The organism is Flavihumibacter fluminis (genome assembly GCF_021491375.1).
Lineage (GTDB): Bacteria > Bacteroidota > Bacteroidia > Chitinophagales > Chitinophagaceae > Flavihumibacter > Flavihumibacter fluminis.
Genome location: NZ_JAKEVY010000005.1, coordinates 115,344 through 173,014, shown reverse-complemented (window position 1 = coordinate 173,014; position 57,671 = coordinate 115,344). Strand labels below are relative to the sequence as shown.

The window sequence follows — 57,671 nt, the reverse complement described above, 5'->3', positions numbered from 1 at the left end:
AAAGCTAACTTCAAATCGATTTGTGCCGGTTGATTGAACATTCAGTTGACTGTATTCAAAACCCGTGTAGCTTCTCCCAAAACCGAAAGGATATAAAGGCGCTGCACTCATCTCTACATAATCATGTCCCCTTGGGTTTTTCTTATTGTAGTAAACAGGTAATTGACCCACTGATTTTGGAACCGATATTGGTAACTTACCGGAAGGATTAACATCTCCTTTAAGAATTTCCGCGATGGCTGTACCTCCCTCCTGTCCGGGATACCAGGCACATAAAAAAGCATCCGCATGGGCTGCTGCCCAGTTCATTTCAAGCGGACGACCCTGAATATAAATCACGATTACAGGTGTGCCGGTAGCTTTCACCGCTTCCAACAATTCCTGTTGTTTTCCCAGCAGGTTTAAGGATGCTCTGTCAAAACCTTCTCCACTTTCAATATCCTGAACAGATTTTGCATCTGCGATGGCAGCACCGGTTTCCTGGTAGTTGGTTTGAAAATCTCTTGCACTGGAACCTCCAACAACTACAATAGCAACTTCCGCATTTTTAGCAGCCTGCACAGCAGCAGGAATATCAGTGTTGAGGGTATCCCGAATGGCAACTCCTTTCACATACTTTACTGTTGCAGTTGGAAATTTTGCTTTAATACCCTCATACACCGTGACAATATTTCCAGGTTCCTGCGGCGCCGTGTAATCGCCTAACTGGTTGTATTGATTATCGGCATTGGGACCAATAACTGCGATGCGCGAAATTGTCTTTTTCAACGGCAGTATATTGTTTTTATTCTCAAGCAGGATGATGGATTGACGGGCAGTTTCTCTTGCAATGGCAATAGATTCACTGGTTCTAACCCGGGCTTTTGCCTGTTGCGGATTCACATAGGGATTTTCAAATAATCCCATTTCAAATTTCAGTTTTAGAACCCTGCTAACGGCCTCGTCTAGTTGCTTTATAGAAATCTTTCCTTCTGCTACAGATTGTTTCATCTTAGCGAATGCATTCGCGCCCAAATCCATGTCCACACCGGCTTTCAGTGCCAGCTCACCGGCTTCCCTGATATCTTTTGCAATGCGATGACTGCCCGCCAATCCGTCTATGCTGAACAAATCCGACACAACAAAACCACGGAAGCCCCATTGCGATTTTAATAAATCGCGGTACAGGTATTCATTGCTCGTGCAGGGTATACCATCAATGGAATTATAAGCAGTCATAATGGAAAGTGCTCCTGCTTTAACTGCTTTCTGAAAGGGTGGCAGAAAGTTTTCATGGAGTTCCCGTTGACCAAGTATCGTCGTATTTCCATTGTGCCCACCCTCCGGTATACCGTAGGCGATAAAATGTTTAAGCGTGGAGATCACGCTGGAGGGTTTGGAAAGATCACCACCCCCTCCTCCTTTCACTGCTGCTACACCAATAGCGGCAGTTAATACAGGATCTTCTCCAAAGCTTTCTTCCACTCTCGACCAACGCGGATCACGTGAGAGATCCATAACCGGACCATAGCTGATATGTCCACCCTGCAGGCGAATTTCCCTTGCCATTACGCTGGCAGCGCTTTCCACCAATTCAGGATTCCAGGTGGATGCCAAACCGATTCCGGTTGGAAATACAGTGGTTCCAATGGCCATATGTCCGTGTGGTGATTCTTCCGCCAGAAAGATGGGAATGCCCAGCCGCGAATGTTCCATCACATATTTTTGCAGGGCATTACCTGCTTTCGCAGCCAGTTCCGGATTGAGCCCAGTCACCAGTGTTTTTTTAGTCCAGGGATCCGCCCGGTATACTCCCCAGAAGGCACCTACATAGGACGAATCAATGAGATGTTTGAATTTGGAGGAATAGGTAACCTCATTGCCCTTTTTTTCCCACATTTCCCAACCCATGGGACAAAGGAGTTGTCCGATTTTCTCTTCCACCGTCATACGTTTGAGCAAATCAGCGGTGCGTTGGGGGATGGGAAGTCTGGGATTTTTATAGGCTGGACTTACTTGTCCAACAAGTTCAATTTCTATTGGCAGAAGTACTACTAGTAACAAAAAGTTCCGAAGCATTATTCAGTATAAAATATGCCTTAAAACTAGGGATTCCATGATATGTACTGATATTCATTTCTGCCAATAACGCTGACTATTTTATCTAATTACATCATTCGAAACAGGAATTTATTTTCATTCTTTCGGCCGCTGCAAAGGAATATGTACATTAAAGGTTCCTGTAATTATTTGTTTAGCAGGTGACTTGATAGCAGCCGCACCATAAAAAACAACAGGATATCCACTAGTATCTAACAACAAATATGGACGCTCAAGATGATACAACTGAATATTGTTTCCATTTTTAAGCAGAACTTGCTTTTTCATGAACTCTGGCTTTGGAGACAACTCCCATTTTATCCCATTTTGAGATTGGAGTAATGCCAGTGATGGCTCTCCTCCTGTTAGTCGCCCGGTAAAATCCTTTAAAACTGCATAAAAGAGCTTATGTTCCGGATGGTACCAAACAAACGGATCTTCCGCATTGGCGATTTTTCCATTTTTGTCTTTAATATCAAACATTATTTGTGGTTGAACCTGGAAAGGTCCGAGTGGAGAATCTCCAATCGCTACTCCGTGGACTCCTCTCCAAACCGGATCATACCAATTTCCCTTAAAGTAAAGCAGATATTTGCTATCGGCCCTCCGATAAACAACAGAGGGATTCACAACGACCATATTATCCGGACCAGCAATCGTTCCTGCAGGAGAAGGATTTATGACATTTGCCGATTTAACCCTGGTAGACGGACTTAATAATGGCTTATCAGGTCTTATAAAATTGTCCGTAAGCAACGCTTTTACAGAGGAAAATTCGATTACACCTATTTGCTGACTTTGCTGAACCCTGTCTCTTTTGGATAGTTTTTCACCTGTCGAACCAATTGCTTGTGGCCCGGGATCCTTCGACCCGACGTAGTATAAATAGTAGGTATCATTGAATTTCTGTACATGCGGATTATGGACCATCTGAGCATCCCAGGCAGCACTATCACCTAAAAATCTTCTTCCCTTGAGCAATGTTTTCAAATATTTGAAATTTCCGGTTGGAGTAGCAGATGAGGCAACAGCAATTTCTGATTCAAGCACCCAGCTATTGTAAAAAGTCAGACTGTCAGGCCCCCCGTTAAATGTTGAATAAAACATATAATAAAGACTGTCGTCCATCTTTACAACACTTCCGCACCACACCATTTTTTGAAGGTCCATTAATACAGCCGGACCCTTTAACATGACTGTACTATCAACTTGTAAAATAGTTGCGTCTATTGGTAAGGGGTTTACTTCCAGATATTGACCCTGAACTGATTGTAATTGAAGGAAATAAATAATACAGGCTAGATAAAACACTTTTTTTGATGGTGTCTTCCTCCCAACAGCATAAGCGTGCAGTTGTTTAAATGGTAAGGTCACTAATAAAAGTTTGCTCCGGCAATATACCCCAAACCGGAACTCACCTGAAGATTTCGGATAGCTTTTTTTCCAACGCTGCTCCCCTAAGGTTTTGAGCGATGATTTTCCCGTCTTTATCAATTAAATAGTTGAAAGGAATCTCAGCAATCCCATAGGTGAGCATAGCACTATTATTACCACCGTTTAATTCACTAACCTGGGGCCAGTTTAACTGATCAGTTTTGATGGCATTGATCCAATTTCGCTTATCAGCATCAGCAGAGACCCCAAAGATCTCAAACCCTCTCGCATGGTACTTATTGTAAAGCTTAACAAGCAATGGATTTTCTTTTCTGCAGGGGCCACACCAGGATGCCCAGAACTCCAGCAAAATTAATTTTCCTTCATAATCAGATAAACTTAGCTGCTTACCTTCCGGAGATAATTGCCGGATATCTGTGTATTTATCACCAATATTGATTTCCCTGTTAAGCGCAAGAAATTTATCAATTAATAATCCGTAATAACCTTGCTTATTTTCCTTTGATAACGCATCAAACAGTCGCTTTGATTTTTCTTTTCCCCAAGCCCGATGATTATTGAATAATAGTAAACTGGAAACTATAGATTCCGGATAAGTATAAATAAAGGAAGCTGATTCCGTATAGATACTCGAATCAAGAGCAGCAATTCTAATTCGCGCAGCCGGATCATCGGTTCCCACGTTTCTTCTTAAACTATCTATTTCATACAGATAGGGTTCAATACGTTTTTCAAAGTTTTCATGTATGGTATTAGAGACACTGTTCTTTACTATCGAATTTTTAAATTCTCCTTTTGAACCAATAAATTCAATTTTTTTCTTTTCGATCCATATTCTTTTATAATCTCGGTAATCTTTTGTATGGATCATCAAATAAACAGGATAGTCTGTATCAATGGTTGGAACATACCTAAACTTGTTATTACGGATCTGTACTGAATCAAAAATCTTAACAGGAAACTCAGCGGAAAAATAAATCCAGGTACCATCATCAAAGCCAGTTACAGCACCCAGGATCTCTGCATTTTTTTGAAATGAACTCCTGGAAGCAGGAACATAGCCAATTGGGCTGATTGAATTAATCCCAGATAATAAATAAGTTATTGATATCAGTAGCAGCGTTTGCATTCACATAAAATTACAGAACAGGTCAGGGCACTACTTTCAAAAGAAAACGCCCCTCCGTTATAGCGATTGACTGGCTGGAATTGTACGCATTTCGGATAGTTCCCTGAAAACTACCCTCAGCCACCTCATTGGTAATTCGATCCACTACAAACAGAAAATCCTCCTCTTCGCCCATTTGCGAATGAAAAAGTTCATCAACACCTAATCCATACCGGAAAATCATGATAAATGAATAATTATTCTCCCTGAATGTTCCAGCTGAAATTGCATTATCTGATTCTATATCAAAACTAAAAAACGGGAAATTATTTTGCATATTACGGAAGGCTGTTCCAGTAATAGTTTTTGTGGTTTTATTTGCGATGGCTGTTTGGTTAAATTCAACCAGTTCGCCATTTACCTTTGCCCGGATAAAATAGTTGCCGTCGTTATTGTTGTCATCAGATTTACTGCAGGAAAATAGTAAAACTGCCAGCAATCCTAAAATTATACGCTGAAGATTTGATAGGCTTATCATAGTGGATTATTAAATGAAAACGTGAGCAATTGCTGCTATTACAACAGCTGTACTACTATTAACCGTTTCGGTTTTTATCACTTTCCCGTCAACAATTATTTCCAATTTGATGGAAACATTCGTCCCTCCCGAACCATTATTATACCGAAAGGACAGTACTGCATTGTCTCCCGAATTCAGCGTGCGGGTTAGTTTACTGCTAAAAGGCAGCGACTGATTAACCAAATCATTGTTACCACCTGTTTCGTTGGTGAAACTTACTGAAGATAAGGGGCCATTCACGCCGGAAAGTCCGGTTATTTTGTACTCAATGGATACCCTTTTAGGATAACCGGAATCATCATCTTTGTCGCATCCGGTAAATAAAACAACACACAATAATCCAATCAGGATTGTCTTAATGGAAAAGATCAATTTCATACTCAAGGTTTAATTTTCAAACTGTACGATCTAACTTTTTGTAGTATGTAGCGCAGTTCGAAATTAGAAAGCAGAAATTGATAAAAAATTACCATTGGGTAATTTCCAGGAATCAAAAAATGATCTTACTCAACTGAATGGAGGCTATATGGATATCTCCTTTTTGTTCGGCATTACGACGAATCATTGAAATTTTTTTCAATCCGGGTGTATCCACTTTAATAATACCAACTTTTGTTTGTCTGAATCTCGGCCGGTCACCATCCGCTTCTTTTGCACCTGTTGTTGCTGTTAAATATAAACGCAAGGTATCACTGGCATTATTAAACAAATCAAACTCTGTTCCATCGCTTTCTTTACAGGCATGATAATCTACTTCCACCTGGTAATACCCAGGCTCCAGGAAGTTTACCTCCCAACTGGCAGCCCCATCCTGGAGTTTCCATTTATTGATGACCGTACGATGTTTCCATTCACCAAATTTTTCCATCCAGCTTAGCTTATTGAAAGCCGTCCCTTCCGTAGTTGCAAATGCTGCGGACAAGGTTGTCGGATAGTTTGGATCAATCGCCATAGCCGCTTGAACCCTGGGTGCACCATCCAGTTCTACCCGAATACATTCCAGCAATTGTTTGGAGGTCCTTACCGGCAGTTCAATTTTCAAAAAACCCTTATTGAAAGAATATTTAAGTTGTTCATTGGCACCCTTTGTTACTACGCTTTTGATTTTATTTCCGATTCCGGTCAGAAAGATACTTGCACCCGGCTTCCAATCGAACACAAATAGATTCAGGTTGTTTTTTGTTACGGTAACATCACCCCAGGGAAATGCCTGCAACCAGGGAGAGGCTGTTGCACCATAAATAGCATCGGGATATTGTCTGATCCACTTGCCTACTGTCAGGATTTGATCCACATTAAACTTCGGCAGGGTGCCATCTGCTTTTGGCCCGATATTCAGCATATAGTTACCTCCTCTTGCAATTACAGAAACGAGGTCTCTTGCCATTACATCTGCAGTTTTCCAGTTTTCATCGTACCAAGCAAAACCCCAGGAATCGTTGGAAGTATTTATTGCTTCCCATAAGCCCTGAACATTTTTCAACGGTATTTCATGATCACCATAGGTTTCATAATCTCCTACACCATTTCCAATCCGGCTATTGATCAAAGCCCGGGGTTGATATAGTTTAACCAGCTTTACCAATTCGAGCGATTGCTCTTTTGTCATTTCGCCCGGTGTATCAAACCAGATCAATGAAATCGGTCCATAATTCGTTAGCAGTTCTTTTACCTGTGGGATGCATTTATTCTTGAAATAAACTGCAAAAGATTGTTTCGGGAGGTCTTTACTCCAGTTATTGATTTCATGCCAGTCCTGGAATTGAGAATAATAAAATCCCAATCCAATACCTTCTTTCTCGCAGGCTGCGGCAAGCTCTTTCAGGGGGTCTCTTTTGAAAGGAGTAGCACTGGTAATGTTAAAGGGATGGAAGGAGTTGAACATGGCAAATCCCTCGTGATGCTTAGCCGTAATAACAATGTATTTCATGCCCGCATTTTTCGCGATCTGAACCCATTCGCTCGCATTGAACCGAACCGGATTAAAGAATTGTGCAGCTTCTTCATATTCTTTGATATCCGCTTGTGCGAGGTACATAATCCATTCACCAATTCCATACAGTGTTTTGCCTTTCCATTGATTGGAATATTGGGAATAAAGTCCCCAATGCAGGAACAACGCATATTTTGATTCAGTAAACCAATCGCTTAGGGGATGTTTTTTATCCACTACGATAGTATCCCTGGCAGTCTGTTGGGTGAAAGCAGAAAGAGAAGACAGAATCAGTAATCCAATTGTTAGTATTCTTACCATATGCTTCTGAATTTACTCAATAGAAGATGCAAATCCCTATAAATAAGCAATTAGGATAGAATGATGTAAGATTTAGTGAATATTGAATAACTGGAATCAATAAGGAGACGGACTAACAGAAGTCCAGCCACCATCAATAACCAGACTTTGGCCGGTTATATGCCTTGCCTGATCTGATACCAGGAAGAGTGCCGCAGCTGCAATATCAGAGGCAGTAGCCGGCCTGCCCATAGGTGTGATACGAGACCATACGGCTTCATAATTTTTATCATGCAGGGTTCGCTCGGTTAAGGTTGCCCCGGGAGCAATGGAATTTACATTTATCCGGTATTGAGATAACTCGATTACCAGATTCTTTGCCAGCATTTCAAGGGCGGCTTTCGTCATGGAATAGGCCGCCAGGTCTTTATGTGCCTGGTGTCCGGTTACGGATGACATAAACAGAAGGGATCCTCCGGTTGCCTGTTGCTTCATCTGGTTGGCAGCAGCCTGTGCAAGAAAGAAACTTCCATTCAGATTTACTCTGATAACACGATTAAACGAATCTTCCGGATAGGTGAGAAAATCACCAAACAAGGTAATACCGGCATTTGCGATGGCGATATCCAGTCGGCCTGTTTGTTCAATCGATTTTTCTACCATGTTATTAATGAACTGGCTATCACTGGAATCACCAGGTACTGCGGTGCAGCTGCCGGATTCCTTCTGTATTTGCTCAGCAGCCTGAGCAGCTGCGGCTGGATCGATATCATTCAAAAACACATGCGCCCCAGCTGCAGCAAGTTGCCTGGCAATTTCAAAACCGATACCAATAGCTGCGCCGGTGATAATAGCAGTTTTGTCCTGAAAATTCCCTGTAGTCATAAGTTTCTTTTAATGAGAATCACGCAGCACATCGCTACCGGATTTACCTTTTAAGAAATCAAAATCCGCCCCGAGATGAGCCTGTTCCACATGCGAAACAAATAGTTTGGCATAACCCCTATTGAACGGATTGAATGGTGCTGGAAGCGCTGCCTTTCTTTTTTCTAATTCCATTTCATTCACCAGCAAATTCAATTGACGTCCTTTTGCATCCAATTGAATGAGATCACCATTCTGTACCAGCGCCAACGTACCGTTCACAGCTGCTTCGGGAGAAATTTGAAGCACCACTGTTCCAAAACCTGTTCCACTCATACGGCCATCAGAAATGCGAACCATATCCTTTACACCTTTTTCGAGAAGTTTTTTGGGCAGTCCCATGTTTCCCACTTCCGGCATACCCGGGTAGCCTTTGGGACCCACATTTTTTAAAACAAGAACAGAATTTTCATCCACCTCCAGATGAGGGTCATCGATTCTTGCTTTGTAGTCTTCTATGTTTTCAAACACTACAGCTTTGCCTGTATGTTGCATCAGTTTGGGATCCGCTGCAGAAGGTTTCATAACGCCACCACCTTCACAAAGGTTTCCATGCAGTACGATAAATCCGGCTAGTTGATTAAATGGCTCCTGCATGGTGGAGATGATATCCCGGTTGTAGACGGTTGCTTTTTCGATATTTTGTCGAACGGTTTTTCCATTTGCAGTGAGGCAATCCAGCTGTAATTCATTACTGAGCTCTTTCATTACAGCTGGAATCCCGCCAGCATAGTACAGGTCCTCCATAAAATAATTTCCGGAAGGTTGAAGATTGGCAAGTAGCGGAATGTTTTTAGAAAGCCTATCAAAATCATCAATGGTCAGCGGGAGCTCAACCCGACCTGCAATAGCAAGTAAATGAATAACGAAATTGGTAGAACCACCAATTGCTGCATTCACTTTGATGGCATTTTCGAAGGCTGCACGGGTAAGTATAACCGAAGGAGTCAGCTCCTCCCGCACCATCTCAACGATTCGTTTTCCTGAAAGTTGAGCCAGTACTTTCCTGGCAGCATCTACTGCGGGTATAGCAGCGTTTCCAGGTAAGGATAAGCCCAGCGCTTCTACCATACTGGCCATAGAAGAGGCAGTACCCATTACTGCACAATGTCCTTTGCTGCGGCACATACCGGCTTCCGCCATATTCAATTCTTCCTCCGACATGATACCGGTTCTTACATCTTCAGAAAATCGCCAGAGATCGCTGGTACCAATATCCCGGCCTTTAAATTTTCCGGTTAGCATAGGGCCACCGGACACAACAATAGTTGGAATATTGACACTGCAGGCACCCATCACCAATGCCGGTGTTGTTTTATCGCAACCACAGAGCAAGACCACACCATCAACCGGATTGGCACGGATGGATTCCTCCACATCCATACTAACCAGGTTCCGGTAGAGCATGGCGGTAGGTTTGATCAGGGTTTCTCCCAGCGACATAACAGGAAATTCAACCGGAAATCCGCCTGCCTCTATGATCCCTTTTTTTACTGATTCTGCGAGTTCACGAAAATGTCCGTTACAGGGAGTAAGTTCTGACCAGGTATTACAGATCCCGATAACCGGTTTACCCTGAAGTTCATAATCGGGTATTCCCTGGTTCTTCATCCAGGCTCTGTAGATAAATCCGTCCTTTCCCTTTTTCCCGAACCATTGCTGGCTTCTTAGCTTTTTCTCCATGCTTGCTTTGTTTATACATAAGAATTACAACAGGCCAACCGGCATCATCCTGTCAGCCATAGAGGTAAACATAGGCGGTTACTAAATGTAATTAACTTTTTAAATTACATGCACTTAATATTCCTCTTATGCGGGTTTCCCTATTTTTTCTGATTATGTATATGTGTATTTCAGTTAACGGAAAAACGCAAACAAATCAGAAAGAATCTATTCTAATAAGGGATCACCTTTTGTTCCTGGAACAATTAACCAGAGATGTTCTTGAAGCATCCCGAATCTATCCTGAACAAATCATTTCCGAAGAGTTTGGGGCTAATAAAACTGGAGGGATACTAATCAGACCTGGCGGAAGGAATGCCTATCCCTCCTTCTGGATAAGGGATTATGCAATGTCATTGGAAACAGGCTTTGTTTCGGTAGCTGACCAAAAGCACATGTTAGAATTAACTGCCACTACACAGTGTGATCAGGCCTGGATCACCAAAGGTGGAAGTCTGGTGCCCGCTGGATCGATTGCGGATCATATCAGGATTGATGATGGCAAGCCGATTTATTTTCCCGGTACGTATGACTTTGAAAACCAGGGAAGTCCGGAGTTTGGAACATTGCCCCCCTTTTGTGATCAGTTCTTTTTTATTCATATGGCGCACTATTACGTAATGCAAAGCCGCGATCGAAAAATTCTCAAAAAGGAAATAAATGGCATAAGGCTAATAGACCGGCTAAAGGCAGCCTTTCATATGCCGCCTTCCAATGGTATAACATATATGGTGTATGCTACAGAAAAACTGAGAGGGGTGGATTTTGGATTCAGGGATGTACAGACAATAACCGGTGATTTGTGTTTTGCATCTATTCTGAAATACAGGGCAGCAAATGAACTTGCAGATTTATTGGAGCTGGTTAAACCTCAGGATGCACAACAGTACCGAATGATTGCAGAAAAGATAAAAAGTTCTTTACCAGGGATATTTTCAGATAAAAGAGGAATGTTAATGGCTTCAACAGGAAGAAGCAAGCAACCGGATGTTTGGGCTACCGCACTCGCTGTTCATTTTGGATTACTGGAAGGAGATGCAGCTATGAAAGTCTCCAGGCTTTTTGCTGATGCCTATAAAGCAGGTAGTTTAAGTTATAAAGGTAACATCCGGCATATACTTACAACAGATGATTTCAATGAGAACACTGCCTGGGAAATATCCCTTTCCCCAAAAAATCTATATCAAAACGGTGCTTACTGGGGTACCCCAACCGGATGGGTTGTGAATGCGATTAAACTTTCAGACCCCGGATCTGCAACTGCGCTTGCCCGTGAGTATATTGACGAGTTAATTGAAAATGATTTTAGAAAAGGGGAAACATACGGGGCACCCTATGAGTGTTTCAATCCATCCGGATATAATCAGAATCCAGTTTATCTAACCTCTGTTGCTTGTCCGCTGGTTGTTTTCAGAAAATTGTAGGCCGAAGCAATTCAATGGATTAATGGAGGATCCTTCAACCGGACTACTTATACACTCCTTTAAATGTTCCATTAGGCTGAACGGATATAAAGTATACTGGTTTGTTGTTTTGGAATGTGAAAGTTATACTGTATCCCAGTTTATTTTTAACGGTGAATAAATCTTTTGCAACAGGTACCAATTCACTATCCGAATCACCACTAACTTTCGCAATCAATTTGCCGCTTTGTAGTTCGATAACAACTGGAAGGTTGTAATTCTCCAATATGTACACACCGATGTATTTTTTTAAGTCAGTAAGTGATAATTGGAATGGTTCCCGTTTGATAAGAGCATTTAATTTTTGGAGGGTAATGGCGTTCATTGTAATTGTCAATGCCTTTTCATAATTCATTATTGCATTAACCGTATCTTTTTTTGCAGCAAAAAAATCACCATAGGAATCAAAAACATTGCTGCTGGAAGGATAGTTCTCTACATTCATTTTAAAATAAGCTCCTGCTTTATTGAACTGTTTCTTTCTAAGGGCATCGTAGCCCAAATAATTAATGAGCGTTTCAGGCGGATTTGATTTATAACCTAATTCCGATGAAATTTTTTGGTAATGTGTTTGTAATCTTTCTACTATACGGGTGCTTGTATCAATAAAATCTTTTTCTAAAGCGTCGAAAGAATAAAAATCAAAAATAAAACGTAACCCATCATATTCAGTTATCAACGGTACGGTGTTGTGTCTGTCCTTATCATAATACTTATAAGCATATTTCAATTGAATTGAATTTGTTTGCAAGAATTGATCAAACTTCATTATTGCACGTACAGGTTTTGTTTCACTAGTTTTGTCATCATTAATTGTTGCGAGTGTCGTTCCGAGTGCTATAGGATTAGCAATGCCAATAAACAACTTTTTATTGCTTATCTGCTGATTACGTAAGTGGGTCAGATACTGGTTCAGGTATTTTTCATTGTTATACCACAAACTTGGATCAATGGCGATGTAGGCATTAAACAGAGACGGATAATTAACCAGCAAATCAATTACAGTAAGTCCGCCTAAGGAATGTCCCACTATTACTTTATAAGGTGCGGTTGGATAGTGTTTCTCAATATATGGCATCAATTCAGATGACAGGAAATTCATGAAAGGGTTCGCATTTCCCATCTTATCGGCTGCCTGATAGGCAGGAACTAAATCCCTGAACCGATTGGTATTTTCAATGCCGACCACCATCATTTCTGGCAACACACCATTTCCATTGGCCTGGCTTAATTGTTGGATAATACCAATGGTGGAATAAAAATGCGCCTCACCATCCAATAAATACAAAACCGGGTATCGCTTCTCAGGTTGGACAAGATTCGACGTATTGGTTGGAGAATACACCCAAATCTTTCTGTTTTCATTTAAGACACTGGAATGAATCGTTTCTATTTTTCCAATCGTAATAGGCTGCGGCTGCTGAGCAGATATGCACTCATAAATCAATAATAATACTAGAATAAGTATACTGTTTTTCATGTTGATCAGTTTTTCGATCAAAACAAAAATAATGTGTATTTATTGTTTTTCAATAAATATTTGCCGCTTAATAAAATATTTTTACCTCCAAGAGTATAATAAAAAAGCCTGCAAATATTTCTTTTGCAGGCTTTCACTTCTTTCTCTTTTACTTTTTGCGGAGAGAGCGGGATTCGAACCCGCGATACCCTTTAGAGGTATACACACTTTCCAGGCGTGCTCCTTCAACCACTCGGACATCTCTCCAAACTTTTATCCGCCTTCGGCGGATGCCACCCGACCGGTAAAATCGGGACGCAAATATAGGGTTTCTCAGGGATTCGTCAATTCCCCCCGTAAGGAAGTTTCCAATAATTCATGCAGCCTGCGCCGGGAGGGCTTTTGCGCCAACAAAAACATCAGCTTGGCCAGGGTCGCTTCAAAGGTCATATCATAACCAGACACCACCCCCATCTCCTTCAGCGCCCGGCTTGTTTCATACATGCCCAACTCCACCGATCCGCCATCACATTGGGTGATATCAATGATGGTCATACCTCTGTCGATTGCCCTTTTTACCGCCGCCAGAAACCAGGGCGCCGTAGTCGCATTGCCACTGCCAAAGGTTTCCAGGATCACCGCCTTCGCCCCCGGGGTCTGCAACACCGCCTCTACCGTTGCCTCTGTAATTCCCGGAAATATCTTCAACACCGCCACCGCCGGATCCAGTTTCTTGTGCACCTTCAATGGCTGCTCCGGATGCTTCAGCAAAAACTCCTTTTTATACTTGATATTGATCCCCGCTTCCGCCAATGCCGGATAATTCATCGAATAAAAAGCTTCAAACTTCTCCGCATTGTACTTCTTCGCGCGGTTCCCGCGAAACAGACTGTAATCAAAATAGATACATACCTCCGGCACAATTGCTCTGCTGCCCTTACGCGCTGCAGCAATTTCCAACGCTGTGATGATATTCTCCTTCGCATCGGTCCGGATCTCCCCTATCGGCAGCTGCGATCCGGTTAGCACCACCGGCTTGGATAAATGCTCCAGTAAAAAACTCAATGCCGAGGCTGTAAAGGCCATCGTATCGGATCCATGCAGGATCACAAATCCATCAAAAGCTTCATAATTTTTCTCAATGATCAGTGCCAGCTCCACCCAAACTTCAGGTGTCATATTGGACGAATCCATCGGCGGATTAAAGGCATGAACTTCCACTTCATACCCCAACTTCACAATCTCCGGAATATTATCCCGGATCTCTTTGAATCCAATCGGCTTCAAGGCTCCAGTCAGTGGATCCATCACCATACCAACGGTGCCCCCGGTATAGATGATGAGTATCCGGGGGGTGTTTCTGTTTTTTCTCATATATCAGTTCGCGCTGTTAAGGCTGGTATTGAAAGAGCCTGTTGGCATTCGCAGTGGTAATCTCACCAATTTCTTCTACAGTTTTCTCATACACCTCCGCCAACTTTTCGGCTATGGGTAACAGATAGGAGGGCTGATTTCGTTTACCCCTATACGGTACCGGCGATAAATAAGGAGCATCGGTTTCCAGCACAATATGCTCCAGCGGTATTTGCTTCAACACTTCCGGCAATCCACTTTTCTTATAGGTTAACACCCCACCGATACCAAGATAAAACCCCAGCTTCACCACTTCCTTTGCCAACTCATAACTTCCTCCAAAACAATGAAAGACCCCACTGAGCCCTCCATCCTGTAAGGCTTTCACTTCCTTGATACACTCCAGTGTGGAATTCCTCGAGTGAATGGATACCGGTATCTTATAGTGCTTCGCCAGCTCAAGCTGCCGGCGAAATGCTTCGTACTGCTGCACATCATAATTGCGATCCCAATAGAAATCCAGCCCGATTTCTCCCACTGCTGCAAAAGGTCGTTTAGCCAGCCAATCCTCTACCTTTCGTAATTCTTCTTCGTAGTTCTCCTTCACATAACAGGGATGCAATCCCATCATCGCAATGCAATAACCGGGATAAGCTGCCTCCAGTTTCAACAGGGATTCATGCTCGGTATGATCGATCGCCGGCAGGTAAATGCGCTGAACACCAGCGGATTGCGCAGCTTCCACAACCTGCTTTACATCGCTCTGAAACTCCTCTACATATAAATGACAATGGGTATCGATTAAGGTCATTCGGCAAATTTCCAGAAAATTTTATTCCTTTTTAAACGTTTTACATGCAACCCTTTCTAAACTGTAAAGATTTAGAAACTACAAATCACCTTTTATGAAAATGAACCACCCAAAGAAATCACTCTTCCTGATCGCCACTGCAGCCCTTGTTATCGGCTTTTCAAGCTGCTCCAAAAACAATGACACCCAGGTTGACCGCGATCCCGAACTGACCCAGGCTACCGTGGAAGCGGAAGCGGAAGCTGAACTTATGTATGATGATGTATTTAATAATGTAATGGGCGCCGATCAGCAAGTTGCAATTGGAGGTACCGGCGTATTCCAATCTGCCAACAGTGATCAACCCGGCCCGCTGCAAAGCACCTGCTTTACCCTGACCCTCTCCAAAACCGGAGATGGTTTCCCCATCACCGTTACTGTAGATTTTGGTAGCGAAGGCTGCCTCGGTCGTGATGGTCGCACCCGCAAAGGCAAGTTCAGCACGATTTATACCGGCCATATGATCCTGCCAGGCAGTAAAGCAACTACCACCTTTACCAATTATTATGTAAATGGAGTAAAAGTTGAAGGAACTCATACCCTCGAAAACAAGAGCACCGCCAACCAGTGGGCCTTCGAAACCAGGGTTATCGATGGGAAACTTAGCCGGGAGAACGGCAACCAGATCAACTGGAACCGTGTTCGCACTTTCACCATGATTTCTGGCTCCGGTACCCCCTATGTGCCCACTGATGATGTGTTCGCCATTACCAGCAATGGCTCCGGTACTGTTACTATTGGTGATAAAACCGGTACCTGGACGAGCACCACCACCACCCCCCTGGAAAAGGCTTTCAGCTGTCGCTGGATCAGTGCCGGCACCCAGGAAATCCAGCGCCTGAATGGCAGAAAGGCCAGCCTGGACTTCGGAAACGGCGAATGTGACAATAAGGCCACAATCACGGTAAATGGGGTTTCCCGAGAAATTACTTTGAAGTAATTAAAAATTTAATTTACCTTTAAATCAGTTTTCATAGGGTACGGATTAAAAACGGGCCAGGGTTTCTACCCAGGCCCAACTCTTTTTTAGGGGGTACCTTATTTTTTCAGATATTTTTTTACCCTATTTATTCCACCCTGTTTTTGATAGCAGTACCCATAGCAAGGGCATCAAATGTGTACCCTTCCCTGCTTGCCTGCTCTAAAAACATCGGCAAAATCTCTTTCAATCGGGGCCATGCCTTTTCACTATCATGGAATACAAGTATGCTGCCCGCACGATAATTTTTCTTCACCAACTCCCAGCAATCCGATGGGGATAATCGGGTATCAAAATCAGCACTCAGCAAACTCCACATGATGATTTCATAACCTGCTTGCCTAAGTGCTTTTCCCTGGAAGCGCGTGAGCTTTCCATAAGGCGGACGAAACAGTTTACTATCAATGTATTTTCCTGCTTCCAGAATGTTGTTGAAATAATCTGCTGTATTACTCTTCCATCCATTTAAATGATTCATGGTATGATTACCCGTGCGATGTCCTTCCAGGAGTATGCGCTGATATACTTCTGGATAAGCAGCAACATTTTTTCCAATGCAGAAAAATGTTGCTTTGGCTTTGTAAGCTTTTAGCTGATCCAATACCCAGGGTGTAATTTCCGGATGCGGACCATCATCAAAACTCAGATAGATTTTTTTCTCTTTGGTACGCACCGACCAGATCCAGTTCGGATAGAGTGTTTGTAACAATTTATTTCCTTTCGCCCAGTACAACATTCCTCAAAAATAAACAATCCACCGGGCTTATCTTTGCGGCCTATGACCAGAAAAGTTAGAGTACGATTTGCACCAAGTCCCACAGGAGGTTTACACCTCGGGGGCGTACGCACCGTATTATTCAATTATTTATTTGCCCGCCATCACGGGGGCGATTTCATTCTGCGAATCGAAGACACCGACAGTACGCGGTTTGTTGAAGGCGCAGAAGACTATATCATGGAAACCCTTCGCTGGTGTGGTATGGAGCCGGATGAGAGTCCGGTTGCAGGCGGGCCTTATGCACCTTATCGCCAGAGTGAGCGCAAAGCAAGTTACCGTCAATATGCAGATCAGCTGATCGCGAATGGATATGCCTATTATGCATTTGATACACCCGAAGAGTTGGAGGAAATGCGGACGCAGTTTAAAACTGCAGAGAACCCATCGCCCCAGTATGATCACAAGTTGCGTATGAAGATGCGCAACTCCCTGAGTATGGGAGAGGATGAAGTGCAGCGCCTCATCAGTGAAGGTGTTCCCTATGTGGTACGCATTAAAATGCCTGAAAATGAAACCGTTTCTTTCACAGATATGATTCGTGGCGAGGTGAGCTTTTCAACCGGTACAGTGGATGATAAAGTATTGTTGAAAAAAGATGGTATGCCTACTTATCACCTTGCTGTGGTAGTGGATGATTACCTGATGAAAATCACCCATGCATTTCGTGGTGAAGAATGGTTGCCCAGTGCACCGGTTCATCTCTTATTATGGAAATACCTGGGCTGGAGTGATGAGATGCCCCAATGGGCACATCTCCCACTGATTTTAAAACCCGATGGCAATGGCAAACTCAGCAAACGCGATGGAGATCGGTTAGGCTTCCCCGTTTTTGCCATGAACTGGACAGATCCGCGCACCAATGAATTCACACAGGGTTTCCGCGAAAGAGGATTCCTGCCGGAAGCATTTGTGAACATGCTGGCCATGCTGGGTTGGAATGATGGCAGTGGTAAAGAGATTTTTACCATGGAGGAATTGATCGCTTCCTTTGATATGAGCCGAGTTCATAAAGGCGGCGCCAAATTCGATTTCGAAAAAGCTAAATGGTTCAACCACGAATGGATCAAAGCTGCTCCTGCAGCGCGTTTGCTGCCAGATGTAAAAAATGTTTTAACAACGGCAGGATTATCGGTTACAGATGACAGTTATCTGGCAACCATAATAGACCTTGTGAAGGAGCGTTGCACCCTCTTACCTGATTTTGTGGAGCAGGCAGGTTTCTTTTTTGCTGCACCTGCATCACCTGATATGGAGCCGGTAAAAGCCAAGTGGAACCTGGACAAGAATTTATTCTTTACGGACCTGCAGGGCGTGCTGGCAGATTTACATGACTGGTCGGCGGCTTCGATTGAAACAGCATTTAAAGAAATGGCAACAGCCCGCGCGATCAAAGTGGGAGAATTGCAATTACCACTTCGATTGATGCTGGTAGGAGGCAAATTTGGTCCGGCTGTTTTTGATATTGCAGCGTTGATTGGTAAAGCATCCACTATTGAACGCATTAAAAAAGGATTGGAAAATCTTGCATAAACAAACTTGTCAGTGTATTTTGTCGCCCTATGAGAAAAAATAACACCTTATCCAGTTTCCTGAAGACATTTTTTTTGTTGATGGCAGTTGGCGTCCTTGTTTCCTGCCAGAAGGAAATTAATCCATTGGAAGAAGAAAATAATAATGAACCTGGAACTGGTGCTCCGGCGCCGACCGGTAGTTCTTATATGCCTTATACCAAGGGTTCCAGCTGGACCTACCAGGACAGTGCTGTTACCAACTTTAAAACTGTGATGGTTGCAACGGATGTTTCCAAAACCATTGCTGGCATCTCCTACAAACAATATGATGTTGTAGAGGGTATTAATGATGTGCCAGTTTATTATGGGAATATCAAGAATGACTATTATATGTTACTGGAGGCCGGGGCTGCAAACGGTGCCACGATTGATATCAATATGCTTTTTTTAAACGACAAGGAAAATGTAGGATACACCTGGACCAAAGATGCCGGAACTGCCAATGGATTTCCAGCACGCATCAAAGGAAAAATTGCAGCGAAAGGAATTACTAAAACCTGGGTAGGCAAAACCTATAAGGACATCATTCATACGAGTGTTGATTTGGAATACAATCTGATGGGAACCTGGATGCCCATGGGAACCTATCAATTTTATTGTGCAAAAGGGATAGGTTTGGTTAAGACAGATTATTCATTAAGTCTGTTGGGACAAACCTACACGTCAGCTGCCTCTTATCTGGTTGACTACACCATCAAATAACTCAGCCCAGCGCTTTCATTTGGTCCACCAACGGAAGCCAGTCAGTACTAAATAAATTTTGTAATAGCAGGCGATCGGAATCCTCCAGCTGAACAATGCCACTGGAATTTTCGATCGCTTGTTCTTTTGTACGAATGCCAGGTATCACTGTGCTTACCTGCGGGTAACTCAGGATAAAACTCATAGCCAGTCCGGTTTTGGTGGTCTTGTACTTTTCACAAAGCGGCCAGATTTTTTCTTCCAGGATCGATAATGATGCATCCAGTACAGATTCATTGAGCCGGAAGCTGCGATGATCATTTTTACCAAACTGTTGATTGCGTTTAAACTTGCCTGTTAGTAAGCCAAATTGCAGTGGCATACGGGCAATGATGCCATATCCGGCAGCAGCCGACTTTTCCATAACGGGCAGCGCGATCTGGTTGATCAGGTTAAATACCAGCTGAAATCCGGATCCCTTCTGATGTTGCAGGAGAAAATCCGCTTCCGGAGCAGGTTCAAAACTGTTGAGCGATAAACCCCAGTACCGGATCTTTCCACTTTGTTTCAATTCCTCCATGGCTTCGATGCAGGCTTCGGTTTCAAAATGTTTGAGGCGGGCTGAATGTAGTTGGTAATAATCGATCCGGTCTCTTTTTAAACGTTTCAGACTTTGTTCAACAGCCTGAAGAATATAGTTTTTTGAGTAATCCAGTACGATGGTGTCATTGACATCACGGTGCCCCACTTTGGTAGCAATCAATATTTCGGGATTACTGCCAATAGTATTGCCGAGCAATGTCTCCGAATGACCCAGACCATAAAAATCAGCGGTATCAAAAAAGTTGATCCCCTGGTCCAGTGCCTGGTGAATGGCCTTTTTAGAGCTTTCGTCATCTGCGGGTCCCCAGCCAATGGGCGTGTTACCAACCATGGCATCGCCTCCGATTGCCCAGGCCCCAAACCCGACCTCACTAACCAGCAGATCGGTATTTCCGAATTTCCTGTATCTCATCCCACCAAGCTACAACTTTTCCCGACTGGGTTTTAACTATCTTTACCCCGCCATATGAATAACATGAATCGACCCATACGTGTACTGGTTGCCAAGGTTGGCCTGGATGGTCACGACCGCGGCGCCAAAGTTATTGCTACTGCCCTGCGCGATGCAGGCATGGAAGTCATTTATACCGGACTGCGCCAGAGCCCGGAAATGGTCGTAAACGCCGCCCTCCAGGAAGATGTGGATGCCATCGGAGTAAGTATTCTCAGCGGTGCACATATGACTGTTTTTCCAAAACTAATTGAATTAATGAAGGAGCGCGAGATGCAGGATGTACTGCTTACAGGCGGGGGCATTATCCCGGAAGATGATATGCAAAAGCTCCAGGAAATGGGTGTTGGGCAACTCTTTCCGCCCGGCACCAATACTGCTGATATCGCGCAATACATCACCAACTGGGTGAAACAACACCGCAATTTTTAAGAGAGAAAACTATACCAATGCAGCTGTCAACTATCTTAACGCACCTGAATGAAGGGGTACTCACGATCACGATCAACCGACCCGATAAACTGAATGCCCTCAACAAAACGGTAATAGAAGAATTACATATCGTACTGGAATCCTTTTACAAGCATCACGAAATGAAGGCCGCCATCATCACCGGAGCCGGACCAAAAAGTTTTGTCGCCGGAGCTGATATCTCTGAATTCCTCGAACTGGATGCAGCAGGAGGTGCAGCACTTGCCGCAAAAGGGCAGGAACAGGTATTCTCTAAAATCGAAAACTCCCCCAAACCCATCATCGCTGCAGTGAATGGATTTGCACTCGGCGGAGGTTGTGAACTCGCTATGGCCTGCCATTTTCGCCTTGCATCCGAGCAGGCGAAGTTCGGGCAACCGGAAGTGAACCTCGGACTGATCCCCGGCTATGGAGGAACACAACGACTCACCCAGCTCATCGGGAAGGGCAAGGCGATGGAACTCATGATGACCGGAGCCATGATCACTGCCCCCGAAGCACTGCAACTGGGACTCGTAAACTATGTGACTCCTGCAGAAGAACTGCTGCCAAAAGCCAACAGCCTGCTGCAAACCATCATCCATAAAGCGCCACTTGCCATCAGTGAAGTCATCCGGCTTACGAATATTGCAGCAATTGGTGCAGACAATGGTTTACAGGAAGAAATCAATGCATTCGGACGGCTTTTCGATACTGAAGATGCCAAAGAAGGAGCCAAAGCCTTTCTCGAAAAAAGACAACCGGTTTTTAAAGGAAAATAACCAGTGCCGTTAACTTTGCGGCCAACCAAATACAATCGCCATATGGACTACAGAATTGAAAAAGACACGATGGGTGAAGTGAAAGTGCCCGTGGATGCCTATTATGGTGCCCAAACCCAGCGCAGTATTGAAAATTTCAAGATCGCGCAGGATACCAATAAAATGCCGAAGGAAATCATCCAGGCATTTGCTTACCTGAAAAAAGCAGCCGCCATCACCAATTTCGAAGCAGGTATACTGCCCAAAGAAAAAGCTGATATGATCGGCCGGGTTTGCGATGAAATCCTGGAAGGCAAACTGGACGCTTATTTTCCCCTGGTAGTTTGGCAAACCGGATCCGGTACCCAGAGCAATATGAACGTGAACGAAGTAGTAGCATATCGCGGACATGTACTCAATGGCGGTCAGCTTTCTGATAAAGAAAAGTTTCTGCATCCGAATGATGACGTAAACAAATCACAATCCTCCAACGATACCTTCCCTACTGCGATGCATATCGCGGCTTATAAAATACTCCTGGAAGTAACCATTCCTGGTATTGAAAAACTGCGCAACACACTTGCTGATAAGAGCAAACAATTCATGCAGGTGGTGAAAATTGGTCGCACCCATTTCATGGATGCCACCCCGCTTACTGTAGGACAGGAATTCAGCGGTTATGTATCTCAGTTAGATCATGGTTTGAAAGCCATTAAAAACACATTGGCGCACCTGAGTGAACTCGCGCTGGGTGGTACTGCAGTAGGAACCGGTATCAACACACCTCCCAACTACAGCGAAAACGTAGCCAAACATATCGCAACCTTAACAGGACTGCCTTTCGTAACTGCTGAAAACAAATTTGAAGCCCTGGCGGCACACGATGCCATAGTGGAAGCACATGGTGCGTTGAAAACAGTTGCAGTAAGCCTGATGAAAATCGCCAACGATATCCGGATGCTTTCCAGTGGTCCAAGATCCGGCATTGGCGAACTGTTCATTCCGGATAATGAACCCGGATCCTCCATCATGCCGGGTAAGGTGAACCCCACCCAGTGTGAAGCGCTGACTATGATCGCGGCGCAGGTAATGGGGAATGATGTGGCTATCAATATCGGAGGAGCAACCGGTCACTTTGAACTCAATGTGTTCAAGCCGATGATGATCTACAATTTCCTGCACAGTGCCCGCCTGATTGGAGAAGGTTGTGTAAGTTTCAACGACAAATGTGCCGTAGGTATTGAACCAATTGAAGCCAATATTAAAAAACACGTGGATAACTCCCTGATGCTGGTTACTGCCCTGAACCCCAAAATCGGGTATTATAAGGCGGCAGAAATCGCACAGAAAGCTCATAAAGAAGGAACTACATTAAAAGAAATGGCTGTAAAACTCGGCTACCTCACTCCGGAAGAATTTGACGAGTGGGTGGTTCCCGGGAAGATGGTAGGGCTGTAAGACCCTTCCATTCGTCGAAATCTAGCTCTCCCCAAAACAATAAAACGGCCCTCGTGGCCGTTTTTCATTGACAAAATTGATTGTTAGTACATTAAAATACTCATGTTCTGTTTTGGTCCGTTCCCTACTATTGATTTGACGACCAATATCCACTGAAAAACCAAGAGGCTTGGTTAAAAGGAAATGTTGTCAATTTCGAATATAGGGTTTAGCGTCCCTCCTTTTTGGGAGGGACAATTTTTTGCCACCTACCTCGAAGTAGCAAATCGGCCATTGGAAATGACAATTGGATTACCGGTCGCTGATTCCACCACTGTTCCTGAGAATGTTCCCACTGCCCTGTCTGCTGTCAACTCCGTAATCACAATCCGAAAATCAGTAGTAGTAGTGCCAGTTTCGAAAACAAGTTCTCCATTTTCAGCATAGCCAAAATTTGCAAAGGGAAATACGTATTCCCCTACCTGCAGGGTGGTGCCCCCGAAACTCACAAATATCTGACCGTTATTAACTGGAGTAAAGCCCTCCACATTTATAAACTGGAACACCGAAAAATCCTCCACAAAACTCGTATCAATGGTGCCACTGTACTGGGTACTGCCAACACTGAAACTCCAGGTATTCAGCTGGTTTTGCTGCGTCGCTTTTTCAACACTTGTTTCCTTGCTGCAGGCTGAAATCAATACCGCGATAACAAGCGCCAGTAATGCCAATCCCTTTTTCATAGTCATTTTTATTTAAGACACCTGCACATCGTCGTTCACACGGGTGCTGGTTTCAATGGGTCGTTTTTTATCTTTTTCTTCTTTCGGAAGAAACTTATTCTGGAATATCAGCAACGCAATCACTCCCACGGAAATGGAAGCATCCGCGATGTTAAAAACCGGACTGAAAAATTCAAAATCCTCCCCGCCTACAAAAGGCATCCATTCAGGATAGGTGGTGCGTATGATCGGGAAATAAAACATATCCACCACTTTCCCATGTAAAAACCCTGCGTATCCCTGCTCCGGGAACATTTTTGCCACCGAAGTATAGGTACTCTCCTCAAAAATCAGCCCATAAAACAAACTGTCAATCAGGTTACCCAGGGCTCCCGCAAATATCAATCCCACACAAACTACAAAACCCGGATGCTGCTGCTTCCTCAATATACTGCGAATGTACCAGACCCCAAATACCACTGCCACCATGCGGAACAGCGTTAACGCAATTTTACCGAATTCGCCCCCAAACTTCCAGCCCCAGGCCATGCCTTCATTCTCTACAAAATACAACTGGGCCCACTCCGCGTTCTCGCCAAACATTTTGATCCCCCGATCATAAGGTGTCAGCGGCTGGTGACTTGCATCCCAATGATAACTCAGTGGCATATTGGTCTTAACCCAGATCTTTAACGCCTGATCAGCTACCAGAATCAGTAGTATTAAGAGTATTAAATTCCTTGCTTTTGCCATAATCAACTTGTAAAACAACAAAGATAACCGTTGGACTTGTTTTATTCCTGGTAATAAATTCTTTTTACCCGCTGGGAAATACCTGTCAGGATCTCATAAGGAATGGTACCCGCCCATTCTGACACCTTCGAAACCGGCAGCCCTTTTCCAAAAACCGTAACCGGATCGCCTTCCCGCACGCCTTGCAAACCGGTAATATCAATCATGGTCATATCCATACAAACTGAACCAATTGTCGGAACCAGTTGACCCTTCCACCATAATTTTCCAACTCCATTTCCCAGGGATCGCGGATAGCCATCTGCATAACCTATACGAATCGTGGCAATCCGGGTCGGACTTGTAATCCGGCCCCTCCGACCATAACCTACTGATTCCCCAGGCTCCAGGTCTTTGATTTGCGCGATGGTGGTAACCAGGGTGGAAACTTCCTCCAATGGTGATGATCCCGCCATGGCAGCATCAAATCCATAGAGGCCAATTCCCAGCCGCACCATATCAAACTGCCATTGCGGATGCCGGAAGATGCCCGAGGTATTTTCAATATGCCTTAAAAACGGATACTGAACTACCTCTTTCAACGCCTCCGAAAATTGTTCAAAGCGCTGCACCTGCTCTTTGGTAAACGCATCAAATGCTGCATCTTCACTGGCTGCCAAATGACTGAAAACCGATTGTATTTTAAAGGGTGAACCAGGTAGTTGCGCAGTTAAAAAAGGAAGTTCTGCCAGTGCAAAGCCCAATCGATTCATGCCAGTCTCCAATTCCAGGTGAACCGGGTATTGTGGAATGCCTTCCTGGCGGATAAAATTCGCAAAGCTTTGAAACAGGCTGGAGGAATACAAGACCGGCTCCAGATTATGTTCTACCAATGCATCAAAACCAGGTGGCGCCACATTCATAACCATAATTGGAAGATGAATACCGGCCTTACGCAAGGCCACTCCTTCATCTGTATAGGCCACCGCCAGATAATCCACTCCATGAAACTGCAGCAGATTGGCAATCTCAAAACTACCACTGCCATAGGAAAAAGCTTTCACCATAGCCATGAGACGGGTTCCTTTCTGTAGGCGCTGCTGGTACCATTTGAGATTCTGTAGCATCGCATTCAGGTTGATCTCCATAACGGTCTGGTGTACCTGCTTTTCCAGCAAGGCAGAAATCCGTTCAAACTGAAAACGACGGGCTCCTTTTACCAGGATGGTTTCCTCTCTGAAATTCAACTCTTCCCAATGCTGCAATAATAGATCGGTGGCTGCAAACCATTGAAGTTCTGAAAAACCATAGGCTGCAAAGATGGCTGCATGTTCTGTTATTTCCGGACCAACTCCGATTACGCGTTGTACACCATGATGATGCAATAAAGCTGCTACGCGTTCGTAGAGCTGTGCAGATGTCCAGCCGGTTTCCGGAATATCTGAAACTATGACGGTCTTTTTCGAATGCTGCTGCTGTTGCGATAAAAAATCCAGTGCAATTACCAGCGAACTGATATCCGCCGAATAACTGTCATTAATAACCGAACACTGGTTAATGCCTTCCTTCAACTCCAATCGCATGGAAATGGCATGCAGACCGGATATTCGTTGCTGTATTGAATCAGGCGATATACCCAATTCAAGCAGGACCAATATGCAGGTCAGGCTGTTTTCCAGCGCCGCATCACTACTAAAGGGAAGGGCTAACCGAAAATCAAGTTCCTTATATTGAAGCTCTAATTCAGCACTTTCTTCCTTTCTTGAAATTGTTTTTATCCGCAGGTCTGCACCTGGATGAGAACCAAATCGAACCAATCGCTGTCCGGCTTGTACCCTGCTTTCTATAAATTCATTGATCCAGTCGTCCTGGTAATGAGTGATGATTACTTTACAGGTATCAAAGAGTTTCCACTTTTCTTCCAGCTTTTCCTGCATCGAGGCAAAGCCTTCACTATGTGCCAAACCCAGATTGGTAAAGACTCCGATACCTGGTTGAATGATGTCAGCCAATGCCTGCATTTCTCCCTTGCGAGATATACCTGCTTCAAATAAACCCAGTTGATGCTGTTCATTCATCAGCCAAACGCTAAGGGGCACTCCAATTTGAGAGTTATAACTCCTGGGACTCCTGACTATTCGGTAATCGGGCTCCAGCAACTGGTTCAACCATTCTTTTACGATAGTTTTTCCATTGCTGCCGGTGATGCCAATTACCGGAAAGGAGAATTGGCGGCGATGATGTGCTGCAACTGCCTGGAGTGCTTTCACCGTATCCGGTACCCAAATAATATTGGCCTCCTCCAATCCTGTGGTATCCACTTCTTCTGATACCAGGAAATGCCGCACCCCCTGTTGGTACAAGGCAGGAATAAACTGGTGACCATTTCTGTTCCCACTTACAATCGAAAAGAATAAACTGGTTTTGGGAAATAATAGTTTCCGGCTGTCATTCAACAGGTGGACAATCAAACCATTGTCGGCTTTCTGTATCCATCGGCCCTGCAGAATTTCAGCGATATCGGAAATGCTGTACATGTTTGTTTATTCAGGTTCTTTGGACGCGAGCTCTTTGGCGGCATTTTTATTGGCCACATGAATTGAATAAACGATAGATGCGCCAATACAAAACACAATCACCAGTAAGGAAATATAAACAGGTAAATGAAGTCCAAAATACCCCACCAGCATTTTCAAGCCGATAAACACCAATACAATCGCGATTCCCTGTTGCAGATAAGAAAACTTATTTACTGCACCTTTCAAAAGGAAGAACAAGGAACGCAATCCCAGAACTGCGAAAATATTGGAGGTATATACTACCATCCTGTCCTGGGAAATGGCAAATACCGCCGGTATGGAATCCAGCGCAAATACAATATCGGTGGTTGCCAGCATGATCACTACCACAAACATGCTGGTATAGTATCGTTTTCCATCTTTTATGATGGTATACTTACCTCCACCATCATGCGCCACCAGCGGAAGTATACGCTGCAGGAACTTATACACGGTATTCTCCGACATATCGGTCTCTTCATCGTGTTTCGCTGTAAACATTTTGATACCGGTGTAAAGCAGCAATGCTCCAAACACATAGAGTAACCATTCAAACCGTTCAATCAGAACAATACCAACAGAAATAAAGATTATTCGGAAAACAATAGCGAGGATAATTCCAATCAGCAAGACTCTCGGCACATATTCCTGCTTTACGCCAAAGAAAGTGAAGATGAGTATGAATACAAAAATATTGTCAATACTGAGCGACCATTCCATTAAATACGCACTGAGGTATTCCAGGGCTGGTTTTTGCCCGTCTTCAAACCATACAAATACAAAAAATCCAAGCGCCAGGGAAACCCAGAAAATGGTTTGTCCCAACGCTTTTTTCATAGTTACCTCAGATGATTTTTTACTCATCAGTCCGAGGTCAAATACCAGGGCCAGCACTACAACGATGCCAAATACTAAATACGTAATCTGTTCGGGTGTCATGTTCTCTTATTTATGCTGATAGCGCAGCTTTCTGAAATAGTGGAAAGCCCATCCAAAGGCAATCATTAACAGGATTGGTACCACAATATTGATCAATTGCCAGTTGGTTTTGCTTTCTTCCAGTTTTTTCTGATCCAGTAAACGCAGACTGAAATCCTTGGCCCTTGTTTCCAGGATACCGGATTCATCTACGAGGTATTCAATGGAATTTTGAATAAAATCACGATTCGCAAACTGGAACTTGGTATAAGGATTCATGCCCATCGGAAGCGGCCCTTCATTCTGGGTTACTGCATTCAGGGCGATATCTCCATCCGCAATGACAATCATTTTACTTTCGGGAGATTGTGTATTAATTGTTTGTCCCTGTGCGGTTATGAATGCTCTCTGTTCTGTACTCAGGCGGTTGGCATAATGAGAAGTGAATTTCCCTTCCAGTAATACTGCAACCGGAATTTTCGATTTATTGAAGGTGTTGAAATCTTCTTCCTTTTCTACCGAATTCCAGCTCACTTTGGCAGGCGTTTCGAGTGTGCGTGCCTGTTGGGAGCTGGCTAATAAAATGGTTTTCTGAATTCCTTTTGCTTCCACCGTATCCAGGGTATTGGGAAACTGGGTCAACACATAATCCAGGTTTTTGGCAATCGGGTGACCGCTATAATTAGAAAGCAACGGACTATAAAACCAGGGAAGCAGTTGAATTTGAGGTTTGCCTCCCACTGAACCAATAACAGAAGGCATTTTATCTGCATTCAGGTCCTGTAGCAGATCCTGGTTGATGCGTACGCCATAGCGGAACAGCAGGTCATCCAGTTCGAGTGCGCGGTCAAAGGCGATGAATTCATTTTGCGTACGCTGGAGACTGTCCATCTCTGCATAGAGCTTATCAATCATCCAGAGCAGTTTTCCGCCCTGCATCACATACTGATCCAGTTTGATTTTCTGTTCATCACTGAAGGCAGTGGTAGGCTTGGTAATGATCAGCGCATCAAAAACCGGGGGGATCAATCCCACGCTATCAATTGGAAGAATGCGGAACGCATAGTTTTTACGCAATACATTTTCAATCAGATCCTGTACCTGGTAAGTAAGTGGCTGCCCATTACCAACCAGGTAGCCGATCAGGGGCACAGTATCCTGGTTCAGTTGTTTAATAGCATAGGCAAACTTGAATTCGAGCAGGGCTTCTGCTGTATTGAGTGATTCGAGTCCGCCTGCTGCACTCACTCCCTGCAACAAATCAATCGCGGTAGTTCTGCCTTTGTGCTGGACGACGGCACCAGGAAATACCAGGCGCTCTTCCTGGCCCTCTCCTTCTTTCGTTTGCGCCTTAATGTTAGTAGGGTTGAGTCCGAGGCGCGATAGGGAATCATACAGGATTGCTTTCGCCGTATCATTCAAACCCTCTCCGGGTTTAATAAACTGAAACCGGATATTGGATTTCCCAACAGCTTTGAATTCGCGCAGCAGATCATCGGTGCTGGCGGCGAGTTTCTTGAAGCCGGCGGGTAATTCGCCACTTAATAAGATATCGATCTGTACAGGTTCTTCAATTTCGTTTAAGAGCTTGCGGGTGGGTGATGACAAAGTGTATCGACCTTCCGCAGTAAGATCCAATCTCACTGGTACTTGTTCCGCAAGCCAGTTTACTGCGATAACAACCAGCAGTAAAAGAATCCAATAAAATTTGTTGGAAAGCAGGTTCTTTTTCATACTTACTGGTTCAGCGCAATTTTACGGTTGGTGATGAGCAGGAAAAAAGCAATTACGCTGCCGAAGTAAATGATATCCCGACTGTCTACCACGCCTCTGCTGATGCTTTGATAATGGAAATCGATGCCAATTTTTTGCAGCAGGTAATCGGCATTTCCCTGCAGGGCGGGTAACTGACTCAGCGCGTTAAAGCCGGTATATAAAATGAAACACATAAATGCACTCAGAAGAAAGGCGATTACGCTGTTCGAGTTCAGGCTGCTGCACCAGGTACCGATGGCGGTAAAAACAGCAGCCAGCAAAAACAGTCCGATATAGGATCCGATGGTGCCACCCCAATCAATGCCTTTATCTACCGCCAATGCCTGAACGCTGAACGCATAGAGGATGGTAGGCAGCAGTGCAATCACCACGATAGCATAGGCCCCAAGGAATTTTCCAACAACCAGTTGCGATGGTTTAAGTGGCCGGGTTGCCAGGATCTCAAAGGTTCCTGCCCTGAATTCATCGGACCAGCTGCGCATAGTAACAGCGGGAACCAAGAAGAGCAGGATCCAGGGTGCCAGCTGGAAGAATTTATCCAGGCTCGCATACCCATAATCCAGGATGCTGGAATCGGGAAATACAAAAAGAAAAAGTCCGTTCAGCAGCAGGAAAACGACGATAGCCACCAGGCCAGTCAGACTTCCAAAAAACTGCCTGAACTCTTTTTTAGCAATTGACCACATAGGGGGTAAAAATAAGGTGAAATGTGAGATGTCAGACGTGAGACGCTGAATTTCCCTCGTCTCACCTCTCACGTCTGACGTCTGACGTCTCACATTCCTTAGACCGCGAAGCTCTCCCCGCAGGCGCAGGTTCTGCTTGCATTGGGGTTACTGAAATAAAAACCTTTACCATTGAGGCCGTCGGAGAATTCCAGGGTGGTGTTTACCAGGTAGAGAAAACTCTTCAAATCGGTTACTACCTTGATACCATTGTCTTCAAATACCTGATCGGCCGGCTTGCTCACATTGTCAAAATCCAGTTTGTAGCTGAGTCCGGAGCATCCTCCTCCCACAACGGAAACCCTCAGGAAATAATCCCCGGTTTTGTTTACATCTGCCTCATCCAGCAGCTTCAATACTTTATCCTTTGCTTTATCACTTACAAATAACATAGTCGTCTCCGTTTATTTCGATGTACAAATTTACACTTTTTCTCTCCGCCGTGGTGGATGGCACCCAACTAGTGAGGTACCCTAAGTCGGAGTGAGGCTAACTCCCCAACTCCTGCCTGAACAGTTCCCGCACCCACTCAATTTCAGCTTCCGTGGTGAAGCGACCCAGGCCAAAGCGAAGGGCTGAATAGGATCGCTCATCTGAGAAGCCCATGGCTTTCAACACATAAGACGGTTCCAGGGTTGCAGAAGTGCAGGCCGAACCAGCAGACAAGGCCAGTTTTTTGTTAAACTGTAGCAACAGGCTGTTGGAATCCCGATCGGGGAAAGAGATATTCAGGGTATGAGGTAACCGGTTGGATGGATGTCCATTCAGGACCACACCCGGTAAGGATAAGATACCCTCCTGCAGGCGGTTACGCAAAGTTGTAAGTCGCGCTGCCTCTGCCTCCATTTCCAACCTGCATAGATCAGCTGCTTTTCCAAGTCCCACTATACCCGGCACATTTAAGGTGCCCGATCTCATCCCTCGTTCATGACCTCCCCCATCCATTTGGGCGGTAAGTCGAACCCGCGGATCTCTTCTTCTCACATACACAGCTCCGGCTCCTTTGGGACCATAGATTTTATGTGCCGAAAGGGTTAAGATATCAATATGATCTGTCTCCACATCCACCGGGATCTTTCCTGCCGCCTGGGTGGCATCGGTGAAAAAGAGCACACCATGCTTTTTGGCAATAGCCCCGATTTCCCGAACGGGATGGATCACGCCTGTTTCATTGTTGGCATACATGATCGCAATCAGGATGGTGGTGGGCCGGATAGCAGCTTCCAGCTCCTGCAGGTTGATCATCCCGGTTGCATCCACCGGTAACCAGGTGATTTCCAGTCCTTTTTTCTCGAGGTGTTTACAGGTATCGATTACCGCCTTGTGTTCGGTTTGACAGGTAATAATATGGTTGCCTTTTGAGGTGTACATTTCTGCCACGCCTTTAATGGCCAGGTTCACTCCTTCTGTTGCTCCCGAGGTAAATACAATTTCCTGGGGAATAGCCCCAATCAATCGGGCAACCTGTTCACGTGCGAGTTCAACTGCTTCCTCTGCAGCCCAGCCATAAGCATGTGACCTGCTGGCGGCATTGCCAAACTGTTTGGTGAAATAGGGCATCATGGCCTCCAGCACCCTCGGATCCATGGGGGTGGTGGCATTGTTATCCAAATAAACCGGTACCTGAAAAGGAGTTTCCATATTTAAAGAACATAAAGTTACATGCAATCGTTCGGATAAGGGTAAAGTCAGCGAAGCCACTTCTTATCTTTGAATCGCTGGTGGATGTCCTGCTCCGAGCACGCTTCCTCTGGTTCAAAAATCAGTTGGCACATGAATAAAATTGAACATATCGGGATTGCTGTAAAAAGCCTGGAAACCTCGATCCCGCTCTATGAAGCCCTCTTAAACACACCCTGTTATAAAACGGAAGAAGTGACAACAGAGAAAGTGCGTACAGCCTTTTTCGCAGTGGGAGAAAGCAAAATTGAATTGCTCGAAAGCACTGATCCTCAGGGAGTAATCGCCCGCTATATTGAGAAAAAAGGGGAAGGCATGCATCATATCGCATTTGCCGTAGAGGATATTTATGCTGAAATGGAACGCCTCCGCGCAGCAGGATTTGAACTCCTCAATCCCGAACCCAAACCCGGTGCGGATAATAAGCTGGTTTGTTTTTTACATCCGAAGGGAACTACGGGGGTGTTGGTGGAGCTGTGCATGGAGGTGAAACGTGAGACGTCAGAAGTCAGACGTGAGATGTGAGAAGTCTTTTCCATTCTTTTGCTTCACGTCTCACGTCTGACGTCTCACTTCTTTAGCCATTCACCCTCTCTTCTCCATCCATTCGGCCACTTTTATCTAACCAGTCAGTCAATCTCAACCGCTCCCGCATCATTGTTTCACTACTATTGAAGCACCAATGAACCGTCAGTGAACTATTCCCCAACCGCTCAAGGATACTCCCAAGGAATTTTACCCACAGGGTAGTTATTTACCGAATCAACTGAAGTAGCCCTTTCTGTTGTTCAAGTGGCTCGCCGATTAGCTGATACGTACAGGTCCAAATAAAGGTTCCGGTATTCTGGAGCATTCCATTCAGGGTACCATTCCAGCCCGAATCAGGATTCGTTGTTTCAAAAATCAGCTGTCCAAACCGGTTATAAATCCGCAGTTCAAATTTCTGAAGCTGACCAAATACCTGTGCTCTGAACAGATCATTTTTGTGGTCTCCATTCGGACTGAAAGCATTCGGCAAAAAGACACCTTTCAGACAGTCTTTCGTAGTTATAACAATGGAGTCGGTACCCCTGCAATTAAACTCATCTGTAACTGTAAGCCAATAGAGCCCCTGTGTTTTAACCTGAATTCCGCGGGAACTGGCTCCTGTATTCCATTTATAGTTACTAAAATCTCTCCCTGGCACCAGGTCAATGGTACTGTAGGAACAAATTAATGTATCGGCATCCAGGAAATCGGAAGGAGGTAGTTTGGTTTCAGTTATGACCAGTGTATCTGTCCCAATACACCCAAAACTATTGGATGCTCTTACCCAATAGGTTCCAGGTTGATTTACCTGTAGAACAGGCGCAATGGAAGCATCCTGCCATAAGTAATTTGCATAGGTCCCTGCCGGTTGTAATAGTTCCGGTTGGCCTTCACAAATAACCCGATCTGGTCCTAAATAAGGAACTGGCAATTCATATACTTCTACCAGTTCAATCGTATCTGAACTGAAGCAGCCATTCGGCAAATAACCATTTACCCAATAACTTCCCTTTTCTGATACCGTAATAAAATTGCTTGTTGAACCTGTACTCCATTGATATGAACTAAACCCGGCACCGGCGTTCAGTGAAAGAGTAGCTGTTTTACATATAGAAGTATCCAGACCCAGGTCAATAGCCGGTGGCCGGCTGATGGACAACTGAATCGTATCGTAAGCAAAACAGCCGGGTTTTAATTCTGCTGTTAATCTGTATTCTACAGGTTGATTGGGACGGATGAATAGGGTTCTTCCATTATAAGCACTTGTGTCCAGGGAATTTGACCATTCATAGTTAATAAATCCCTCAGGGGCTTCAATGGTAGCTGGCGCATCGAAACACAGTTCCTTGTCGGTTCCCAAGTTCAATGCAATCGGCGGATGTTCCCGAACCCAAATAGTATCACTCAATGAATTACCACAAGCGTTAGTAACGTCAACATAATATTTTCCAGGCTGGGTAACCCTGAATTCGGGAGTTGTTGTGCCATCCTGCCAGCGATACTGTATAAAACCAGCATCGGCTTTCAATAAAAGGGAATTGTTTTTGCAAAGCACCGTATCCGCTCCTAAATCAAGAATATTTTGAACCTGCGTTACAATTATCCGTACACTGTCTTTTTTTATTGAACATCCCATTACACTGGCATGTATTGTGAAGATGCCGGATTTTGCCAATTGGAAAGAATACATGGAATCATTAAGCTGTTGTACAGCGCTCACAAAACTGGAATCAAATTCCAACGGGATAAGGCTTCCGCAAGCGGGGTTCTTCCCCAGTGTAACAGTTATCCTGGAACCAACACATACCGCCTCCTGGTCTGCACGAACAGATACGGAATCACAGTGCGATATAATTTGACATGCTGGCGCTTTAACAAACCGATTGTCATTTACATTATGAACGATTGAAAGCTGTTCACTCAAATCATTTCGCTCTATTTTTTCATACATCGGCAAGTCAGCCGGTATGTAATATTTGGATAGCAGGGAAGTAACGGAATCCGGAAATCCGATACATGCTCCCAGCGTATCTGAACTGTGCATTTTATAAAAATCGATTCGGGATCCATCTGCAAAGGTTTTGGTACTATCGCCCATCAATTTAATGTTCACGAAACCACCATTACCAGTTGAAAGATAAGGCGGTTCATAAGGTATTCCCTCATTAATATGTTCACGTTTTCTCTGGTGGTAAATTTTCCCGTCTTTGAACATAGCAATATGTGCTTTGCCCGTAAACCCACTCTCGTATTCAAACATGGAAAATACTCCCGAGCCATCTTTTGCCAAACTGACTTGCGTTAATAAGGGAGAAGCATCTACCTGGTTTCTGAAAACAAAACTATTTTCAAAATCAGCGTTTTGATCCAGTTCAATTACTTCAGCATGTGATAAGTATTCCGGCCCGGGAACCCCTGGCGTTCTGGAGTACCAGTTGGTTATTCCGGATAAAAGAAATTTTCCGGATTCCGTAACCACCAGTTCGATCGGCCGATAGATTTTGGGACCCATCCAATCCATCGTGCTGATCAATGATTTTTGCCGGATTTTGTTTCCTGAATTTTTATCCAGCGCACTTATGACAAGGTAGGAATTGTAATTGCCCTGGAGATTAAAAAGAAGTAATTGATTCGATTGTATAGCCAATCCAAAACTGTTTTCAAATTCGCCGGACTGGTACACATTGCTCCACCTTATGCTTCCATCCGCCGGATTTAATTTCGTAACAGAAATTCCCTTTGCCCAATGTGAGCCAACCAGGTAAACCTGACCATCTGCGGGATCCTGCTCCAGGTCGGTTACATAGAAATAATCCCCTGTTCCATTATAACCTTCCCACAGCCTTGAAGAAAAAGTTTTTGACCAAAGCAGATTGCCATTGGGATCAAGTTTGGTAAAGATCAGATCATAGTTGCCGGTAACTTTATTGGGTGTTCTCCCCAATAATAGCAGGGAACGGTCAACTAATTCAAGCACCCTGAAGTAACTCAAAAAATAGCCCGGTGTTTGCTGAAGACTATCAATCAATTTCGCCCAAATTACATTTCCTTCGGCATCCGTTTTTATACAGGATCCCCCGCTGCGGTAGGGTACACTATTATAATCAACAAATTCGCCAGGTATAATAAAATGTCCATCCCTGGTCTGGATTGGTTGCGCAGTATAAAACCCCAACGAACTATGATGTAAAAAATCTCTGCCGGAAATGGTAAAACATACTTCACTCAGGGAATTGGTTATCCCTGTCGAATTATGCTGGAATGAGGAAGGTCGCTGAGGAATTTGCGATTGAAGTTTTTTTACTCTGGCCGGGGTTGCTCCCGGACTGCCAGGTGATGGCAGTTTCTCTGTTCGTTCAAGTAATAGCGAAAATTCCAGCAGCGATCTGCTGCCCTGAATTTTTTGACCAGATGGTACAGGACGTTTCGGAGCATTCGACTGACTCAAAGAAACATATCCGGACAATAGTAATATCAGAACCAGAAAAGGTTTGCAGCAATTTTTTTTTACACAGGAAGGCATCAGGCCCAAATATAATAGGTGGAATTCAAAACCGGAAATCCCCTCTTCCTTTCCTCCATCTTCCATTCCTCCCTTGTCTCCCTTCTCCTTTGTCTCCTGTCTCCCTTCTCCTTTGTCTCCTCTTCCATACTACGTTTCACTTTCCTTATTCAGCCCCAGCTTCTCCACGGCGGCCTGGGCAGCTACCTGGCTGGCGTCTTTTTTATTGTAGGCCTTGCCCTGGGCGAGCAACTGGCCATCTACCACCGCACCAATGGTGAAGAGGCGGCGACCACCCTCAAACTTTTCTTCGAGGGTTTCGAATTCGAGGTTCTTGCCATTTTTGTTGGCCCAGCCGTATAATTTGTTCTTGTGATTGATTTCGAGGTTTTCCAGGTCGTCCATGAACATGTAAGGCAGGATAATTCTTTCCAGTACCCAGGTGCGGGTTTTCTTGAAGCCTTTGTCCAGGTACACTGCTCCAACCACCGCTTCCAGGGTATTGCCAAAGATCTGGCTCACCTTCAGCGAGTTATCAAACTTGTTGAAATAGACGATTTTTTTGAGGCCCATTTTGATGGCCACCTCATTAAGGGTTACCCGGTTCACCATCTTGGAGCGCATCTCCGTCAGGAAACCTTCCTCGCGATAAGGGTATTTTTTGAAGAGAAAATCTGCCACAATACCACTTAAAATGGCATCGCCCAGGTATTCCAGCCGCTCATTATTATCTGCAGAAGAATCCTTTACCGACCGGTGTGTCAGTGCAGTTTTATATAGGTCGGTATTTCCAGGCGCAAACCCGAGTACGTTTTTCAATTGTTTCTTGAATTCCGTCGTTTCGGGAGAAGAACCTTTCAGGATGCTATCAAATAAACCCACAGATTTCGTTTAGTTACCGGGGTCAATTTAAGCGTTTGGCGCCAGACTTGCTAAATTAACCCTCAAATTTCTTCACAATCACACAGGCATTGTGTCCGCCGAAGCCAAATGTATTGCTCAGGGCAGCACGCACGGTGCGTTTTTGTGCTTTGTTGAATGTGAAATTCAGGCGGGGATCCAGTTCCGGATCATCCGTAAAGTGATTGATGGTTGGCGGCACGATATCATGCACCACAGACTGAATCGCCGCGATGGCCTCAATCACTCCAGCCGCACCGAGACAGTGCCCGGTCATCGACTTGGTAGCTGAGATATTCAGGTTATAGGCATGTTCTCCAAACACATTCATGATCGCCTTTACCTCGGCTACATCCCCCAGGGGTGTTGAAGTACCATGCGTATTGATGTAGTCGATGTCGGATGGCTGCATACCTGCATCTTCCAGGGCTGCCAGCATTACATTGCGCGCGCCCAATCCTTCCGGATGGGGGGCAGTAATGTGATGTGCATCAGCTGTAGCGCCACCTCCGGCGATTTCGCAATAGATTTTGGCACCACGGGCTTTCGCATGCTCCAGTTCTTCCAGGATCAGAATACCGGCTGCTTCACCCATCACAAATCCATCACGGTCTTTATCATAAGGACGGCTGGCGGTAGCGGGATCATCATTGCGCTCGCTCATCGCCTTCATGGCATTGAATCCGCCTACGCCTGCTTCGCTGATAACTGCCTCAGAACCACCACTTACGATAATATCGGCTTTGCCCAGCTTGATCAGGTTAACGGCTTCAATAATAGCATTGGTACTGCTCGCACAGGCACTCACTACGGCAAAATTGGGACCGCGCAGGTTGTGGCGCATGGAGATTTGTCCGGCTGCAATGTCCAGGATCATCTTGGGAATGAAGAAGGGATTGAATCGTGGAGTGCCATCGCCCTTGGCGAAGTCCATTACCTCATTTTGAAAGGTAATCAGTCCGCCGATTCCACTTCCGAATACCACCCCCGTACGATCGGGGTTGACATTTTCGCGGTTCAGTCCCGCATCTGCCATAGCTTCATCAGAAACCACCAGGGCAAACTGGGTGAACCGGTCAATTTTTCGGGCTTCTTTTTTATCGAGAAACTGCGTTGGATCAAAGTTCTTAACCTCACAGGCAAACTTTGTCTTGAATTTGGAGGCATCAAACAAAGTGATATTGTTAGCGCCGGGAGTGCCATTTAGCAAACCCTGCCAGTACTCCTCCAGGGTATTCCCAATCGGAGTCAGAGCGCCCATACCTGTGACTACTACTCTTTTAAGTTCCATGTAGATTGCCGGATTTTAAAAGTGAATAATCCGCCTTCTGAGCGGAAATGCTTTCGAGAGGCGGATTAAATATTGCCTGAAACGGAGTTCCGTTTACTTAGCGTGCTCTTCTAAATAAGCAACAGCCTGGCCTACAGTAGTAATGGTTTCGGCCTGCTCATCCGGGATAGAGATGTTGAATTCTTTTTCGAATTCCATGATCAGTTCTACTGTATCCAGAGAGTCAGCTCCAAGATCATTGGTAAAAGAAGCTTCGTTAGTTACTTCTGCTTCGTCTACTCCTAATTTGTCAACAATGATCTTTTTAACTCTTGTTGCGATGTCTGACATTGTAGTAAAGTTTAGTTACGGCTGCAAAAATATACTTTTTGGGTAAATAACAATTTTTGACGCTTTTTTTAATTTCCGGCCCGAAAACTGCCCGGTTAACTAACACCTAGTAGTAAAAATTTTTTAAATTACAAATCCTAACTGACCAAAACACAGCAGATGGCACTTAAAATCATTGACCACGGAACTCCGGAATACCAGCAGATGATCAAGTTGCGGGATGATATCCTGCGCAAGCCATTGGGACTGAGTTTTAGCCAGGAGGAATTGCAGCAGGAAAAGGACCAGATCCTCATCGGGGCTTTTGACGATGACAAAATGCTGGGCTGCTGTATGCTGGTTAATGAAGGGGATGGCGTGGTTCGCCTGCGCCAGATGGCGGTTAACAACAATCTCCAGGGAAAGGGAATCGGCCGGGCACTGATGAATTTTGCCGAGAACATCGCGCGCGACCAGGGCTTCAAACGCCTCACCATGCATGCCCGAAAAACAGCGGTCGGCTTCTACGAACACCTGGGTTACCAGATCTGCAGTGATGAATTTGAAGAAGTGACGATTGCTCACTACATCATGGAAAAGCGCTTACGGTAAGCGAAAAGCAAGTTTTCCTGAATCCTTATTGCCTTCCAGTCGCAGGTGTTGCTCCTCTACCTGCAATTCGGTGAAATCACTGATGGTCCAGATCACGCGTTCATGATTAAAATTGCTGTTGTTCACAGCCACTACCCGCATGCCTGCATCCAAGCCGGATCGTATGCCACTGTCGGAATCTTCAAACACCAGGCAGGCATCCGGATCAATACCTAATTTGGCTGCACCTTTCAGATAAGGCTCGGGATCGGGCTTGCCTTTGGTAACATCTTCCATCGTGATGCTGTCAGTGAAATATTGAGCAAGTCCCTGCTGGCGCAGAAAATGCCATGCACGTTTATGGGGTGAACTGGTTACCAATATAAAAGGCAAACCACGGTCAGCAATACCCGAAATAAAATCCTGCACACCCGGAATCAGGGCTGGCTGCATGGTTAAATCAAAAGAAACGCCATCATCATAAATTTCCTGTTTGCGGGCATCATCTGCGTGGACGAATAGAGTATGAATCGTTTCCCAGGTAGTTCGGCCATGAATTGTTTCCTTAATGATCTGTTCATTAAAGGGGATGCCTTCCCGCTCTGCCCACTTACCCCAGAATGCTTCAATAACCGGATTGGAATCAAGGATCACTCCGTCGAGATCAAATAAAATGGCCGATATCATATGGTTGGTTCTTTTTCTTTTGTTTGGGGGATTTCCACTACCTGCTTATGCATCCGTTGCAGGAAGGTCAATATGGTTGCCATATCCTTCATGCCTTCCACTACCAGCAGGAAATTCTTTCCGCTCTGTTTCAGGCGTGCATTGTTGGTATAGGTTTGAAGATACGCAAGGATACTATGAAACAGTTCTGATTCAAAATAAGGTGAATCGTGTTTGTTGACGAAGAAACATTTCAGTACCTGGTCGCGCAACAGTAGTTTCTCAAATCCAAGTTCCACACTGAGTTTGCGAATCCGTACGGTATCAAAGAGATCTTCCACCTGCGGAGGAACCGGACCAAAACGATCGCCCATTTCCTGGTGGAAATCCTGCAATTCTGCTTCTGTTTCACAGTTGTCGAGGCGTTGGTACAAAGACAAACGTTCACCAATACTTTCCACATATTCATCCGGGATCAGTATTTCCAGATCGGTATCAATGGTACAATCCTGCACATAATCTTCCTGCCGTGCAATTTCTTCTTTGAACAGTTCGCGGAAAGAAGTGCGTTTCAGTTCTCTGATCGCTTCATCCAGAATCTTCTGGTACATTTCAAATCCGATCTCTGCCATGAATCCACTCTGCTCGCCACCAAGCAGGTTACCGGCTCCGCGGATATCGAGGTCGCGCATGGCAATCTGGAATCCACTGCCCAGTTCACTGTGCTGCTCCAGTGTCTGCAATCGTTTTTTTGAATCCGATGGAAGGGTACTCAACGGAGGTGCCAATAAATAACAGAATGCTTTTTTATTGCTTCTGCCCACGCGCCCTCTCAACTGATGCAGATCACTTAATCCAAACTGATGCGCATTGTTGATGATGATGGTATTCACATTGGGAATATCAACTCCACTCTCCACGATATTGGTACAAACCAGTACATCGTATTTCTTGTCGATGAAATCCAGAATGCGTTCTTCCAGTTCATGCCCCTCCATTTGTCCGTGTGCGTATCCAATGCTTAAATCCGGACAATGACTCTGAATGATGGCCGCCATTTCTGCCAGGCCTTTTACCCGGTTGTGAATGAAGAATACCTGTCCGCCTCTTTCTGTTTCAAAATAGATTGCATCCCGGATAAAGTCTTCATTGTAGACCTGCACTTCTGTTTGAATGGGTTGCCGGTTGGGTGGCGGTGTATTCATGATGCTCAGATCCCGCGCACCCATCAGACTGAACTGCAGGGTTCTTGGGATAGGGGTAGCTGTTAGGGTAAGGCAATCCACATTGGTACGAAGGGTTTTGATCTTCTCTTTGTGTGCCACACCGAATTTTTGTTCTTCATCAATGATGAGAATGCCCAGGTCTTTGAACTTTACATCTTTGGCCAGGATGGCATGCGTACCAACAAGTATATCAATCTTGCCTTCTTCAACTCGTTTGAGCGTTTCCTTTTTCTCCTTCGCAGATTTGAACCGGTTGATATAATCCACGGTCACCGGAAAATCGCGCAGGCGATCTGAGAAGGTTTTATAATGCTGAAAAGCAAGAATCGTAGTAGGTACCAAAACAGCAGCTTGTTTACCATCCACCACTGATTTGAAAGCTGCCCGAATGGCTACTTCTGTTTTACCAAAACCAACATCTCCACAAACCAGGCGATCCATAGGTGAAGGTGATTCCATATCCTTTTTCACATCCGCGGTAGCCTTACTCTGATCCGGCGTGTCTTCATAGATGAAGGAAGCTTCCAGCTCTGTTTGCAGATAGGTATCCGGTGTGTGCTGGAATCCGGTTTGAGCTTTACGCTGCGCATATAACTGGATCAGATCGAAAGCGATTTCCTTAACGCGGGTTTTGGTTTTTTCTTTCAGTTTGGCCCAGGCATCACTACCCAGTTTGTTTACTTTGGGAACCGTGCCTTCCTTACCTGTGTATTTAGAAATCTTATGCAGGGAGTTGATATTCACATAGAGGATATCACTGTCCTTATAAATGATGCGAACGGCTTCCTGCAATTTGCCATTCACTTCCAGTTTCTGCAAGCCACTGTATACTCCTACCCCATGGTCAATATGTGATACGAAATCACCGGGTTGTAATTCGCGCAGGGTGCGGATGGTCAGCGCCTTGTTTTTATTATAGGCCTGTTTAACCTTGTACTTGTGATAACGCTGAAAGATTTGGTGATCGGTGTAACAAACCAGTTTCAATCCCTCATCAATAAAACCACCATGTATGGCGGCAGGAATAGGAGTGAAATTAATTTCAGCTTTGAGGTCGGCAAAAATGCTGTGCAATCGCTCCAGCTGTTTTGGATTTTCCGCGAAGAGATACAACTGAAACTTCTTCTTCTCCCATTGTTGCAGATCCTTGATCAATAATTCAAACTGGCGATTGAAAGCAGGCTGCGGACGTGTTTGAAAATCCACTTCATAAGACACTCGGCCCTGCCAACTGGCATGGCCTTCGAGTTCCACAATATGATGATGCTGCAGAATAGAAGCGATCTCTTCGGCTGTCAGAAACTCATCCTTTTTAATAATGGTACGAATGAGTTTATCTTCTTCCTCTTCTTCGCGGGGAACATGCGATTCATTCCTGGCAAGAAACAGGTCCAGTTCTTCTTCCTGCAGTTCGAGGCGTTCTTTCACAAAGGTCCAGTCGTTCATCCAAACCACCGTATTCTCGGGGAAATAATCAAACAGGGAGATGGTAGCTTCATCCGGCATTTCTGCCTGCACATTTGGAATGATATTAACCTGCAATAATTTTCGTTCGCTGAGTTGGGACTCAGGATCAAAGAGGCGGATACTATCAACCTCATTGCCGAAAAGTTCTACGCGATAGGGTTTTTCATTACCAAAGGAATAGATATCGAGGATGCCACCGCGAACAGCAAATTGTCCGGGTTCGTATACAAAATCAGTACGCGTGAAACCTGCATCGGTCAACTGTTCATAGAGTTTAACCGTATCCAGCGTATCATTCACTTTAATGCGAATGATATTACCACTGAGGGTTTCAGGGCGCACCAGTTTCTCGAAGAGTGCTTCGGGATAGGTGATCACCATCTTTTTATTGCCCCCTGCACTGAGTCGGGTCAGGGCTTCCGTTCGAAGCATAACGTGACTGCTATTCAGCAATCGGTAATTCTTTTTGATACGGAAGGAAGAAGGGAAATAAAAAAGATCGAGCGCTTTGGACAAACTTTCCAGGGTATTGTGGAAGTACGCTGCTTCTTCGGCATCGTTAAGTACAACAACATGATTGAGTTGTTCTGAAACCGAATGTTTGAAAAGCGCTGTCAGAAGGAATTCCGGGGAGCTGCCGGTCAGGTTTTTCAGCACGAGGTGCTGAGGTACGGACATAGTGAGCCTGTCCGCCAATTGAAAGAGGCGGGGGTCTTTAGCGTACTGCTCCAGTAAATGTTCCAAATTCATTACACAAATACCCCCGGTTAAGGGGGTGAAGGGTGCAAAGGTAATACGAATAGTTTTTTATAACTTGTGTCAACCACTAAGCTTATAAAAACGTTTTGATAAAAAAACGTAGGCTTTAACTACTCCGTATGAACAAAGTCATAACTGCTGCCTCACTTACCACAGTAACTGTGATCCTTGCCGGCATCCTCTTATTTTCTACTGATACCCAGGAAAACGGTTCCATTTACAGGGGAAATAAACCCAGGAAAAAGAAAACACAGGCCGAGCGGGCCTTTTTTAGTCAACAGCGCGTACAATATGAGTACGATATGCTGAAGGATGGAGGAACCGGCATATTTCCTATTGGTGTGATGGACAGGGAGTTGGCGATGGCAAGAAGAATTCCGGTACGGGAGCAGGAGCAGGCAGGATGGCTATCGCCCTTTGCGGATAATACTTACCAGGCAGCGGGACCAGCCAATTTCGGAGGTCGTACCCGGGCTGTAGCATTTGATGTTCGGTTTGGAACAGCCGGCAATAATGTAATTATAGCCGGTGCGGTAAGTGGAGGTTTGTTTCGGTCTACCGATGGAGGAAGCAGCTGGACCAAAGTGACTCCGGACAATGAAATTCACAACGTAACTGCGATTGCACAGGATCCAAGAACCGGCAAGCAGAATATCTGGTATGCAGGTGGCGGTGAGCCTTTGGGCAACTCAGCTTCCCCCTCTGCAGGAGGCGCATTTTACCTGGGCAATGGCTTGTTCAAATCAACGGATAACGGTGCCACCTGGCAGCGGGTAACCAGCACGTTCCAGGGAAGCCTGGAGGTATTTGATGCTGCCTTTGACATTGTACACAAAATAGTAGTGAACCCGGTAAACGGGCATGTATATGTAGCCGGTCACAGAAGATTATTGAGAAGCACGGATGAAGGAGTGAGCTTCCAGGAAGTATTCGTAGGGTCACAGCCTGCGGCAGCAGACAATGGACAAATGGATGTTGCGGTAACGAGTACCGGAAGAGTGTACCTGGCAGTAAATGGAGGATTTGCTGATCAGGATCTACGTGGGTTATGGGTGAGTGCAACCGGGAATGCCAATTCCTGGACAAGATTCGCGGGTGGCCAGACAGTAAACCAGGATTCCATCCAGGGTTGGAGAGCGAACTCCTATAATAGTTCAGGAGCGCCAACCACAGCAGCGAAAAGAATAATCATCGCGCTGGCGCCATCCAATAATAATATATTGTACGCCATGTATGAAAATGGCCTGTCGCAGGAAGGAACAAATGGATCACCGGAAGCAGATCTTTTCAAGTTTGATTTCAGCAATTCAACCTTCACCAATTTGAGTTCAAATATGCCCAACTTCCCGGGACAGCGGGATGGCATTGATCCACTTGCCTTACAGGGAGGTTACAATATGTTGCTGACGGTGAAACCAGACAACCCCAATGTGGTATTTGTAGGAGGAACCAACCTGTATCGCTCTACGAATGGATTTTCGAATACCACTTCCACCAGCTGGATTGGTGGTTATAAATACTGGGGAGCATCTGCCACCACTTTCCCGGTAGCCAATTACGATAACAACCACCCCGATATACACAACCTGGTATTTGACCCTACCAATCCGAACCGTGCGCTGTGTGCAACAGATGGAGGCCTTCATATTACAGACAATATTATGGGTACCGATTCTGAAACCCTTCCGGTAGACTGGACAATGATCACTGGTTATCAGACAACACAATATTATCATGTGAACCTGGAGCACCGTGCAACCGGCAACCAGGTGAATAATTTCATTGGAGGCATGCAGGACAACGGGGCTTATTTCAGGAATGGAAATGTGAATGATCATGTCCAGGCCGGATCAGGTGATGGCGGTGCTGCTGCCATCGGAAAATTCATCAACTTCAGTGATTATACCTTATTTGTAACGAGTCAGCTGGGAACGCTGGTTCGGCTCACCCCCAATGCGGCAAATGCGATTGAGCCTTCCAGTGGGTTAACTGCCAATCCGGGTGGAGGTGAAGGAGAATTCGTAACTTATTTTAGCCTGGACAATGACAATCCGGAGAACTTGTATTACGCCAATTTCAACCGCATCTTCAGAACTACCAATGCCACAACTGTAACAGCAGGCAGTGGCTGGACAGAATTAACTGGCGTAGCAGCAAAAACCAATGCCAATAATCCATCGGGTAATGATATCGGAATCCGGGCTATCAAACTAAGTCATGGGCCTTATACCCCATCGAGTACAATGTATATTGGAACTACGGAGGGAAGGATATTCCGGTTGAATGATCCACGAAATGCAGCACCTGCAACCCAGCCGGTAGAAATTACGCCGCCGGCAATTAATACCATTTTGAATTCAGCCCGGGTTTGTGTAGGAGGAATTGCCATCAATCCGAATGATGACAACGAAATTATGGTAGTGTATACCAATTACCAGGTAACTGTTGGAGGAAATACCAGACGCGATTTCAATATCTGGATAACCAACAATGCAAAATCCGGGAATCCAACCTGGACAATGGTAGAGGGCAATCTAACACTGCCGTCTATTCGCAGTTGTGCTATTGTTGCGCGTAAGGATGCAACCGGTAATGAGTTTACGGAATATTATGTAGGGACTTCAGTAGGCTTGTACAGTTCGATCAGTATTCGTGATTCTTTGGCCGCCAATAAATCCATCGTATGGAAACGGGAAGGTGGAAGAACCCTGAATTATGCAGTAGTAACCTCACTGGCCTATCGTCCGCAGGACAATGTGTTATTGGTAGGAACACATGGCAACGGGATGTATTTCACCACGATTCCTCAACCGAATTATAAACCGAATGTTGGAACCGGCGTGAATGATCCGGTGCGCAATGATAAAAACTTCATCCGCTTCTCTTATCCAACCATTACCAGCAACAACCTGGAGTACCGGGTCGGAAACATGTTTGAGGTGAAAGAACTGGTGATCCAGGTATATAACCTGAATGGACAGTTGCTGCTGAAAAGAACAGGCGGATATCAGAATGGAAGTATTGATGTCAGCAGGCTCTCACGCGGAACCTATATCCTGACTATAACCAGCAATGATTACAAGCAGCAGTTTGTGAAGAAATTTTTGAAAAACTAATATGGAAGAGGAGACAAAGGAGGAGGGAGAATGGAGGAAGGAGGAAAGGAAGATTAAACTTCAATAACTCGGGAGTCCCTTCGGGCAAAAAACCAATTCAATAATAGCGAGAGCAGCAATATAAGGAGGCCACCAAATTCACGGGATTGTTCAATCCAGGGTTTGGTGGCTTTCATGGATTGAACCAGGCTTTCGGCATGATGTTCGTTGGCCCAGCTGATAACTCCATCCGGAGCAATAAAAAGCCAGGCAGCATAGCCGATGTAAAACAGGGCTGATAAGAGATATAGTACCGGCGGAAATTTTTGTTTGAGTGCCAGCCAGCAAAGCCAGGCACCCCAACAATAAATCGGAATCCAGAGATAAGGATCCGGATCATTGTATTGCAGCGCTGCACTCAGCAGGAAGAGCACAATAAAAATATAGTTTACCCATTTCATACTTGGAAGATCGGAAAAATCCCTCTTCCCTTCCTCCTTCTTCCATTCCCCCCTTTTTCTTAACTTACTACAAATTGCTGCCTATGCTCCCCCCCTGGCAAACCGGAAAGGTCATCCGCATAGAAAATGAAACCTCCAGTACCAAACGTTTCTGGATCCAGGTACAGGAGCTGGAGCGGTTTGATTTCAAGCCCGGACAGTTTGTAACCCTGGATTTACCTATACATGAGCAGAAGAATAAAAGGTGGCGCAGTTATTCCATCGCCTCCTGGCCGGATGGTACTAATGTATTTGAGCTGGTGATCGTGTTACTGGAAGGTGGATTGGGAACAGAATACCTGTTCAACAGAGTGGAAGTAGGGTCAGAATTAACCTTTCGCGGACCGGCAGGCGTATTTGTATTGCCTGAATCAATTGAGCGGGATTTGTTTTTCGTTTGTACGGGAACGGGAGTAGCGCCTTTTCGGTCCATGACTCATTTTATCCTGGAAAACAATGTACCGCATCAGCATATCTACCTGATATTTGGTTGCCGAAAATTTGGGGATTGCCTGTATGGTCCTGAATTAAAGCAATTGGAAGCAGCAGTTCCCTCCTTTCATTACATACCAACCTTCTCAAGGGAAGAGGCAGAGGGTCATTTGGTGAGGACCGGTTATGTACACCAGGTGTACGAGGAGATTTGCAAGGAAAAAAAGCTGGAAAAACCGGAAGGTAATTATCCGGCCCATTTTTATCTCTGTGGCTGGAAGAATATGATAGATGAAGCCAAGCAGCGCATTCTCGCGTTGGGATTTGAGAAAAAAGATATTCACCAGGAATTATACGGATAAGCTCAGGAATGCTTTCTTACGATGGCATTTTTGGCTTTGTGCAGGCTGATCACAGGAACTTTTTCGAGCTCCGGATCTTCCTGTTCTGCGGTCAGTTTGTGTAAACGCAGAATTTCTGCATGGTTGTTCACCATTTCCGTTTCCAGTTCCAGGATTCTTCTTTGGGATTTTTGCAGTTGTCTGTTCCGACACACAAAACCAAGCAAAGCACCGAGTGCGAATACCGCAATAGTGCCCAACAGGACAGCCATATTGATACTTGATGGCATCATAGATATTGGTTTGAATCTATAACGCCCCCTCTTTCTGCCTTATTGCCTGCCTATTGTGAAGCCCGCTTGTTTTTCGATAAATCGCCTGCTCCCAGATCTTTCTCTATTAAGGGGACTACGGGCGTAGGGGTTTGTTGACTGGATCTTGAGTGCTGTAAATCAGCGAGTTGTTTCTGAAGCTGAAGGATTTCTGCATGATCCTGCATCTTTTCCCGCTCCAGTTCCATGATTTGTTTCCGCAGGGATCCTACCTGGCCCATTCTGAAAAACAGGCCAACGCATACGGCAGCTCCTAATCCAAGAGCAATCACTCCAAAGTGTACAGTAATTTGCATCATAGTGTAAGTCAATAAAATTGTTACGACGCGATGGCTTTTTCAACCATCCCTTTTACGGCACTCATAGGTATTCTTTCCTGCGTCATACTGTCCCGATACCGAACGGTCACTGTGCCATCTTCCTTGGTCTGGTGGTCGATGGTAACACAAAATGGTGTACCGATGGCGTCCTGCCGGCGATAACGTTTACCAATGGTATCCTTCTCCTCGTAGAAACACCGGAAGGAACCCTTGCAATCATCCATCAGCTGGCGGGCGATCTCAGGCAGGCCATCTTTCTTAACTAAAGGCAGAATGGCCAATTTTATTGGACTTAATTTGGGAGGGAACTTTAATACGACCCGGCTATCCTGTTTATCGGGTGTGCTAAGATCCTGTTCTTCATAGGCTTCGCTGAGAACCATCATCACCGTGCGGTCGAGCCCGATGGAGGTTTCAATTACATACGGAATATAGTTTCCATATGGTTTTCCATTCGCGTCTAAATCATTGTCAAAATACTGCATTTTTTTCTTACTGTACTCCTGATGATTACGAAGATCAAAATCAGTCCGACTATGAATACCCTCTACCTCTTTAAAACCAATGGGGAAATTGTACTCGATATCACAGGCCGCATCTGCGTAGTGGGCCAGTTTAACATGGTCGTGGAACCGGTAGCGGTCGGCCGGGATACCCAGGCCCAGGTGCCATTTCATGCGTTCCGCTTTCCAGTATTCGTACCATTCTTTTTGTGTGCCAGGGCGGATGAAAAACTGCATTTCCATTTGCTCAAACTCCCGCATCCGGAAGATGAACTGCCGGGCAACAATTTCATTTCTAAAGGCTTTACCGACCTGGGCAATCCCAAAGGGGATTTTCATCCGGCCGGTTTTCTGCACATTCAGGAAGTTTACAAAGATACCCTGGGCAGTTTCGGGCCGCAGGTATACCATATTATCATCATTTTCACCACTTACCGCACCAAATTCAGTAGCAAACATCAGGTTGAACTGGCGCACGTCGGTCCAGTTGCAGGTACCGCTGATGCTGCATTTAATCTTATTTTCTTCGATGAGGGATTTGAGTCCGGTGAAATCTTCTTTTGCCAGGAGCTGGTCCATCTGTGCTAACAGGGCATTTCCAGCTTCTTCAGACAGGGTTTCAACGTGGGCTTCAATAAGATGGTCAACCCGGTAGCGTTTCTTGCTGTCCTTGTTATCAATCATCGGGTCACTGAAATTGTCCACGTGACCACTGGCTTTCCAGGTGGTGGGATGCATAAAAATGGCTGCATCGATCCCAACAATATTTTCATGCAACTGGGTCATCCATTTCCACCAGTCGTCGCGGATATTCTTCTTCAGCTCACTGCCATACTGGCCATAATCGTATACGGCACTCAATCCATCATAGATCTCACTGGAGGGAAAAATGAACCCGTATTCCTTGCAATGGGAAATAATCGCCTGAAACTTATTGTTATCACTTGCCATAAGTGCGCAAATATAGTAAAATACCGTACTCCGCCGAGGCAGAGTCAGGGCTATAGTTTTTCATTAGAGCGATGGCGTTCCTGATCGCGGAGGGTTTTCTTAGCCATATTTTTTTCGAAGGCTGAGCTCAGGTCTACGCCGGTTTGGTTGGCCAGGCAGATCAGCACCCAGAGCACATCTGCCATTTCATCCCCGAGTTCCCGGCCCTTGTCAGATTCCTTGAAAGATTGCTCTCCGTATTGCCGAACCATAAGCCGGCTCAATTCCCCCACTTCCTCCATCAAAATACCCAGATTCGTGAGTTCATTGAAGTACCTGACACCTATAGTGCGGATCCATTCGTCCACCTGCTGCTGCGCCTGTTTGATGGTAATGTCTTGCATATTTTCATTGTTTACCCTTGTCGGACTGGGGCGGGTTTCACACCATCGCGGCGAATGGCATCTGCCCCAGCCGGCCAGAGTGGTTATTCTTTTTGTTTGGTATCCATAAGGATAGTAACAGGGCCGTCGTTGACCAGGGAGACTTTCATATCGGCGCCGAAAACCCCGGTACCAATAGGTTTGTCCAGCTCAGCCTCCAGCCGCGCGATCAGTTTTTCATAGAGAGGAACCGCCACAGGAGGCTTGCTGGCCCGGATATAAGAGGGCCGATTCCCCTTCTTAGTGCTGGCATGCAGGGTGAACTGGCTAACCAGCAGCAGCTCACCTCCCACCTCTTTAAGAGAACAGTTCATCACTCCCTCTGCGTCATTAAAAATCCGCAGCTGAACAATCTTGGCGCTTAGCCAGGCAATATCTTCCTCGGTATCTGCATCTTCAATGCCTACCAGCACCAATAACCCCGGACCAATTGCCGATACCTGATGCTGGTCAATTTCGACTGAAGCAGATTGAACCCTTTGTATAACTACTCGCATTTATTTGTACCTTTCCTATGTGAGGATCGAAAATAGATATTCTGCGCTTACCCTGCTCTGTTGGATCCTGTGGATTTTACCTTCCTGCCAGAAAGCCGGGGAGGATGAACTCCCAGATCAGGCCAACCTGGAATTTCGTTTTCACCCCCTGATGCAGGGAACCCCGCTTAGCTTTAGCAAAACCTACACACTTCCAAACGGAGAAAGATTCGAACCCAGGGTTTTTAAGTTTTACAGTGGCCAGATAACCGGCCAAAGAACTGGTGGAGGAACTATCAACAGCAGTGGTGATCCTTATTACCTGGCGGATGCAGCACAACCAGCAAGCCTGACAATAAAAACCAGTATTCCCGCAGGCAGTTATCAATCCTTTCAATTTTTATTGGGAGTAGACAGCGCCCGCAATGTAAGTGGCGTTCAAAGTGGTGCACTGGATCCCCTCAAAGGCATGTTCTGGACCTGGAACAGCGGTTATATATTCGCCAAGCTGGAAGGCCGGAGCCCGGATGCTACTACCCCAAATAACCTGGTTGAATATCATATCGGTGGTTTTCGCGTCCCGTATAATGCCGCGCAAACAATCAGTTTGCCGGTTTCAGGGACTGCCCAATTAAAGGCGGGACAAACACTGGTAGTTGACATTGATGTGGAGCTGGAAAAATGGTTCACGGGTCCTTATCCGCTAAGCATTGCCAGCAATGCCGTATCCATGACACCCGGGGAACTTGCCTGGAATATCTCCCGTAATTTCAGTGGGTTGTTTACCGTTACCCAAAGCAGTGTGGAAGAATGAAATCGATTTATTACAGCACCCTGATCCTGTTACTATTTGCTCTGATGCAATGGGGCATCAGCTGTACTAAAAACGATGCGGGCGGCAACCTGCAATCCATCGAATTTCCAAAACCGGCAGGATGGCCCGATCCTGTATATGATTTCAGTTCCAACCCGCTTACGAAAGAAGGAGTAGCACTTGGCAGAAAATTATTCTTTGACGGAAGACTCTCTAAAGATGGGAACTTCCCCTGCGTTAGCTGTCACCAGCCCTTTGCAGCATTTGCCACATTTGAGCACGATCTGAGTCATGGTTTCAATGATCAGTTTACTACGCGCAATGCACCCGGACTCTTCAACCTTGCCTGGCATAGTAATTTTCATCATGATGGAGGGATCACGCACCTGGATCTTCAGCCACTTGCGCCGATAACTGCACCCAATGAAATGGCTGAGACGATCGAAAATGTGTTGAATAAACTGAATGCGGATGCGGATTATCAGAAAGAATTTGCAAAAGTGTTTGGGAGTCCGGAGATCACCACGGCAAATATGACCAAAGCTTTATCGCAGTACATGCTGATATTGGTATCGGCTAATTCCAAATACGACCAGGTAAAACGCGGACAGGCGCAATTTGATGTAAACCAGGAAGCGGGTTACAAAATCTTCCTGGAGAAAAAATGCAATAGCTGTCATGTGGAACCTCTGTTCACCAACCTGGAATTCATGAGCAACGGACTACCACTGAATCCTGCTTTTAATGATGTTGGTCGCATGCGCATCACCGGTAGTAAGGCCGATTCCCTCAAATTCAAAGTACCGAGCCTGCGTAATGTAGCACTCACTTTCCCCTATATGCACGATGGTCGCTTCTGGAACCTGGAAGATGTATACCAGCATTACAATCAGACGATACCTCTTAGCTCGGTGGAACGTTCGTTGCTGACAGAGTTTTTGAAGACATTGACGGATGAGCGTTTGGGTGGGATGTAGTATGGAAGAGGAGACAAGGGAGACAAAGGAGACAGGAGACGAAGGAGGCGGCATGGACCAGGAAACAAAGGAGACAAGAAACAAAAAACCCACGAATAAATTCACGGGTCTTAATTAAATATAGATAGGCGAGGCGTCGCCTTTACTCTCTTGCTCAAAAAGTATTTCTTGAAGCCGCACTCGAAGCGGTGTTGGATAAGAAAGCAATCAAATTAAAGGTGAGGCAATTTTGCTGATTTATGAGCCAATTAAGGGTGTTTGTGAGCCAATTATGGGTAGTTGTGAGCCAATCAGGGCAGTTTTTGGGGCAATTTCGGAGCATTATGAGCCAATCTGGAGTTTTCATGAGCCAATTATTTATGGCTCCCCAATCGGAAACCAGCAGCCCTCAATTGCTGTAGCAGCGGGAGTTTCAGGGCAACACAAGGTCCAGGTCAGCCTTCTCTTCAGATCAAATTTTTTTTGTTCATCCAATGTAATCCTACGCAATCCTACGTGATCCTACGTCTTTCATTTGACCCACCATTAACCCAACATCGTCCCAGAACCGCTATTCAGATACCCCCCCTCTCCTTTCCTCCTTCGTCCTTTCTTCCTTTCCTCCATCTTCCATGCTTCCCGTCTCCTGTTCCCTTTGTCTCCTTTGTCTCCCTTCTCCTTCGTCTCCTCTTCCATACTACTTCTCCCCCTTCTTCCTCTGCCTTATCGCCTCCAGTGCCTGGCGCTCCTTTTCCAATTCGGCCTGCTGGCTTTGAAGGGATTGACTGTTCTCGGTAATCTTTTCTTCCAGTTGCAGTTTTTTCTTGGAAAGATCAGTTGAGTCATTCAGTAAGGAATTGTATTTCTTTTCCACCTTACGGATTACTTCTTCCTGTGCAGCGATATCCAGCTTCAATTGGTATTCCTCCACATCGGGTACCAACTTATCCAGAAAGTCGCGCGCTTCGCTTACTCCCGCCTGATCAGAACCCGCCTTGGCAGTTATCAGTTCATTCGGTTTGGTAACCACCATATAAACCACAGCAGCTTCTTTTTCCTTGCGACTCTTGCGCTCCACTTTGAGATACGCATCGTAACGATCGGAACCGCCCAAATGAACATTCCTGAACACTTTATAATCTTTTGCATTGGCCGGCTTATGTCCTTTTTTACTGAAATGCTCATCTACTGCCGCCTCAATTGTAGATGGCGAATATGGCAATTCAATAACTGCAGCAGGCAGTTTTGATTTCTGATACTCGGCAATTCCCTGAACGGATTTTGCCTGTGCCATTGCAATTGTTGAGAGTAAAATAAATCCTGCAAAGAAGCTGATCTGTTTCATAAACCCTGTTTTTCGTTGATCAAATGTACAAAATGCCGGCAGCCTGTTGAATTCCGACTATTTTTGTCCAAACAACCAGCAAGATTTGAGCGGAATAAAAAAGTTAGCCGGACAAACACTTTGGTATGGCGTACCCACCATCGTAGCCCGTTTCATGGGCTACCTGATGAATATGGCCCTGCCCTTTCTTTTCGCACAACCGGCAGTAACCGCTGATATCACCCAGGTATATGCGATGATTCCATTTCTGAATATTTTATTCACGTATGGAATGGAAACTGCCTATTTCAAATTCAGCCAGGACAAGGATAAACATCAATTGTTTAACACGATATCCATCGCGCTGTTCACCACCAGCCTGGTTTTTGTAGCACTTCTTTATTTTAATAAGGAAAGCATAGCGAGATGGGCTAACCTGGAGGCACACCCGGAGTACATTCTGTACATGATCGGGATCCTGCTCTTTGATACCCTCTCCACGCTGCCCTTTGCCAAGCTAAGACAGGAAAACCGTCCCCGCAGATATGCTTTTGTACGGTTGATCGGTATTCTCCTGAATGTTTCAATTGTATTCCTTTTTCTGGGATTTTTACCCGGCTATGTAAGCAATCACCCAGAGAGTCCCCTCCGCCTGATCCAACAACTGGATATAGGAATCGGCTGGTATTTAATAGGTAATCTGTTAGGCAGTATACTAACCTTCCTCCTGCTAGTGAAAGAACTGCGCGGATTTGAATGGAACTTCGATAAGGACTTGTTTAAAGAAGTAATGCAGTACAGCTATCCGCTGATCATTGTTGGCCTGGGTGGCATGGTGAATGATGTACTGAGCCGCCTGATCTATCAGCATGTGGTGGATCTGCCTGAGGCGGAGGCCAAACATGAACTGGGCATATTTGCCAACGTGTACCGGTTGGCAGTGCTCATCACGATTTTCATACAGGCATTCCGGATGGCAGCGGAGCCTTATTTTTTCAACCAATCGAAGGAAGAAGGCGCTCAGAAAGGTTATGCCCGTGTGATGAAATTCTTTGTGCTGGCCTGCTGTTTTATGTTTCTGCTTATCGGCCTCAACCTCGATTTCCTGAAATGGATCATTACCTTGAAGTCGGCCGCCTGGGGTGAAGGCATTTATATTGTACCGCTGCTGGCGATGGGTAATATCTTCCTGGGTATTTATTATAACCTCAGTATCTGGTACAAACTAACCGGGAAAAATCTCTATGGGGCATATATCACACTGATCGGTGCAGTCATCACGATTCTGCTGAATATCCTGCTGATACCGGTATTACATTACCTGGGTGCCGCCATCGCCACGTTTGCCTGTTACCTGGTGATGATGATCCTCAGCTATTACTGGGGCCAAAAATATTACCCTGTCCCCTATGCGAAAAAGAAACTCATTTCCTACCTGGTACTGGTAAGCCTGATCGTAGGCCTTCACCGCCTGATTCTAATGGCTTATTCCCCACTCTGGTTCAGCCTGCTCACCGGCCTGCTGCTGCTGGCAGGCTTTGTTTATTTTGTGAGTAAGGTGGAGGAGAAAGAATGGAAGAAAGTGAGACGTCAGACGTGAGACGTGAAAAGGGGAGACAACGGGGACAGGAGACAAAGGACACTCCTGCTTCCATGCGTCTCACATCTCACGTCTCACGTTTCACTTTCCTACTGCAAAAACGGATTACTCCTCTTCTCAAACCCAATCGTAGTGCTTTCGCCGTGGCCGGGGTAAACCCGGACTTCATCGGGCAGGACGAACAATTTTTGCCTGATGCTGTTGAGCAATTGCTGGTGGTTTCCGCCGGGAAGGTCAGTTCTCCCGATGCTTCTGCGAAACAGCACATCCCCTCCAATCAGGAAGGCCTGCTTTTCACAATAGAAGCAAACATGTCCGGGTGAATGACCAGGCGCTTCAATAACCTGCAGTTCATCTTCACCCAGGCGGATGATATCACCCCCCTTAAAGTAGTGAAGAGGACCTTCATACGACTTGAAAGGCAGGTTCCAGCGCCGACCGGCTTCAGGAGCATAATCCAGCACAATTTTTTCCGCCAGGTGCAGGTAAAGGGGAAGTCCCCAGGTCTCATGCACAAAGCGGTTGCCAAAAACATGGTCGAGATGACAATGCGTATTAAGCAACTGTTTGGGAGTAAGTTTCGTAGTTGTAATGAAGGATTTCAGCTGCTGCTCCTCCGCCTGGTGGTAACAACCCGGGTCGATTATCAGGCAATCACCCGATTCATTATATAACACATAGGTATTTTCCGCAATGGGACTGAATTCAAAAAAATGGATTGTTAACATAGCTCTATTATTTAGTCGGGATTTCCGGGTTACCCCTGAAAACCATAATTTTAGACCACAATCACTGGGTATGCAATTTCCGAAGAATCATTTGTATTTGCGCGTTAGTACCAGGCTGGCCCTCTTAATCCTTCTCCTATGGAACGGTATCAGTCCCCTGAGCGCACAGGTTAACACGGTCGAATTTGGTAAAAACCGGGTGCAATACAAAAAGTTCAAATGGCAATATTATCAGACAGAAAATTTCAATACCTATTATAGTCAGCAGGGGGAACCCATCGCTAAAATAGTAGCACAACTGGCCGAAAAAGAGTTGTCAGAAGTTGAAACCTTCATGGAATATGGCTTGCAGCGCCGCGCGAATATCGTGATGTACAACAGTTACAACGATATGCAGCAAACCAATATCGGGCTCTCTACAGACATCCAGATAAATGGGGGAAATACCAAGCTGGTAAACAATAAAGTCATCGTTTATTACACCAGTGATCATAACAATCTGCGCATCCAGGTTAGACAGGGAATTGCAAAAATTCTGCTGGATAATATTCTTTTTGGTGATGACCTGGGTGAGTTTGCAGCCAACCAGGCATTACTCGATTTACCCAAATGGATGACGGATGGTTTTGTGGCCTATGCTGCAGAGAACTGGAGCACGCAGCTGGATGATCAATTGAAATCAGCCATGCTCTCCGGAAGATACCGGAATTTCTACCAGTTTGCTTTTGAACAACCAGACCTGGCGGGACATGCATTCTGGCGTTATATCGAAGAGATTTACAAAAAAGACAATACCAAGTATTTCCTCTACCTGGCAAGATTGTACCGTAACCTGAATGGTGCTTCCAACCGCATCGCGAAGAAGAAATTCAAAGAGGTACTGTCTGATTTCATGAGCTATAACGAGGATAAATATTACAAGGATATCCGCGGAAGAAGAAACAATCCGAAAGGAACCATGTCGGTAGTGGAAGAGGTGAACAAAAACCTCGACTACTATAATTTCACTCCGAATCCGGTTGCCAGAAGCCAGGCCTATGCAGTGGTGGAATTCAAAAAAGGATTGCAGTGCGTACTCTTCTATGAAGATTATGTAACGAAAAAAGTACTGCTAAAAAACGGGGTTCGTAATATCGAAGCAAAACAGGACCCGCATTATCCTTTATTAGCCTGGAATGGCAAAGGGAATAAACTCCTGGTAGTGTACAGTACGGAAGGCAAGATCCGCATGTTCACCTATGATATATTCAGCAGGATTAAACGCGACAAACTGGTACTGGATCAGTTTGAACAGATACAGGATATCAAGTTCATGAACGATGACAACACGCTCCTGCTGAGTGCTGTGAAAAACGGCCAGTCTGATATCTTCACGTTTAAGATCGACAGGGAACGAGTAGAGCAGGTCACCAATGATGTGTACGATGATCTGGATCCAAGTTTTGTGAGCTTCCCCAATAAAATGGGAATTCTCTATGCTTCCAACAGGCCATCCGCGAATGCGCCATCAGCTGATACCGTGCTTCCTTCCAATTATCGCTACAATATTTTCCTGGTTGATAATTTCAACAAAAGCGAGTTCAAGCAGATCTCTCAGCTGAGTAACCTGAAATATGGAAATGCGCGGTATCCAACACAATACAATACCAA

50 protein-coding genes and 1 tRNA gene (2 of these 51 cut by a window edge) are annotated in these 57,671 nt (G+C 45.2%); 15 read left to right on the top strand and 36 right to left on the bottom strand.

Annotation, left to right across the window (positions count from 1 at the left end; translation table 11 throughout):
* From L0U88_RS18375 to L0U88_RS18340, 8 genes are all read right to left on the bottom strand, one after another.
* Positions 1–2,058, bottom strand: the 5' portion of a protein-coding gene (locus L0U88_RS18375; protein WP_234867935.1) for a glycoside hydrolase family 3 N-terminal domain-containing protein. Its footprint begins 282 nt before the window's first position; 2,058 of the gene's 2,340 nt are visible here — the first part of the coding sequence; its start codon is at positions 2,056–2,058; its stop codon lies off the left edge, out of view.
* A gap of 117 nt (positions 2,059–2,175) precedes the next feature.
* Positions 2,176–3,453 carry a glycoside hydrolase family protein gene (locus tag L0U88_RS18370; RefSeq protein ID WP_234867933.1) on the bottom strand — a complete coding sequence of 426 codons (1,278 nt, stop codon included), beginning with the start codon at positions 3,451–3,453 and terminating at the stop codon, positions 2,176–2,178.
* 40 nt (positions 3,454–3,493) lie between these two features.
* On the bottom strand, positions 3,494–4,603 hold the full coding sequence (locus tag L0U88_RS18365) for a TlpA disulfide reductase family protein (protein WP_234867931.1): 1,110 nt from the start codon (positions 4,601–4,603) through the stop codon (positions 3,494–3,496).
* 22 nt (positions 4,604–4,625) lie between these two features.
* On the bottom strand, positions 4,626–5,120 hold the full coding sequence (locus tag L0U88_RS18360) for a hypothetical protein (RefSeq protein ID WP_234867930.1): 495 nt from the start codon (positions 5,118–5,120) through the stop codon (positions 4,626–4,628).
* A gap of 9 nt (positions 5,121–5,129) precedes the next feature.
* A complete protein-coding gene (locus tag L0U88_RS18355; RefSeq protein WP_234867928.1) occupies positions 5,130–5,540 on the bottom strand; it encodes a hypothetical protein in 411 nt (136 codons plus the stop codon).
* 112 nt (positions 5,541–5,652) lie between these two features.
* Positions 5,653–7,416 (bottom strand): alpha-L-fucosidase, encoded by a 1,764-nt coding sequence (locus tag L0U88_RS18350; RefSeq protein WP_234867927.1) that lies wholly within the window; start codon positions 7,414–7,416, stop codon positions 5,653–5,655.
* A 96-nt stretch (positions 7,417–7,512) separates the two neighbouring features.
* Positions 7,513–8,280: an SDR family NAD(P)-dependent oxidoreductase gene (locus tag L0U88_RS18345; RefSeq protein WP_234867925.1), complete on the bottom strand. Its 768-nt coding sequence runs from the start codon at positions 8,278–8,280 to the stop codon at positions 7,513–7,515.
* A gap of 9 nt (positions 8,281–8,289) precedes the next feature.
* Complete coding sequence (locus L0U88_RS18340) at positions 8,290–10,002, bottom strand: IlvD/Edd family dehydratase (protein ID WP_234867923.1); 1,713 nt, start codon at positions 10,000–10,002, stop codon at positions 8,290–8,292.
* 128 nt (positions 10,003–10,130) lie between these two features.
* Between L0U88_RS18340 and L0U88_RS18335 the strand changes: the two genes are divergently transcribed.
* Positions 10,131–11,465 carry a hypothetical protein gene (locus L0U88_RS18335; protein ID WP_234867921.1) on the top strand — a complete coding sequence of 445 codons (1,335 nt, stop codon included), beginning with the start codon at positions 10,131–10,133 and terminating at the stop codon, positions 11,463–11,465.
* 43 nt (positions 11,466–11,508) lie between these two features.
* Here L0U88_RS18335 and L0U88_RS18330 read toward each other — a convergent pair whose 3' ends face one another.
* The 4 genes from L0U88_RS18330 to L0U88_RS18315 form a co-directional block, all read right to left on the bottom strand.
* Positions 11,509–12,984, bottom strand: a complete 1,476-nt coding sequence (locus L0U88_RS18330) for an alpha/beta hydrolase (RefSeq protein WP_234867920.1) — start codon at positions 12,982–12,984, stop codon at positions 11,509–11,511.
* Positions 12,985–13,142: 158 nt separating this feature from the next.
* Positions 13,143–13,230, bottom strand: a tRNA-Ser gene (locus L0U88_RS18325).
* A 66-nt stretch (positions 13,231–13,296) separates the two neighbouring features.
* Positions 13,297–14,337 (bottom strand): asparaginase, encoded by a 1,041-nt coding sequence (locus tag L0U88_RS18320; RefSeq protein ID WP_234867918.1) that lies wholly within the window; start codon positions 14,335–14,337, stop codon positions 13,297–13,299.
* A 16-nt stretch (positions 14,338–14,353) separates the two neighbouring features.
* A complete protein-coding gene (locus L0U88_RS18315) occupies positions 14,354–15,127 on the bottom strand; it encodes a TatD family hydrolase (protein ID WP_234867916.1) in 774 nt (257 codons plus the stop codon).
* Between the two features lie 94 nt (positions 15,128–15,221).
* Between L0U88_RS18315 and L0U88_RS18310 the strand changes: the two genes are divergently transcribed.
* Complete coding sequence (locus L0U88_RS18310) at positions 15,222–16,106, top strand: hypothetical protein (RefSeq protein WP_234867914.1); 885 nt, start codon at positions 15,222–15,224, stop codon at positions 16,104–16,106.
* A gap of 127 nt (positions 16,107–16,233) precedes the next feature.
* On the opposite strand, the gene L0U88_RS18305 is transcribed toward L0U88_RS18310, so the two are convergent.
* Positions 16,234–16,881: a polysaccharide deacetylase family protein gene (locus tag L0U88_RS18305; RefSeq protein ID WP_234867912.1), complete on the bottom strand. Its 648-nt coding sequence runs from the start codon at positions 16,879–16,881 to the stop codon at positions 16,234–16,236.
* A 42-nt stretch (positions 16,882–16,923) separates the two neighbouring features.
* On the opposite strand from L0U88_RS18305, the gene gltX reads away from it, so the two are divergent.
* Both gltX and L0U88_RS18295 read left to right on the top strand, forming a co-directional pair.
* A complete protein-coding gene (gene gltX, locus L0U88_RS18300) occupies positions 16,924–18,453 on the top strand; it encodes a glutamate--tRNA ligase (RefSeq protein ID WP_234867910.1) in 1,530 nt (509 codons plus the stop codon).
* A gap of 29 nt (positions 18,454–18,482) precedes the next feature.
* Positions 18,483–19,196, top strand: coding sequence for a hypothetical protein (locus L0U88_RS18295; RefSeq protein WP_234867908.1), 714 nt, complete (start codon positions 18,483–18,485; stop codon positions 19,194–19,196).
* A 1-nt stretch (position 19,197) separates the two neighbouring features.
* On the opposite strand, the gene L0U88_RS18290 is transcribed toward L0U88_RS18295, so the two are convergent.
* Positions 19,198–20,190, bottom strand: coding sequence for an aldo/keto reductase (locus L0U88_RS18290; protein ID WP_234867906.1), 993 nt, complete (start codon positions 20,188–20,190; stop codon positions 19,198–19,200).
* 63 nt (positions 20,191–20,253) lie between these two features.
* Here L0U88_RS18290 and L0U88_RS18285 point away from each other — a divergent pair, with 63 nt between their 5' ends.
* The 3 genes from L0U88_RS18285 to fumC are packed head-to-tail and all read left to right on the top strand — an operon-like array spanning position 20,254 to position 22,898.
* Positions 20,254–20,661 carry a cobalamin B12-binding domain-containing protein gene (locus L0U88_RS18285; RefSeq protein WP_234867905.1) on the top strand — a complete coding sequence of 136 codons (408 nt, stop codon included), beginning with the start codon at positions 20,254–20,256 and terminating at the stop codon, positions 20,659–20,661.
* A 17-nt stretch (positions 20,662–20,678) separates the two neighbouring features.
* On the top strand, positions 20,679–21,461 hold the full coding sequence (locus tag L0U88_RS18280; RefSeq protein WP_234867903.1) for an enoyl-CoA hydratase/isomerase family protein: 783 nt from the start codon (positions 20,679–20,681) through the stop codon (positions 21,459–21,461).
* Between the two features lie 42 nt (positions 21,462–21,503).
* Complete coding sequence (gene fumC / locus L0U88_RS18275; protein ID WP_234867901.1) at positions 21,504–22,898, top strand: class II fumarate hydratase; 1,395 nt, start codon at positions 21,504–21,506, stop codon at positions 22,896–22,898.
* A gap of 248 nt (positions 22,899–23,146) precedes the next feature.
* Here fumC and L0U88_RS18270 read toward each other — a convergent pair whose 3' ends face one another.
* The 8 genes from L0U88_RS18270 to L0U88_RS18235 form a co-directional block, all read right to left on the bottom strand.
* Positions 23,147–23,620, bottom strand: coding sequence for a hypothetical protein (locus L0U88_RS18270; protein WP_234867900.1), 474 nt, complete (start codon positions 23,618–23,620; stop codon positions 23,147–23,149).
* 12 nt (positions 23,621–23,632) lie between these two features.
* The gene (locus L0U88_RS18265) at positions 23,633–24,352 is read right to left on the bottom strand and encodes a lipoprotein signal peptidase (RefSeq protein WP_234867898.1); all 720 of its coding nucleotides are present in this window, start codon (positions 24,350–24,352) and stop codon (positions 23,633–23,635) included.
* 41 nt (positions 24,353–24,393) lie between these two features.
* Positions 24,394–26,868, bottom strand: coding sequence for a bifunctional UDP-N-acetylmuramoyl-tripeptide:D-alanyl-D-alanine ligase/alanine racemase (locus L0U88_RS18260; RefSeq protein WP_234867896.1), 2,475 nt, complete (start codon positions 26,866–26,868; stop codon positions 24,394–24,396).
* A gap of 6 nt (positions 26,869–26,874) precedes the next feature.
* Positions 26,875–27,828, bottom strand: coding sequence for a TerC/Alx family metal homeostasis membrane protein (locus L0U88_RS18255; protein ID WP_234867894.1), 954 nt, complete (start codon positions 27,826–27,828; stop codon positions 26,875–26,877).
* A 6-nt stretch (positions 27,829–27,834) separates the two neighbouring features.
* Positions 27,835–29,541 (bottom strand): gliding motility-associated ABC transporter substrate-binding protein GldG, encoded by a 1,707-nt coding sequence (gene gldG / locus L0U88_RS18250; protein ID WP_234867892.1) that lies wholly within the window; start codon positions 29,539–29,541, stop codon positions 27,835–27,837.
* 2 nt (positions 29,542–29,543) lie between these two features.
* A complete protein-coding gene (gldF, locus tag L0U88_RS18245; protein WP_234867890.1) occupies positions 29,544–30,269 on the bottom strand; it encodes a gliding motility-associated ABC transporter permease subunit GldF in 726 nt (241 codons plus the stop codon).
* Positions 30,270–30,367: 98 nt separating this feature from the next.
* Positions 30,368–30,700, bottom strand: coding sequence for a HesB/IscA family protein (locus tag L0U88_RS18240; protein ID WP_234867889.1), 333 nt, complete (start codon positions 30,698–30,700; stop codon positions 30,368–30,370).
* Positions 30,701–30,797: 97 nt separating this feature from the next.
* Positions 30,798–31,949, bottom strand: a complete 1,152-nt coding sequence (locus L0U88_RS18235) for an IscS subfamily cysteine desulfurase (RefSeq protein WP_234867887.1) — start codon at positions 31,947–31,949, stop codon at positions 30,798–30,800.
* Positions 31,950–32,081: 132 nt separating this feature from the next.
* Between L0U88_RS18235 and mce the strand changes: the two genes are divergently transcribed.
* A complete protein-coding gene (gene mce / locus L0U88_RS18230) occupies positions 32,082–32,513 on the top strand; it encodes a methylmalonyl-CoA epimerase (protein WP_234867885.1) in 432 nt (143 codons plus the stop codon).
* Positions 32,514–32,742: 229 nt separating this feature from the next.
* On the opposite strand, the gene L0U88_RS18225 is transcribed toward mce, so the two are convergent.
* The 4 genes from L0U88_RS18225 to L0U88_RS18210 all read right to left on the bottom strand — a co-directional run bounded on the left by L0U88_RS18225 (position 32,743) and on the right by L0U88_RS18210 (position 38,539).
* The gene (locus tag L0U88_RS18225) at positions 32,743–36,105 is read right to left on the bottom strand and encodes a T9SS type B sorting domain-containing protein (RefSeq protein ID WP_234867882.1); all 3,363 of its coding nucleotides are present in this window, start codon (positions 36,103–36,105) and stop codon (positions 32,743–32,745) included.
* A gap of 63 nt (positions 36,106–36,168) precedes the next feature.
* Complete coding sequence (gene rnc / locus L0U88_RS18220) at positions 36,169–36,900, bottom strand: ribonuclease III (RefSeq protein WP_234867880.1); 732 nt, start codon at positions 36,898–36,900, stop codon at positions 36,169–36,171.
* Between the two features lie 55 nt (positions 36,901–36,955).
* Complete coding sequence (gene fabF / locus L0U88_RS18215) at positions 36,956–38,209, bottom strand: beta-ketoacyl-ACP synthase II (protein WP_234867878.1); 1,254 nt, start codon at positions 38,207–38,209, stop codon at positions 36,956–36,958.
* A 93-nt stretch (positions 38,210–38,302) separates the two neighbouring features.
* Positions 38,303–38,539, bottom strand: a complete 237-nt coding sequence (locus tag L0U88_RS18210; protein ID WP_026751146.1) for an acyl carrier protein — start codon at positions 38,537–38,539, stop codon at positions 38,303–38,305.
* Between the two features lie 159 nt (positions 38,540–38,698).
* On the opposite strand from L0U88_RS18210, the gene L0U88_RS18205 reads away from it, so the two are divergent.
* The gene (locus L0U88_RS18205) at positions 38,699–39,130 is read left to right on the top strand and encodes a GNAT family N-acetyltransferase (protein ID WP_234867875.1); all 432 of its coding nucleotides are present in this window, start codon (positions 38,699–38,701) and stop codon (positions 39,128–39,130) included.
* Here L0U88_RS18205 and L0U88_RS18200 read toward each other — a convergent pair.
* The gene (locus L0U88_RS18200) at positions 39,122–39,796 is read right to left on the bottom strand and encodes an HAD family hydrolase (RefSeq protein ID WP_234867873.1); all 675 of its coding nucleotides are present in this window, start codon (positions 39,794–39,796) and stop codon (positions 39,122–39,124) included. The two genes, L0U88_RS18205 and L0U88_RS18200, sit on opposite strands and share 9 nt — an antisense overlap.
* Positions 39,793–43,218: a transcription-repair coupling factor gene (mfd, locus tag L0U88_RS18195; RefSeq protein WP_234867871.1), complete on the bottom strand. Its 3,426-nt coding sequence runs from the start codon at positions 43,216–43,218 to the stop codon at positions 39,793–39,795. Before mfd ends, L0U88_RS18200 begins: the two co-directional genes overlap by 4 nt.
* A 128-nt stretch (positions 43,219–43,346) precedes the next feature.
* On the opposite strand from mfd, the gene L0U88_RS18190 reads away from it, so the two are divergent.
* Positions 43,347–46,343, top strand: coding sequence for a T9SS type A sorting domain-containing protein (locus L0U88_RS18190; RefSeq protein WP_234867869.1), 2,997 nt, complete (start codon positions 43,347–43,349; stop codon positions 46,341–46,343).
* Positions 46,344–46,396: 53 nt separating this feature from the next.
* On the opposite strand, the gene L0U88_RS18185 is transcribed toward L0U88_RS18190, so the two are convergent.
* Positions 46,397–46,783, bottom strand: coding sequence for a transmembrane 220 family protein (locus tag L0U88_RS18185; protein WP_234867867.1), 387 nt, complete (start codon positions 46,781–46,783; stop codon positions 46,397–46,399).
* Positions 46,784–46,866: 83 nt separating this feature from the next.
* On the opposite strand from L0U88_RS18185, the gene L0U88_RS18180 reads away from it, so the two are divergent.
* Positions 46,867–47,616, top strand: a complete 750-nt coding sequence (locus tag L0U88_RS18180; protein WP_234867865.1) for a ferredoxin--NADP reductase — start codon at positions 46,867–46,869, stop codon at positions 47,614–47,616.
* 2 nt (positions 47,617–47,618) lie between these two features.
* Here the strand turns inward: L0U88_RS18180 and L0U88_RS18175 are convergent, their stop codons facing one another.
* The 5 genes from L0U88_RS18175 to dtd form a co-directional block, all read right to left on the bottom strand.
* Entirely contained in the window at positions 47,619–47,888 is a 270-nt protein-coding gene (locus tag L0U88_RS18175; protein WP_234867864.1) for a hypothetical protein, read from the bottom strand.
* A 50-nt stretch (positions 47,889–47,938) separates the two neighbouring features.
* Positions 47,939–48,226 (bottom strand): hypothetical protein, encoded by a 288-nt coding sequence (locus L0U88_RS18170; RefSeq protein ID WP_234867862.1) that lies wholly within the window; start codon positions 48,224–48,226, stop codon positions 47,939–47,941.
* Positions 48,227–48,246: 20 nt separating this feature from the next.
* A complete protein-coding gene (locus tag L0U88_RS18165) occupies positions 48,247–49,701 on the bottom strand; it encodes a glycine--tRNA ligase (protein ID WP_234867860.1) in 1,455 nt (484 codons plus the stop codon).
* 50 nt (positions 49,702–49,751) lie between these two features.
* On the bottom strand, positions 49,752–50,084 hold the full coding sequence (locus L0U88_RS18160) for a nucleotide pyrophosphohydrolase (RefSeq protein ID WP_234867858.1): 333 nt from the start codon (positions 50,082–50,084) through the stop codon (positions 49,752–49,754).
* A gap of 83 nt (positions 50,085–50,167) precedes the next feature.
* Positions 50,168–50,620: a D-aminoacyl-tRNA deacylase gene (dtd, locus tag L0U88_RS18155; RefSeq protein ID WP_234867856.1), complete on the bottom strand. Its 453-nt coding sequence runs from the start codon at positions 50,618–50,620 to the stop codon at positions 50,168–50,170.
* A gap of 19 nt (positions 50,621–50,639) precedes the next feature.
* Here dtd and L0U88_RS18150 point away from each other — a divergent pair, with 19 nt between their 5' ends.
* Positions 50,640–51,413 (top strand): MbnP family protein, encoded by a 774-nt coding sequence (locus tag L0U88_RS18150; RefSeq protein ID WP_234867854.1) that lies wholly within the window; start codon positions 50,640–50,642, stop codon positions 51,411–51,413.
* Positions 51,410–52,390, top strand: a complete 981-nt coding sequence (locus L0U88_RS18145) for a cytochrome-c peroxidase (protein WP_234867852.1) — start codon at positions 51,410–51,412, stop codon at positions 52,388–52,390. The genes L0U88_RS18150 and L0U88_RS18145 overlap by 4 nt, the downstream gene beginning before the upstream one ends.
* Before the next feature lie 676 nt (positions 52,391–53,066).
* Here the strand turns inward: L0U88_RS18145 and L0U88_RS18140 are convergent.
* A complete protein-coding gene (locus tag L0U88_RS18140) occupies positions 53,067–53,714 on the bottom strand; it encodes a hypothetical protein (protein WP_234867851.1) in 648 nt (215 codons plus the stop codon).
* Positions 53,715–53,799: 85 nt separating this feature from the next.
* Here L0U88_RS18140 and L0U88_RS18135 point away from each other — a divergent pair, with 85 nt between their 5' ends.
* On the top strand, positions 53,800–55,293 hold the full coding sequence (locus L0U88_RS18135) for a lipopolysaccharide biosynthesis protein (RefSeq protein WP_234867850.1): 1,494 nt from the start codon (positions 53,800–53,802) through the stop codon (positions 55,291–55,293).
* An 89-nt stretch (positions 55,294–55,382) separates the two neighbouring features.
* Here L0U88_RS18135 and L0U88_RS18130 read toward each other — a convergent pair whose 3' ends face one another.
* On the bottom strand, positions 55,383–56,021 hold the full coding sequence (locus L0U88_RS18130; protein WP_234867849.1) for an MBL fold metallo-hydrolase: 639 nt from the start codon (positions 56,019–56,021) through the stop codon (positions 55,383–55,385).
* A 70-nt stretch (positions 56,022–56,091) separates the two neighbouring features.
* Between L0U88_RS18130 and L0U88_RS18125 the strand changes: the two genes are divergently transcribed.
* Positions 56,092–57,671, top strand: the 5' portion of a protein-coding gene (locus tag L0U88_RS18125; protein WP_234867848.1) for an outer membrane protein assembly factor. It continues 1,894 nt past the right edge of the window; only the first 1,580 of its 3,474 coding nucleotides appear in the window; the start codon lies at positions 56,092–56,094; the stop codon falls past the right edge of the window.

Bases quoted from the DNA above. Each gene is read 5' to 3' on its own strand.
- L0U88_RS18240 (WP_234867889.1), bottom strand. From the start codon at position 30,700: ATGTTATTTGTAAGTGATAAAGCAAAGGATAAAGTATTGAAGCTGCTG.
- dtd (WP_234867856.1), bottom strand. From the start codon at position 50,620: ATGCGAGTAGTTATACAAAGGGTTCAATCTGCTTCAGTCGAAATTGAC.
- L0U88_RS18260 (WP_234867896.1), bottom strand. From the start codon at position 26,868: ATGTACAGCATTTCCGATATCGCTGAAATTCTGCAGGGCCGATGGATA.
- L0U88_RS18235 (WP_234867887.1), bottom strand. From the start codon at position 31,949: ATGGAAACTCCTTTTCAGGTACCGGTTTATTTGGATAACAATGCCACC.
- L0U88_RS18180 (WP_234867865.1), top strand. From the start codon at position 46,867: ATGCTCCCCCCCTGGCAAACCGGAAAGGTCATCCGCATAGAAAATGAA.
- L0U88_RS18190 (WP_234867869.1), top strand. From the start codon at position 43,347: ATGAACAAAGTCATAACTGCTGCCTCACTTACCACAGTAACTGTGATC.
- L0U88_RS18255 (WP_234867894.1), bottom strand. From the start codon at position 27,828: ATGACACCCGAACAGATTACGTATTTAGTATTTGGCATCGTTGTAGTG.
- L0U88_RS18305 (WP_234867912.1), bottom strand. From the start codon at position 16,881: ATGTTGTACTGGGCGAAAGGAAATAAATTGTTACAAACACTCTATCCG.
- L0U88_RS18185 (WP_234867867.1), bottom strand. From the start codon at position 46,783: ATGAAATGGGTAAACTATATTTTTATTGTGCTCTTCCTGCTGAGTGCA.
- L0U88_RS18290 (WP_234867906.1), bottom strand. From the start codon at position 20,190: ATGAGATACAGGAAATTCGGAAATACCGATCTGCTGGTTAGTGAGGTC.
- L0U88_RS18210 (WP_026751146.1), bottom strand. From the start codon at position 38,539: ATGTCAGACATCGCAACAAGAGTTAAAAAGATCATTGTTGACAAATTA.
- L0U88_RS18365 (WP_234867931.1), bottom strand. From the start codon at position 4,603: ATGCAAACGCTGCTACTGATATCAATAACTTATTTATTATCTGGGATT.
- L0U88_RS18170 (WP_234867862.1), bottom strand. From the start codon at position 48,226: ATGATGCAAATTACTGTACACTTTGGAGTGATTGCTCTTGGATTAGGA.
- fumC (WP_234867901.1), top strand. From the start codon at position 21,504: ATGGACTACAGAATTGAAAAAGACACGATGGGTGAAGTGAAAGTGCCC.
- L0U88_RS18355 (WP_234867928.1), bottom strand. From the start codon at position 5,540: ATGAAATTGATCTTTTCCATTAAGACAATCCTGATTGGATTATTGTGT.
- L0U88_RS18165 (WP_234867860.1), bottom strand. From the start codon at position 49,701: ATGGCAAGTGATAACAATAAGTTTCAGGCGATTATTTCCCATTGCAAG.
- L0U88_RS18315 (WP_234867916.1), bottom strand. From the start codon at position 15,127: ATGACCTTAATCGATACCCATTGTCATTTATATGTAGAGGAGTTTCAG.
- gltX (WP_234867910.1), top strand. From the start codon at position 16,924: ATGACCAGAAAAGTTAGAGTACGATTTGCACCAAGTCCCACAGGAGGT.
- gldF (WP_234867890.1), bottom strand. From the start codon at position 30,269: ATGTGGTCAATTGCTAAAAAAGAGTTCAGGCAGTTTTTTGGAAGTCTG.
- L0U88_RS18140 (WP_234867851.1), bottom strand. From the start codon at position 53,714: ATGAAACAGATCAGCTTCTTTGCAGGATTTATTTTACTCTCAACAATT.
- fabF (WP_234867878.1), bottom strand. From the start codon at position 38,209: ATGGAACTTAAAAGAGTAGTAGTCACAGGTATGGGCGCTCTGACTCCG.
- L0U88_RS18295 (WP_234867908.1), top strand. From the start codon at position 18,483: ATGAGAAAAAATAACACCTTATCCAGTTTCCTGAAGACATTTTTTTTG.
- L0U88_RS18145 (WP_234867852.1), top strand. From the start codon at position 51,410: ATGAAATCGATTTATTACAGCACCCTGATCCTGTTACTATTTGCTCTG.
- L0U88_RS18175 (WP_234867864.1), bottom strand. From the start codon at position 47,888: ATGATGCCATCAAGTATCAATATGGCTGTCCTGTTGGGCACTATTGCG.
- L0U88_RS18320 (WP_234867918.1), bottom strand. From the start codon at position 14,337: ATGAGAAAAAACAGAAACACCCCCCGGATACTCATCATCTATACCGGG.
- gldG (WP_234867892.1), bottom strand. From the start codon at position 29,541: ATGAAAAAGAACCTGCTTTCCAACAAATTTTATTGGATTCTTTTACTG.
- L0U88_RS18340 (WP_234867923.1), bottom strand. From the start codon at position 10,002: ATGGAGAAAAAGCTAAGAAGCCAGCAATGGTTCGGGAAAAAGGGAAAG.
- L0U88_RS18225 (WP_234867882.1), bottom strand. From the start codon at position 36,105: ATGGAAGATGGAGGAAAGGAAGAGGGGATTTCCGGTTTTGAATTCCAC.
- L0U88_RS18335 (WP_234867921.1), top strand. From the start codon at position 10,131: ATGCGGGTTTCCCTATTTTTTCTGATTATGTATATGTGTATTTCAGTT.
- L0U88_RS18200 (WP_234867873.1), bottom strand. From the start codon at position 39,796: ATGATATCGGCCATTTTATTTGATCTCGACGGAGTGATCCTTGATTCC.
- L0U88_RS18350 (WP_234867927.1), bottom strand. From the start codon at position 7,416: ATGGTAAGAATACTAACAATTGGATTACTGATTCTGTCTTCTCTTTCT.
- L0U88_RS18330 (WP_234867920.1), bottom strand. From the start codon at position 12,984: ATGAAAAACAGTATACTTATTCTAGTATTATTATTGATTTATGAGTGC.
- L0U88_RS18270 (WP_234867900.1), bottom strand. From the start codon at position 23,620: ATGAAAAAGGGATTGGCATTACTGGCGCTTGTTATCGCGGTATTGATT.
- L0U88_RS18345 (WP_234867925.1), bottom strand. From the start codon at position 8,280: ATGACTACAGGGAATTTTCAGGACAAAACTGCTATTATCACCGGCGCA.
- L0U88_RS18280 (WP_234867903.1), top strand. From the start codon at position 20,679: ATGCAGCTGTCAACTATCTTAACGCACCTGAATGAAGGGGTACTCACG.
- L0U88_RS18310 (WP_234867914.1), top strand. From the start codon at position 15,222: ATGAAAATGAACCACCCAAAGAAATCACTCTTCCTGATCGCCACTGCA.
- L0U88_RS18285 (WP_234867905.1), top strand. From the start codon at position 20,254: ATGAATCGACCCATACGTGTACTGGTTGCCAAGGTTGGCCTGGATGGT.
- L0U88_RS18360 (WP_234867930.1), bottom strand. From the start codon at position 5,120: ATGATAAGCCTATCAAATCTTCAGCGTATAATTTTAGGATTGCTGGCA.
- L0U88_RS18205 (WP_234867875.1), top strand. From the start codon at position 38,699: ATGGCACTTAAAATCATTGACCACGGAACTCCGGAATACCAGCAGATG.
- mfd (WP_234867871.1), bottom strand. From the start codon at position 43,218: ATGAATTTGGAACATTTACTGGAGCAGTACGCTAAAGACCCCCGCCTC.
- L0U88_RS18265 (WP_234867898.1), bottom strand. From the start codon at position 24,352: ATGGCAAAAGCAAGGAATTTAATACTCTTAATACTACTGATTCTGGTA.
- mce (WP_234867885.1), top strand. From the start codon at position 32,082: ATGAATAAAATTGAACATATCGGGATTGCTGTAAAAAGCCTGGAAACC.
- L0U88_RS18160 (WP_234867858.1), bottom strand. From the start codon at position 50,084: ATGCAAGACATTACCATCAAACAGGCGCAGCAGCAGGTGGACGAATGG.
- L0U88_RS18130 (WP_234867849.1), bottom strand. From the start codon at position 56,021: ATGTTAACAATCCATTTTTTTGAATTCAGTCCCATTGCGGAAAATACC.